Here is a 54216-nt window from a genome sequence, read left to right on the forward strand (position 1 = left end):
GACGGCGCAGGAGGCCGCGAGCCCCCAGCCGGCCGAGTACGCCTGGCCGAAGCCGACCGCGCCCAGGGTCATGACGGAGGCGATGGACAGGTCGAAGCCCGCGGTGGCGGTCCGGCTGCGCGGCGCGGACCGCAGCCAGGCGGCCCGCAGGCGCAGGGTGCTTGAGCAGTCCTTCGGCCAACTGCCGGAGGCGGACGGCCCGTTCGCCGGGCGCCGGGCCCAGATCACCCAGATCGCCCAGTGGGTCCAGCAGGCGCGGGCGAGCACGGAGACCAGACCGACCGTGGTGCTGCTGGAGGGCCCGCCCGGGTCGGGCCGGACGATGCTGGCGGTGCGGGCGGCCCACCATCTGCGCGACCAGTTCCGCGGCGCCTGCCTGGTGGATCTGCGCGGCGACAGCCCCGGCCAGGCCCCGCTGCCCACCCGGGACGCGCTGCTGCACCTGCTCAACCGGCTCGGCGCGCCCCGCGACCAGCTGCTCTTCCGGGAGCGCTCGGCCCAGGGGCAGCACGTCAAGCGGCTCACCGAGCTCTACCACCAGCATCTGACCGGCCTGCCCGTGACGATCGTGCTGGACGACGCCAGCGACGCCGAGCAGGTGCGCACGCTGGTCCCCGAGCGGTCCGACAGCCTGGTCCTGGTCACCTCGCGCGCCCCGCTCGCGCTGCCGCCCGACCTGGCCGCGTGGGTCCACCGGCTGGAGGTCGGCCCGCTGGACGAGCCGGGCGCCGAGGAGCTGCTGCGCGCCTCCGCCGAGGAGCCGACGGGCGCGGGCCCGTACGACGGGCAGTCCGTGGAGCGGATCGCCGAGCTGTGCGGCCGACTGCCGCTGGCGCTGCGCATCGCGGGCTCCTCGCTCCCCACCCGCACCCCCGGCCTGCTGGTCTCCGCCCTGGAGGCGTACGGCCCGGTGGGCCCGGTCGAGCGGGCGCTGTGGCTGCGCTACACCGACCAGACCGAGGGCGCCCGGCGGCTGCTGCGCCGTCTCGCGCTGGCCGGGCGGGCCAGCCTGGGCGCCGCCGCGGCGGCCGCGCTGCTGGAGACGGACGGCCAGGAGGCGGTCCGCCACCTGGACGCGCTGGCCCGCGCCGGGCTGCTCCAGCACGTCCGCGGCAGCCGCTACCGCCTGCACGACCTGGTGCGCGCCTTCGCCCACGGCCGGCTGATGGACGAGGAGGAGCCGGCCCGCCGCACCGCCGCCCAGGAGCGGCTGATCCGCAGCTATGCCGAGCTGGCGGACTCGGTGATCCGGATGGTCGACGGCAAGACCTCCACCCGCGCCGACATGTTCACCAGGGGCGCGGCGGGCGGCCATGGCTTCACCTCCCTGGACGCGGCGCTGCGCTGGCTGGACGACGAGTCGAGCTTCATCACGGCCGCCCTGCGCCACGCCGAGGGCGTGGACCAGTCCGCGGTGCTGCATCTGCTGGGCGCGCTGTGCGACTACTGCCTGCTGCGCGGCGATCTGTACCGGCTCGGCGAGATCAGCGAGCTGACCCAGGCCGTCGACCAGGGGCTGTTGATGCGCTCGGTGCAGTGGCGCACCGGCATCGCGGCCCGACAGCTGGGCGAGCTCGACCAGGCCCGCACCACCCTGTCCTCGGTGGTCGACCTGTACTTCGAGGCGCAGCACGAGGCGGGCGCGGCCCGCGCGCTGTGCAGCCTGGGCATCACCCTGCACCACCAGGGCAATCTCACCGAGGCCGCGGCGAAGCTGACCGAGGCCATGGAGCTTCAGGCGGCCGACGAGCTGCGCGCGGACCGGGCGTGGACGATGCACGCGCTGGCCGCAGTGGAGCGCGACCGGGGCCGGCTCGGCAGGGCGCTGGAGCTGCTGGACGCGGCCCTGGAGCTGCACCGGGAGAGCGAGAGCGTGCACGGCCAGGCGTGGGCCCACTTCCAGCTCGGCCAGGCGTGCCTGCGCATGGGCGAGGTGCCGCGCGCGGAGCGGGAGCTGCGCGAGGCGCTGGATGCCTACGGCCGCACCCACGACCAGCGCGGCGAGGCATGGGCGCTGACCCAGCTGGCCCGCGCCCGGCTGGTGGCCGGGGAGGCGTCGGCCGCCGTCGACCAGTTGCGCCAGGCCCTGTCCCGCCACCGGGAGAACGAGGACGCGCGCGGCGAGGCGTGGACGCTCTACTACCTGGGCCAGGCGCTGGAGGAGCGCGGCAACCATGACTCGGCGGTGCGCGACCTGGAGCGGGCCCGCACGATGTTCAGCCGGATGCGGGATGTGTACGGGTTGGCGTGCGCCCGCCACCACTCCGCGCGGGTCACCCGGGATCTGCGGGCGGCGCAGACGGGCTCCCTGCGCAACAGCGGATTCCCGCGGCAGCTGCTGCAGGACGCGCGGCAGGACTTCCGCCGGGTGGGAGTGGCGCATGGCGAGGCGTGGTCCTGTGTGGAGCTCGCGGTGATCGACGCGGGAAACGGGCGGGCGGAGCAGGCGCTGGACCTGGTGGAGGAGGCGGCGCGGCTGTTCGCGGAGTACGGCGACCGGCGCGGCGAGAGCTGGGCCCGGTTCCTGCGCTGCACCCTGCTGCCGTTCGCCTCGGCGGGCGGCTCGGTCGTCGGCACGGCGGTGGCCCAGGAGGAGCTGGCGGAGCTGCTGGGCGAGCTGCGGTCGGCCGACTGGGCGGGGGACGCGCGGCTGGAGGGGTGCGCGGAGGCGTTCACGCTGGTGCTGGAGCGCGGCGTGGAGCCGGAGACGGGATGGCAGGCGTGGCAGCTTGGCATGGTGCCGAGCCGCCACTCCCGGGAGGTCATGGCGGTCCTGCCGACCGCGGCGGGTGCGCGGGGCGGCGGGGTCGGCGAAGGCGCCGGGGCCGGGGCCGCCCCGGACAACCGGCCCGACGACGGTGACCGGACCGACGACAGCGGACGGACAGGCGACGGCGGGCACGCCAACGACGGCGCCCGGACCGACGACGGCAGGGCCGACCAGGGTGACCGGGGTGATCGATGACACAACTCGGCCCAGCGAGCCCCGGCCCGGGCCACGGACCGCCGGGCGGGCGGCCGACAGGCGGGCGGCCGCCGGGCGACCAGGCCACCGGGCAGGCAGCCAGGCCGCCGGACGACCAAGCCGTCGGGCGGTCGGGCCGTCGGACGACCGAGCCCCCGGGCGAGCGGCCAACTGGCAGGCAGCCGCTTGGCGAGCGGACATCGGGCGAGCGGACGACCGGGCCGTCAGGCGACCCGGGCCGCCGGGACAGCGGCCGTCAGGCAGGCCGCCGTCGGACGACCGGGCCCTCAGGTGACCGGGCCGTCAGACGGGCGGCATCGGCCCGCGGCCCGTCGGGGCAGCGAGACGGTCGGGCCGCGGGCCGTCAGGGCGGCGCCGCGGTCGGTCAGGCCGTGCGCTCGCCCTTGGCGCCCGGGGCGGCCTTCGAGGACGCGGTGGCCGGGGCGGTCTGCCCGGCCTCCGGCTCCTCCTCGAAGTCCACCTTCTTCATGTGCTTGTTCATGGACTTCATCAGCAGCCACACCGCCCCGCCGATCAACGCGAAGACGATGAAGCCGAGGACGCCCGGCGTCACCTTGTTCTCGTCGAGCTCCTTGGCGAGCGGCACGAGATGCGTCATGGCGAGGGTGCTGGTCGCGCTCATCATGAGCTCAATTGTTGCGGATGCCTGCGAAGAGGTCGTCCTCGGGGAGGGATGTGTCCACGAGCGACTTCGCGAGCTCGTATTCCTCGGTCGGCCAGATCTCCTTCTGGATGTCCATCGGCACCCGGAACCAGGCGCCGTCGGGGTCGATCTGGGTGCGGTGCGCGATCAGCGCCTTGTCGCGGATCTCGAAGAAGTCCGCGCAGGGCACAAAGGTGGTCAGGGTGCGCTCGGCCCGCTCGAACTGCTTCCAGCGCTCCAGCCACTCCCCGTACGGCGACTCCATGCCGCGTGCGAGCAGCCCTTCGTGCAGCGCGACGGTGCGCGGCCGGTTGAAGCCCTGGTTGTAGTAGAGCTTGAGCGGCTGCCAAGGCTCGCCCGCCTCGGGGTACTTCTCCGGGTCCCCCGCGGCGTCGAAGGCCACCATCGAGATCTTGTGGGTCATGATGTGGTCGGGGTGCGGATAACCGCCGTTCTCGTCATACGTGGTGATGACATGCGGCTTGAACTCGCGGATCAGCTTGACCAGCGTCCCCGCCGCCTCGTCCACATCCTGCAGCGCGAAACAGCCCTCGGGCAGCGGCGGCAGCGGATCGCCCTCGGGCAGCCCGGAGTCCACATAGCCCAGCCATTCCTGCTTGACCCCGAGGATCTCGCGCGCCTCGTCCATCTCCTTGGCGCGTACCTCGTGGATGTGCTCCTCGATATAGGGGTCCCCCTGGAGCTTGGGGTTGAGGATGGACCCGCGCTCACCGCCTGTGCAGGTCGCGACCAGCACGTCCACCCCCTCGGACACGTACTTGGCCATGGTGGCCGCGCCCTTGCTCGACTCGTCGTCGGGGTGGGCATGGACGGCCATCAAACGCAGCTGATCAGTCAAGTCTCGATCCTCGGTGATTCGTCGTGGAAGACGGCTTCTATAGTGACCCAAACCGGGGGCGAATAATTCCGGGTCCGCCAACCAGGAGGAACGATCATGGCCACGGTCCACGAGGGACTGCATGACGGGCGTTACGGCCGGTCGGCGGACCAGCGTGCCGACCGCAAGCTGAAGATCCTGGGTGCCGTGCTCGGCACCGGGTTCCTCGCCATGATCGTCTGGTTTGGTTATTCGTATATCACCGGCCAGCAGGACCTCAGCGCCCAGGTGACCGGTTTCAAGGTGGTCTCCGACAGCGCCGTCGAGGTGCGTCTGGACATCACCAAGGACACCGGCACCACCGGGGTGTGCACCGTGCGCACCCTCGACAAGGAGCACGGCGAGGTGGGGCGCAAGGACTTCACCTTCGCCAAGGGCCAGGGCGATGCGGTCAAGGTCGTGACGGTGCGCACCACGGGTCGGGCGACCAGCGCCGAGCTGGTCGGCTGCGATCCGGTGTCGGGCCACTGAGCCCCGTCTGACCTGCACTGACGCGTTTCATCCGCATTGCGCCCACATTCCTCCTCCCTGTTTCGAGCCGGAATTGTTAGGCTCGTGGTTTCGCCCGGCTTTGAAGGCGCACCCTTCTGAGTAGGGCGTTCATTTGTATTCCCAGCACCGACAAGGAGCACCTGTGACCCAGACCAGCGAGAACGTCACCTGGCTGACCCAGGAGGCGTACGACCAGCTCAAGGCCGAGCTGGAGTACCTGTCGGGTCCCGCACGTGTCGAGATCGCGAAGAAGATCGAGGCTGCCCGCGAGGAAGGTGACCTGCGGGAGAACGGCGGGTACCACGCCGCCAAGGAGGAGCAGGGCAAGCAGGAGCTCCGTGTGCGCCAGCTGACGCAGCTGCTGCAGCACGCGAAGGTCGGCGAGGCCCCCGCGGACACCGGCGTGGTCGCTCCGGGCATGGTCGTCACCATCGCCTTCGACGGCGACCCGAACGACAGCCTGACGTTCCTGCTGGCCTCCCGCGAGTACGCGAGCTCGGACATCGAGACCTACTCGCCGCAGTCCCCGCTGGGCTCGGGTGTGAACGGCAAGAAGGTCGGCGAGGACGCCTCGTACGAGCTGCCGAACGGCCGCACCGCGTCGGTGAAGATCCTCGAGGCCAAGCCCTACCAGAGCTGACGCCGCGCCCCGCCAGGGTCGATGATCGCCCCCGATCTCGGCCCGGCCCCCGATCTCGGCCCGATTTCGGCGACCGCCTCGCTCAGGCGGTCGCCGAGCGGTACTTACGGACCGCCAGCGTCCGGAAGGCCAGGATGATCAGGGTCGACCAGAGGACCGAGGCGAGCACCGGGTGCTGCATCGGCCAGGCGTCGGAGACCAGCCCCTCGGGGTTGCCGAACAGCTGGCGGCTCGCCTGCACCGTGGCGCTGAACGGATTCCAGTCGGCGATATGCCCCAGGAACGCGGGCATCTTGCTGGAGGGCACAAACGCGTTCGAGATGAACGTCAGCGGGAACAGCCAGATCAGCCCGCCGGAGGTGGCCGCCTCCGGGGTCCGCACGGACAGCCCGATCAGCGCGCCGATCCATGAGAAGGCATACCCCAGCAGAAGCAGCAGCCCGAAGGCCGCGAGCGCCTTCAGCACCCCGGCGTGGATCCGCCATCCCACGATGACCGCGACGATCGCCAGCACCACCAGCGTCAGCGCCGTCTGCACCAGATCCGCCAGCGTACGGCCGGTGAGCACCGCGCCGCGGGCCATCGGCAGCGAGCGGAAGCGGTCGATCAGCCCCTTGTGCATATCGTCGGCGATCCCGGCGCCCGCGCCCGCCGTCGCGAAGGTCACGGTCTGCGCGAAGATCCCCGCCATCAGGAACTCCCGGTACACATTCGCGTCGGCGCTGCTCTGCCCCGGGACCATGATCGCGCCACCGAAGACATAGCTGAACAGCACCACGAACATAATGGGCTGAACCAGGCCGAATACCACCACCTCGGGAATCCGCATCATGCGGATCAGATTCCGACGGGCCACGACGAGCGAGTCACGGACCGACTGGACGGGCCCGCCCCACACCCGCGGGGTTACGGCGACGCGACCCCCATGCGCCGCGGCCGCCCCGGAAACCGCCCGGGGGGCCGTGTCGGTAGCCGTGTCGGTAGCCGTCCCCGAAGCCGTGTCGGTGGCCGTATCGGTCGCCCCGGGAGTGGACTCGGGCGTTGTTTCCTCCACTCTGGCCATCACTTGGCCTCCTCCTCGGCACCGTCGCCGCCCTCGGCACCGTGGCCGGTGAGCGAGATGAACACATCGTCGAGAGTCGGGCGGCGCAGCCCGATGTCGTCGATCTCCACCCCGCGCGCATCCAGCTCCCGGATCACCTCGGCGAGCAGCTTGGCCCCGCCGACGACCGGGACGGTGACCTTACGGGTGTGCCGCTGCACGGCGATCTCGCCCTTGCCGAAGCCCCGCAGCACCTCCTCCGCGACCTCAATATGGGCGGGCTCATGGACCACCACCTCCACCCGCTCCCCGCCCGTACGCGCCTTGAGCTGGTCGGAGGTACCGCGCGCGATGACCCGGCCGCGGTCGATCACACAGATGTCATGCGCCAGATGATCGGCCTCTTCCAGATACTGGGTCGTCAGCAGCAGCGTCGTGCCGCCCGCCACCAACTCCTGGATGACCTCCCACAGCGACTGCCGGTTTCGCGGGTCGAGGCCGGTGGTCGGCTCGTCCATGAACATCACCGGCGGGCTGACGACCAGGGCGGCCGCCAGGTCCAGCCGGCGGCGCATCCCGCCGGAGTACGTCTTGGCGACACGGTCGGCCGCGTCCGCCAGATGGAACCGCTCCAGCAGCTCGCTCGCGCGCGCCTTCGCCTCCCGCGCGCCCATCTGGTACAGCTGGCCCACCATGCGCAGGTTCTCACGGCCGGTCAGATACTCGTCCACGGCGGCGAACTGCCCGGACAGCCCGATCGAACGGCGCACCTGATCGGGGTGGCGCAGCACGTCCACGCCCGCGACGCGCGCCTTACCGCTGTCCGGCTCCAGCAACGTGGTCAGCACCCGCACCGCGGTGGTCTTCCCGGCCCCGTTGGGCCCGAGCAGCCCGAGCACGGTCCCTTCCGGTACGTCGAGATCGACCCCGTCCAAGGCTCTGACGTCGCCGAAGGTCTTCACCAGACCTTCGGCATAGATGGCACCTGGCATATGCGTCCCCCATGTCCGTGCGGTGCGCTTATCGAGGGATCCAACTTTCGCCCGAATTACCCCGCCTGTCCATGCCTGTGGAAAACCGCCTGTGGAAAACCACGGGGGCAAGGGACACAGGGCAAAGGAGCCTGGGACTCAGGGGAAGGCAGCCGGGAACTCAGGCCCAGGGAACTGGGAACTCAGGCGCAGGGAACTGGGAACTCAGGCACGCATGAAGCCCTACGGCAACACCCGGTAACCCGCCTCGCACAGCGCCTCCCGCACCTCGTCGCAGTGCTCGGGCCCCTTCGTCTCCAGGTGCAGCTCCACCTCGGCCTCGGTGAGCCCGAGCCGCGGATCGGTCCGTACATGGCCCACGTCCAGCACATTCGCATCGACCGTCGTCAGTGCCGCCAACAGGGTGGCGAGCGCCCCCGGCCGGTCCGTGAGCCGCAGCCGCAGCGAGAGATAGCGCCCCGCCGCGGCCATGCCGTGCCGCAGGATGCGCTGCATCAGCAGCGGATCCACATTGCCGCCCGAGAGCACCGCCACCACCGGTCCCTCGAAGGACTCCGGCTCCGCGAGCAGCGCGGCCACCGAGCAGGCCCCGGCCGGTTCGACCACCAGCTTCGCCCGCTCCAGACACAGCAGCAGCGCCGCAGCCAGCGCGTCCTCGGACACCGTACGGACCTCGTCCACGAGCTCGTCGATGATCCGGAACGGCACATCGCCGGGGCGCCCCACCTTGATCCCGTCGGCCATCGTCGTGGGCGCCTCGATCGACACCGGATGCCCGGCGGCCAGCGAGGGCGGATACGCCGCGGCGCCCGCCGCCTGCACCCCCACCACCCGTACGTCCGGCCGCAGCGCCTTCACCGCCACCGCCACCCCGGCCGCGAGCCCGCCCCCGCCCACGCCGACCACGACCGTGCGTACTTCCGGGCACTGTTCCAGGACCTCCAGGCCCAGCGTGCCCTGCCCGGCGATGATGTCCGGGTGGTCGAAGGGGTGGATGAAGACCGCGCCCGTGCGCCGGGCGTACTCCTGCGCGGCGTGCATCGTCTCGTCCACGATCTGGCCGTGCAGCCGCACATCGGCGCCGTAGTCCCGGGTGGCCGCGATCTTCGGCAGCGGCGCGCCCTGCGGCATGAAGACGGTCGAACGCACACCCAGCAGCGAGGCGGCCAGCGCGACGCCCTGCGCGTGGTTCCCGGCGCTGGCCGCCACCACGCCCGCGGCCCGCTCCTCGGGGCTGAGCCCGGCGATCCGCACGTACGCCCCGCGCAGCTTGAAAGAGCCCGTACGCTGCAGGTTCTCGCATTTCAGATGCACCGGCGAACCCACAAGACCGGACAGATAGCGGCTGCCTTCGAGCGCGGTGACCCGGGAGACCCCCGAGAGCATTTTCTGCGCCGCACGCACCTCGTCGAGCGTGATCACGGACGTCGGAACACCGGAAGACGAGGTACCGGAAGTGCGGGTAGTGCGTGGGGCCATGGTCCCAAGTCTCGCAGCTCGCCCCACGCGCACCAGCGGCGGCCGGGATCCGGACGGCAGGTTTCTGCAGCCCCCGTACGGGCGGGCCCCCAGCCGCGTACTCTGTGCCCCATCCCACAGACCACCGCATGAAGTGAGCCTTAGTCCATGCCCACCCAATCGGACATGACGACCCACCTCGACACCGGCGTACTCGACCTCCTGCAGCACCAGGTCGCGGTCTTCGCCCGGCGCGCCGAACAGACCCGCCTCGGCGGCGTCGGACAGGCCCGCAACTCCATGGACCGCGCCGCATATCTGCTGCTCAACCGGCTCGACAAGGAAGGACCGATGGGAGTCAAGGCGCTCGCCGCGGGCATGGGCATCGACTCGTCCACCGTCACCCGCCAGGTCGCCCCGCTCGTCGACTCCGGCATGGTCAAGCGCACCTCCCACCCCGAGGACGGCCGCGCGGTCGTCCTCCAGCTCTCCCCGCGCGGCAAGGCCCGCCTGGAAGAGGTGCGGTCCTCACGGCGCGCCCTGATGGCGCAGGTGACCGACGGCTGGACCGGGGAGGAGCGGGACATCTTCTGCGATCTGCTCACCCGTTTCAACGTCGCGCTGGCCGCCGCGCACGCCACCGTGCCCCAGGCGGCGTCCGCATCCTGAGCCAGTCCTGAGCCCACCCCGCAGCACCTCCGGGGGCACGCCTCTTGACCGAGTGGCCGTGCCTGCCGTGTCCTGAAGGGGGACCCGTGTCCTGAAAAGGACGGGAGGCGGAGGACGGGTGCACGAGAGGCGGGCAGCACGGGAAAGCCGCCGCGCCCGGGAGTTCGCGGCGTTCGCCGCGGGGGCGGGCGGTCGGCTGCTGCATGCGGCCACACTGCTCACGGGGGAAGCACCGGGGGACATTCCAGGGGGACCACTGGGGGAGAACAGCGCCGCCGAGCGCCTGCTGACCGCCGCGCTCGCCCGCACCTACGCCCGCTGGGACCGGCTGCGCGGAGAAGATCCGTACGACCACACCCGCCGGGAACTGGCCACCCTCTTCGCCAACCGCGCCTGGCACTACCGCCGGCCGCGCGGCGGCCTCCTGGGACGGCTCACCCCGCAGGAACGCCTGGTGCTGGTGTTACGGCTGCATGAGGGCGTGGCGGAGGAGCAGGCCGCGGCCACCCTCGGACTGTCGGTCGAGCGGGTGCGCGCCGTCTGTACGCGCTCGGTGGCGCTCATGCGCAGCCACGCGCCGGAGACTCGACGCGCACGCCCGGAGCCCCGCCGGGCGGCGGGGGCGGCGTCATGAGCGTCCCCGAGCGCAAGGCGACGTCATGAGCTCCTTCGACCGCAAGGAGGACCAGGTCCGCCACATGCTGAACGGCCCGTACCCGGCCGTGCCACCGGACCTGGCCGACCGGGCGGCCGGGCGGGGGCGGCGGATGCTGCGCCGCCACCGCGCCGTACGGGCCGTCGGCTGGGTCCTGCTGATCGCCGCGATCATCGCCTTCACGGTCTGGGCGGTGATCGTCCAGCCGTGGACGACGCCGCCGACCGACACCACGCCTCCCCTGGAGGGGTGGTGACGGCGGCAAAAGGCGGACCGGATTACGCGAGAACCAGGGACCGACTCACGCAAGTAATGGTTACGCGAGTGCCTGGCTGAGATCCGCGAGCAGATCGTCGACCGCCTCGATGCCCACCGAGAGCCGGACCAGATCGGCGGGCACCTCCAGGGCCGACCCCGCCACCGAGGCGTGCGTCATCCGGCCCGGGTGCTCGATCAGCGACTCGACGCCGCCCAGCGACTCGCCGAGCGTGAACAGCCGCGCCCGGTCGCAGACATCGACCGCCGCCTGCTCGCCGCCCGCGACGCGGAAGGAGACCATGCCGCCGAAGGACCGCATCTGCTTGGCCGCGACCTCGTGCCCCGCGTGCCCGGGCAGCCCCGGGTAGAAGACCTCGGTCACCTTGGGGTGCGCGATCAGCAGCTCCGCGACGCGCGTGGCGTTCGCGCTGTGCCGGTCCATCCGTACGGCGAGCGTCTTGATGCCGCGCAGCACCAGCCAGGAGTCGAACGGCCCGGCGACGGCGCCCATGGCGTTCTGGTGGAAGGCCAGTTCGTCGCCGAGGGCGGGGTCGGAGACCACGAGCGCGCCGCCGACGACGTCCGAGTGGCCGCCCATGTACTTGGTCGTCGAGTGCACGACGACATCCGCGCCCAGCGCGAGCGGCTGCTGCAGATAGGGGCTGGCGAAGGTGTTGTCGACGACGAGGCGGGCCCCGGCGGTACGGGCGATGTCGGCGACGGCGGCGATGTCGGTGATGCCGAGCAGCGGATTGCTCGGCGTCTCGACCCAGATCACCTTCGTACGGGGCCGCAGCTCGGCCCGCACCGCGGCCGGGTCGGAGGTGTCCGCGACCGACCACTCCACCCCCCACCGCTCGGCGACCTTGGCGAAGAGGCGGAACGTGCCGCCGTACGCGTCGTTCGGGATGACGACGTGGTCACCGGGCACCAGCAGCGTGCGCAGCAGGCAGTCCTCGGCGGCGAGCCCGGACGCGAAGGCGAGGCCGCGGCGCCCGCCCTCCAGCGCCGCCAGGTTCTCCTCGAGGGCGGTGCGGGTGGGGTTGGCGGAGCGGCTGTACTCGTATCCGCCGCGGAGCCCGCCCACCCCGTCCTGCTTATAGGTGGAGACCTGATAGATCGGAGGGACGACGGCGCCCGTGAGCGGGTCCGCCTCCTGCCCCGCGTGGATGGCGAGGGTTTCGAAGCTCTGCGCGCTGCGCCCCGCGCCGTTGTGCGGGTCGGGCTGCTGGGTGTGCTGCTCGGTCATGGGGCCGAGGGTAATGCCCACCGCGGTACTAGCGGGTTCAACGACCGGGCGGGCACATAGGCTGAAGCACAGACGTTCTCACTACGGGTACCGGGCACAGCAGGGGCAGCAGGGGACACACATGGAGTATCTGATCTTCCTCATCGCCATCGTCATGATCGGCGGTGTCCTCATCGTGCCCGCCGTGCGCCGGATGCGCGGCGGCAATGAGGCCAACCGCGGCGCGGTGCTCGCCACGGACCCGGGGGCGTACGGCTTCGTACCGCGCGACCAGCTGGACGTACGGCTGCCCGGCCCGGACCGCGAGCTGATCGAGGCCCTGGAGGAGGTCCAGCGCACTCAGGACTGGCAGCCCGCCGCCCGCCTGCTGGCCCTCACCGACGCGAGCTCCGAACTGCGCTGGCAGCGGGTGCAGACCCTGGCGGGCGCGGCGGCCTTCGAGCTGGCCCAGGCGCCGGGCCAGGGCGGCATGTGGCTGCGCACCTGGCGGGTCGCGGCGCCCGAGGACCCGGGCGCGGCCGCCGTGCACGCGGAGTTCCTGGTCCGCCAGGCGCTGCGCGACCCGTCGTCCGACGACTTCCGGATGATCCTGGAGGAGGCCCGTACGGTCAGCGCCGAGGCGGCGCGGCTGGCCCCGGACGACCCCGTGCCGTACATCACCGAGCTCGGCATCGCCCGCGGCCTCGTATACCAGCAGGCCGACTTCGAAGAGCTCTGGACCAAGGTCACCGAGCGCGCCCCGCACCACATGGGCGCCCACCTCGCCGCGCTCCACTACTGGTGCGAGAAGTGGCACGGCTCGCAGGACCTCGCCGACGCCTTCAGCCGCGCCGCCGCCGGCTCCGCCCCGGCCAAGAGCCTGCTGCCCGCCCTCCCCCTCTTCGCGGTCTTCGAGCACCTCCCGGAGGCCAACCTGGTGCGCACCCTGTACCAGAGCGCGGTCGTCACCCGCGCCATCGAAGGCGCCCTCTTCGCGGTCCACGAGGCCCCGGCCGACCACCCGGTCCAGCCCCACGTCCGCCACCTGCTGGTCTGGTTCCTGGTGCGCGCCGAGCGCTACGCGGAGGCGATGGAGCAGCTCCGCCATGTGGACGGACACGTGGGCGCGATCCCGTGGTCGTACGGCATGGACCCGGCGGCGGAATACACCGTCTACCGGGCGCTGGCGGTGGCGGGCTGGGAGGGCCGGGGCGGCACGCCGGCCACGCTGCCGCGCTGAGCCGCTGCCGCGCTGAGGGGGGCGGGGGGCGTCGTGGTCAGCCCTCCGTGCGGGCGGGCAGCCGCCATCCCGGGCGCGGGAAGTGGCAGGTGTAGCCGTCCGGGTAGCGCTGAAGGTAGTCCTGGTGCTCCGGCTCGGCCTCCCAGAAGGGGCCGACCGGCTCCACCTCGGTGACGACCTTGCCTGGCCACAGTCCGGAGGCATCCACATCGGCGATCGTGTCCTCGGCGATCCGCTTCTGCTCGTCGTCCACGTAGTAGATCGCCGAGCGGTAGCTGAGGCCGATGTCGTTGCCCTGGCGGTTCTTGGTGCTCGGGTCGTGGATCTGGAAGAAGAACTCCAGGAGCGCACGGAAGTCGGTCTTCTCGGGGTCGAAAAGGATCTCGATGGCCTCCGCGTGCGTGCCGTGGTTACGGTACGTCGCGTTCGGCACGTCGCCCCCGGTGTATCCGACCCGGGTCGCCGTCACCCCCGGAAGGCGGCGGATCAGCTCCTCCATCCCCCAGAAACATCCGCCCGCCAGCACGGCCCTCCGCGTCTGCGCAGCCATTACGGCCCTCCAATATCTATCAGCTCGATCGCTCGAACTACTCGGCTCGGACTACTCGGCTCGCACACCACCGGAATCCCACGGACACTGCCCTCAACGTATGAGGGTCGCAACCGATTCCGTGCCCGCCCAACCGGCCCTGCGGCCGACTCCCTGGCGAAGTGAACGGCCGTCGTCAATCAGTGGCCGCCCAGACCGGCCGGCCGCTGCCCGCCATGAGAAAGGCGATCAAGGCCGCCGGAGTGGCTTGGCTCGGGGCGGGATCGGGACGTCCTCTGCAGCAGCAAACCGACTCTATGAGCGCCTCGGCTTCCAGGCGCGGCACTCGACGGTCTACCGCTTCCCGATCGACCGATAGGCGCTCGACGGCACGGGCTCCAAGCTAAGCAACCCGTCCGCTGGTGGGTCCTGCCCGCCTGCCGGATAGGGATCGCGTCTGCCAACGGCTGAAACCGCCGACGTGTCATCCGATCGGATGATCGCTGCCCGAAGTCGCGGCGATCGCCCGTATCCCCCCTACGCTGCGAACGGTGGAGCGACCGTACGACATCGAGATCGAACCTGAGGTAAGAGAGTGGCTGGATGCTCTGCCGCGCGAGCACTACCGAGCGGTTGAGCGCCACGCCGACCGCTTGGCACAAGAACCGACAACGCTCGGCGAACCGTACTCCCGCCACTTGAGCGGGCCGGTCCGCAAGCTCCGCTTCCACCTGGGCGACGGTGCCGTACGCCTCACCTACTGGCTCGCGCCGGAACGCCGTATCGTATTTCTGACCGTCTTCCGCAAGAACCGGATGCGCGAAGAGCGGCAGGTCCAGAGGGCTCTCTGGGCTCAGAAGGAATGCGAAGAGTCGCACGCCGCCGCGCAGACCACCTATCACCGGACGTTCGAGGAGTCACCGTGAGCAGGGGTTACCACACCTCATGGACGATCCCTGAGGAACACCGAGCCGATCCGGCGTACCTCGAGGCAGGCGCCGCCATCGCCCTGGGGCAGGCCGTCTACGACCGCCGCACGGCCTTGGGCATCGACCAGGCATTGCTCGCCGAACGGACGGGGCTCGCCATGGAGGACATCGACCGCCTTGAAGGAGGTGGCACCATGCCCACGCTCCCACTCCTGCGCACCTTGGCCAAGGCACTGGACGCCGCACTGGACGTGTCGATCGACACGGAAGAAACCCGCGTCTCGTTCGTGCCGCACGCCGCTTGACGCCCTTCGCATCGCCCGGTGGGCCGTCTACGTCCACATTCAGTGGCAACCCACACCGCCGAACGAGGGCCTGTCTACTCGGAGTTGGGGCGCCGGGCGCGCGTTGCGGTATGGCGGGCGCGGTGGTTGGCGACGTTGACGCGGTTGCCGCACAGGCCGGGCATGCAGTAGCGGCGGCTGCCGGGCCGAGTGGTGTCGATGAACGCTCCCCGGCAGGTGGGCGAGGTGCAGGGGCGGAAGCGCTGTTCGCCGAGGGTGTGTACGACGCCGAGGATGCCGATGCCGCAGATCAATGACAGGGCGTCGGCGACGGTTGCTCCGTCACGGAGTGGGACGGCCCAGCGTGTGCGGTTCCCGTGTACGGGATCAGGAATCAGGGTGGCGCCCTGGGCGGGCGAGGTGAGTGTGGTGGCGCCGGCGATGAGGTGGGCGCGGTCGGGGTGATCGATGAGGTCGCGCACGGTCTTCCGAAGGGCGTGGACCGCGTGGAGGTCGGCGGTGCTTGCGCGGCGGGCCAGTGCGGAGAGTGCGCCGAGCACCTCGTCGTTTGCGGACTGGTCTCCGAGTTGGCCGGTGAACTCGACCAGGGCGGCCAGGTCGGGCAGGTGGTCGTCGCCGCGCCAGACCTCGGCGGTGGTGTTGACCAGGTCGGTCGCGACCCCCGCCGCCCAGGCGTAATCGTCCAACGTGACTTGCATCCTTGGCGAACCTCTCGCTACGGTCGGCTAACAGCCACTTTAGCCCTTACATAGCTTCGTCCGGGAGAGCCCGCTCATGTCAGTGCTGGAGATCGATGCCGTCGTGTTCGACGTGCTCGGCACGCTCGTCGACGAACCCGCCGGACTCCGCGCCGGTATCCGTGAACTCGACCCGTCGCTCGACGAACCCAGGACCGAGCAGCTGTTGTCGCTGTGGCAGCAGCACATCGACCGCGAGCAGCGTCGCGTCCTCGACGGCGGCCGCCCCTATGTCGCGAGTGACGCCCTCGACCGGGAAGCCGCCCGGCTCGTCGCCGAGGCCGCCGGAGTCGGCGACCCGGACGCCGTGGCGGCGCTGGCGCTGTCGGCTCGTCGGCTCCCGCCGTGGCCCGACACCGTGGCAGGGCTCGCCCGGCTCGCCGAGCGGTTCCCGCTGATCGGGCTCTCCAACGCGAGCCGGACGGCGCTGCTGGGGCTCAACGCCCACGCCGGGCTGCGCTGGCACCAGGCCCTGTCCGCCGAGGACGTCCGGACCTACAAGCCGGACCCGGCGGTCTACCAGTTGGCCGTCACCGTCTCCGGACGGCCGCCGGAGCGGCTGCTGATGGTCGCCGCCCACGCCTGGGACCTGCGCGGAGCGCAGCGCCTCGGCCTGCGCACCGCCTACGTCGCCCGCCCTGTCGGCGACCCGCCCGCCTCCTCGGACCGGTTCGACCTGTACGCCGACGGCCTGGCCGAGCTGGCCGGCCAACTCGGCGAGATCTAAAAGCCGGACGAGGAGGTCAGCGGTTGTCGCCGCGTTCGCCGTCGGCGGTCTTGGAGAAGCCGTCGTGCCAGGCGGCCTTCGCTCCGGAGTCGCCGATCCGGTACACGTCCACGACGGCGCCCGCGGCCACCCCGACGGAGAGCACCACTGCCGCGACACGGACAACCAGCGCGGACCGGGGCGTGGCTGCCCGGGTCCGCTCCCCGGGGGCCGCCTCCGCCGACGTCGACCTGCGGGTCGTCCACCAGACCGCCGTCGCCAGCACGAACAGGCCCGCGGCCCAGGGAAGCAACCCGTCGCCGAGTTCGGCGTGCCTGCGCACCAGGGCGTTGCTGTCGACGTGCTCCTCCAGCCACTCACCGGCCTGCGTGGCCACGGGCACGCTCACCAGCGTCACGAGGGCCAGCAGCGGAAGCACAACCCCCATCCGCCGGGCGGCACTCGGCCATATCGCACCGGCCACGACCGCCAGGGCAGTCAGGGGAACGAGCACGATGACGAAGTGCACGAACAGGACGTGTGCGGGCAGGCCGTTGACGACTGTGAGGCTCATCGGGTTTTCCTCCAGAGGTGACCATGAGAAGTCGGCGCACGCACGGGCGCCCCGTGTGCCGGTCTGTGAGGCGCGCCAGACTCTCACAGGAACTTCTGAGCTTCCTCTGAACCCGGCCTCTCCAAAAGCACTGGCCGTACGTTCCCGGGGTTCCTAACCTTCCGGCGTGAGCACGGACATCTACGGCTGCATCGAGACCCGCCATCCATGTGCCGATCACGACTGGTACGACGACGCGCCGTGGCTGTACGCCATGGACCTGTCCCCGCTGTACTCCGGGAACGACTACACGGCCTTCGGATGCCTCTTCGGTGTCCGGAACTACGCCGGCTGGGAACCGGTGGCCGCCGGTCGCGGGCTGCCGGGGGATGTCTCGGCCCAGGTCCGCGGCGACTATGAGCGATGGGCCCCCCTCGGCACGCTCCACGGTGCCACCTGGGTCGCGTGGCAGGAGCTGGAGGCCATCGACATGAGCGCCGTTCCCCGAGGATCCCACGGGCTCCTACGAGTCCAGGAGCCCGAGACGTCGGCAGCGGTCTGGGAGTACTGGGTGACGGACACCTGGCCGGTCGAGATCACCAACCGCTTCGGGGAGCCCCCGGTCGGCAGTTCCCCTGCGACGGCTCGCCACGGAACCTGGACATCGGGATCAGCGACGTTGGGCTTCCACCGTGTCACGCGCGGGCAGGCCATCGGGCCCGGCAGCGGCTGGGAGCACGTCTTCGCCGTGATGAAGGCTCTGGCAGGACGCTTCGGCCTACGAGGGGTTCGGCTGGTCGCCTACTTCGACTGATCTCCGCTGCGCTACAGGGCACTCGGCACGCCACGCAGGCCCGACACGCCGCGTCCGCGAAGGTCGGCATCCCCGCTCACGTGGTGACCGAAGTGGAGCGTCTCGCGGGGCAGCCGGCCCGGCCGACCCCCGTACCCGCACCCGGTCGGGTTGTACCGCGACCCTTCCCACGGAACACAGAGGACTGCCACAATCCATCCATAACGGACGGGGGTCCTTGGTGTACGAGGTACGCTACGGCTGGAATCGCAAGAACGTATTCATCATCATCTTTTTCGCGATCGGCGCGGTGAGCGCGGTGACGCTCCCGGACAAGCCGCTGTACGCGCGGATTCTGGTGCTGCCGTTCTGCGTCGCCGGAGGGCTGTTCACGGCATACTCCTCCATGAACGGCAAGGTGGCGCTGCGCGTCGACGAGACGGGTGTGCTGCTCGGCGGGAATCCCGCCCTCCGCCGGTCGGGCGCGATCCACGTGCCCTGGCAGGACATCACGGCCGTCGTTCTCTGGCGACACTATTCGGCCGACTCGGTCCTGTTCATCGGATTGGCCAGACACAAAGACGCGCCGGCAGTGCCCGGAGGCATCCCAGGGCCGGTCGGCCGCGTCGCGATGCGCACCCTGGTGTCGCGCTTTCCCGCCGGCGTCGACATCGCCAGGCCGGAGAGCGGCTGGCGCCTCGACAGGGAGCGGCTGGGCGCCGCGGTCGCCCGCTTCGCTCCGGGGGTTCCGGTGGTGGACATCGGATAGCCGGTCAGGTAGCCGGTCACATACCATCGCACCACCTTTGAACGATCTGTTTACAACGATCAGTTGACATCAGATCGTGCGCCACCCATCCTGATCTCATGCCGTCAACTCCCGATCAGCACCCCGATCCGTTCACACCCCCGTCGCCGGACCAGGCACGAACCCACCGCGTCTACGCGTCTCTCATGCGCATCGCCGAGCGGCACGCCGCCACCGACGAGCAGCGTCGGCGGCAGGCGCATGCTTCGCTCATCGGGCCGCACGAGGCCGTCAGGCTGGTGTCGTTCCTGCTCAGTGGGGCCGCGCAGCCGGTCGATGGGGAGGCGGAGGTGGATCAGGCCGATATCACCGCCGCGTTGAGCCTCGTACCGCTGGTGCGCGGGGAGATGGACGAGCTGGAGGTCGGGCTGCTCCAGATGGCGCGGGGGCGCGGAATGACGTGGCAGGAGGTGGCCTTCGGGCTCGGGCTCGGGACTCCGCAGGCCGCTCGGCAGCGTTACGAGCGGCTGGCCAGTCGCGCCATGGTCGACCCAGCGCCTTAGGGGCGGGTCGCCACCAGGAGGTCCACCACGTACGTCTCCTCCACCATCCCCTCCGGGAAAATCTCGCCCAAGCGGCCGCGCTCCTCGGTGAGGAAGGCACGGGCGCCGGCCTCGCCGAGGACGAGGAGCGCCGAGTGGCTGCCGATGTTCGCCAGATGGGTGTCCAGAGGGACAGCGCGGCTCCAGCGCAGCTTGCGGCGCGTGACGCTCAGGCCCGCCAGGCCCGCGAGTTGGATGGCGCGGTCGTCGTCGGGGCGCTCCTTGGAGGGGGACTCCACTCCGCCGTGGTGGGCGATGCGCTCGTCCTGCGCGGCGATCCACGGCACATCGAGGGCGCTGGTGTTCCACCAGACCGCGAGCGCGCCGCCCGGGCGCAGGACGCGCAGCGCCTCGGGGACGGAGCGGGTGATGTCGGTCCAGTGCCAGGACTGGGCGTACGTGATCAGGTCGTGCGACGCGTCGGCGAGGGGCAGGACGTTGCCGTCGCCGCGGACGATCGGCACGTCGGGCAGCGTACGGCGGAACTCGGCCGTCATACCTTCGCCGGGCTCTACGGCGGTCACATCGGCGCCGCGTTCGCGCAGCAGGGCCGTCGCGATTCCGGTGCCGGCGCCCACGTCGGCGACGCGGGCGCCGGCCAGGGGACGGTCCATGAGCTCATCGACAGTGTCCAGGAGGGCGGGCGGGTAGGAGGGGCGGTTCGCGGCGTACTGGGCCGCGGCCGCGTTGAACGAATGGGCTCGTGAGGTGGTGGTCATCCTGGCATCCTCCTCCTCTTCCTTCGTTCCTTCGCTCCTATTCCAGTCTCAGCTCACCGCCGCGCTCTGCGCCCGAGTCAGCGCTACGTCCAGTACGACCAGCAGCGCGTCCCGGACCGAGCCCGTCTCCCGGGCGTCGAAGACGACCAGCGGTACGTGTTCGGAGATGTCCAGCGCCCACCGCACCTCGTCGAGGTCGTGCTGCACCTCCCCGTCGAAGGCGTTGACGGCGACGGCGAAGGGGACGCTCTTGTGCTCGAAGTAGTCCACCGCCGCGTAACAGTCGTCCAGCCTGCGGGTGTCCACGATCACCAGGCCGCCGAGGGCGCCCTCGACCACGTCGTCCCACATGAAGCCGAACCGGTCCTGGCCCGGCGTGCCGAACAGATACAGCTTCAGCGTCGGGTCGATGGTGATACAGCCGAAGTCCATCGCGACCGTGGTGGTGGTCTTGCCAGGGGTGTGGGTGAGATCGTCCACCCCCGCCGCGACCTCCGTGATCGCGGCCTCGGTGGTCAGCGGGCGGATCTCGGAGATCGCGCCCACCGCCGTGGTCTTGCCGACCCCGAAGCCGCCGGCGATGACCAGCTTGACCGGCAGCGGCGGCTGGCCGGCCGACGGCTGTTCAGCTGCTGTCGCGGAGTGTGCCCCGGGAGTCGGGGACGGCACGGAGACCATCGATAACCCTTCGCAGTACGGAGATGTCCTGGGTCGCCTTGGCGTTCGGCACATGGACCACCAGATGTCCGGCGGTGCACAGGTCCCCCGCCAGCACCCGGACCACGTTGAGATGCAGTCGTAGCTGGGCGGCGAGCTCCGCCACCGACTGCGGACGCCGGCAGGCGGCGACGAGGTCGTGGCGTTCGAAGGCGAGCGAGTCCAGGGCGGAGAGCCCGGTCGGGGTCGCCACGACCTGGGACTCGACCGGGAGCGACGGCGCGGCGCCGCTCCCCGACACCCGGCCGGCGGTCAGCAGGAACGGCCGGACCGCGGAGGCGCGGCCGGTCGGCTCCGGCGCGTCCCAGGCGCTGCCCGCCCTGCCTGCCCCGCCCGCGCTGCCCGCGCTGCCCGCGCTGCCCGCTGCCTCGTGCGGTACTGGTTCACCGGCGGCCATCACGATCCCCTCCTGAATGCCTGTGCCCTGTGCCCCTGTGTGGTGGGACGGGTCAGCCGGCCGGGGTGGAGCCGGCGCTCTTCTTCAGCTCAAGCACCAGCTGGGGAGTGAGCGCGGCTCCGGCCCGGTTGGCGAACAGGGCCATCTCATAGGCGATATTGCCCAGCTTGGCCTCCTTCGAGGCCACTACGCCGAGAACGGCCCCGCTGCCGATGGCCGACACCAGCACATGGCCGCCCTCCAGGTCGATGATGACCTTGTTGAGGCCGCCGAGGCCGTAGTTGCCGGAGGCGCCCGCGGCGAGGCTGGTGATGCCGGACACGATCGCGGCAAGCCGCTCCGAGTCGGCCTGCTCGCGCAGTTGGGAGACGGCGATCAGCAGGCCGTCGGAGGACACCGCGATGGCGTCCACCACTCCGGCGGTCTCGCTCGCGAACCGGTCAAGCAGCCAGGTGAAGTCGGCCGCGGCGGCGCGCAGATCGGTGGGTTCCGCCCGCTCCTCGGAACTGCCGTTATCTGTCGGCGTTGTCACTGCCCGACTCCTTCCTGGGTCTCTGCTCGTGGGACGGTGCTGGTTCCGTGGGGGTGGCGGCGCTGTCCTGCTGGGCCCTGCGTACGGCGGCCTCGAACTCGTCGAGTTCGGTACGGACCGCCTCGGCGTCGACGGGCCGGCGCACGGGCGCGATGCCCCGGTCGGCGGGCGCCGTGGTCGTGGCGAGGGTCGCTCCCCGTACCCGCTTGCGCAGCGGGCGGGAGGGCGGTGAGTCGATGGATGACGTGTCGGTTGTCGGTGCATCGGCGGACCGTGCGTCGGCCGCCGGCCCGTCCGTCCCCTTGCGGTTCGGGATGCGCCGGGGCAGCCCGCCCGGCCGCGCCGGTGCGGTGGTGGGGGTCCGTACGGGCAGCGGCGTGGGCGCGGCGGAACCCCGCTCCGCGGAACCCCGCTCGGCGGAATCCCGCTCGGGCTTCGTCAGGGGGTCCGGCCTCGCCGGGAGTTCCCGGACCGTCCCGCCCGCGTCCGCCGCCGGCGTCAGGTCCAGCGGGCTCACGGTCAGCATCAGCGCGGCCGGGATCCAGACGGAGCCGGTGACCCCGCCCCCGGGCGTACGGCTCAGCGAGACCCGGATACCCCAGCGCCGGGCGAGGCTGCCGACCACGAAGAGGCCGAGCACCTTGCTCGGTACGAGGTCAAGCCGCTCGCGGCGGACGAGTCGGGCGTTCTCCTCGTCGAGGCGTTCCGCGCTCATCCCCAGGCCGTGGTCGATGACCTCGATCAGCGCCCCGCCGTGCGAGCTGACGTCGCTGCCGGGCCGGACGACCACCTCGACAGGTGTGTGGGAGGGCGAGAAGGAGACCGAGTTCTCCAGCAGTTCGGCGAGCATCAGCGTCAGGTCGGCGATGATGTCGGGCGCGACGGTGATCTCCGTCTCGGACCGCAGGGTCACCCGCTGGAACCCCTCGATCCGGCCGAGGCCGGCCCGGATGACGTTGGCCAGGGTGATCGGCCGGGCCTCCACATCCGTCTCCCGGATGCCGGCGAGCAGCATCAGGCTGTCGGCGTTGCGCTGGAGGCGTACGGCGATGTGGTCGATGCGGTAGAGCCGTTCCAGGATCTCGGGGTCGGTCTCCTCGCGTTCGACGGCGTCGATCAGCATGAGCTGGCGCGAGGTCAGGTTGGAGACGCGGCGCCCGACGTTGCCGAACATCTCGGCGACGTTCTGGCGGCTGAGCACCTGCCGCTCCAGCAGCGCCGCGGCGGTGATCTGCACCTGGTTGAAGGCCTCGGCCAGGTCGCCGATCTCGTCGCGGACCGGGACCGGGATCGGCTGCGGGCTCAGCGGGGTGCGCTCCGCCGAGTCGTCGTCGTCCTCGACCCGGGCGAGTTCCTGGCCCGCCACATCGACCACCTGGTGCGCTGCGCCGGTCAGCGCCGCCAGGGGGCGTACGACCGAGCGGCGGACCAGGACGGAGAACGTCAGCCAGACGGCGAAGCCGAGCAGGGCGAGCGCGACCATGGCCAGCGCCTTGTCCAGGGCGCTCTTGGAGAGGCCGTCGGCCCGGTCGGCGATCTGTCCGATGAGCGACCGGGTGATGTCGAGGCGGGCCCCGGCCTGCTCGGTTCCGGCGGCCATCGCCTTGCGCAGCTGCTGCGTCGGCTGGCCTTGGAGGGAGCTCGGGTCGATCTGGAGCTCCGCGAACTGGTCCGAGATGCCGTTCTGCTCGGCCGCGCGCTCGATGCCGCTGAGGGCCAGGACCTGTTCCCGGGTGGCGATCCTGCTGAACCGGTCCACCTGGTAGTCGTACACCGCGTGGGCGCTGACCGCGTGGCTGTACTCGGTGAGGGCGTTGGCGTCCTGGGTCTGTGCGGAGAACACCCCGCTCTCGAAGGCCGCGTGGGCGGCGTCGGCGCGCAGCACCGCGTCGAGCAGCCGGATGATCGAGGACGACGAGGTGTCGGAGGAGGTGTCGAGCCCGATGCCGTCGATCAGGTACTCGACGGCGGCCGAGTACGCCGGGCTGATGCCGGCGGCCGAGACCGAGCCCCGTTCGACCTTGTCGCGCAGTACGGCCAGGCCCCGGACGTACTCCAGCGCCTGGGCCTCCTCCTTCGGCAGGCCCTGCTCGTCGAAGGCCGAACGCACGGCGGATGCCTGGTCGTCGGTCTTGCGCTGTGCCTTGCGGTAGGCGTTGGTCGAGGGCAGGGCGGTGCCGGGCCGGAGCGCGTCGTGCTGCACGGACAGCAGCAGCGCCTGGCGGTGTTCGGACTGGAGGTCGTTGATCAACTCCGCGACCTGTGTGCTGTCACGCACCACGTCGGCGGTCCGGGCGGCGTCCTGGGCCTGGTTCACCTCGCTGGTGACGCCGACGGCCAGCAGCACGCCGACGACCGCGACGGGCACGGCCACCAGGACATTGAGTTTCCGCCGGAACGGCCATCGGTCGAGAAGCGCTGCCGCCCTCCGGCGGGTCCGCGGCGTCACCGGCGCACTGTCGGACGAGTCGGGATCGGGACCGGGTTCGGGACCGGCTTCGGGCTTGGGTCCGAGCGAGGGGTCCACCGTGTCCACAGACACCCCGGGCCTCCTTTCATGTGCTTCTGAGCGGTGACCGAGGTGTTGTTGGTGCCGACCGCCGACGACCGGGGGAGCATGACGCTCTCACACCTCGCCCGCGCGCGCGACGACTCACGCCCGCGTGCGAGCGATGGAATCGCGCCACAGTCCGACCGGCGCTGAACACTACCGTTTGCGCGCAGGCATGCAAGGCATAGGCGATTAAGGCCAGGAAACATGTGCTTTCTGCGGCATTTGCCCATCGAAAAGGCGCCCTTGAAGACGCTTTGAGCGCTCTTCACGGGACTCCCCGCCGCCCGAGCGGGCCCCTGCCCCGTACGCTGTGTCTCCGCCAACCGCCCTTACGCTGTTTTTCCGCCACTTCCCCCAGCCCCCGCCCCGAAGTCGTAGCCCCTTCTTGCCCCGCGAGGAGACCTGTGCACCCCACCCGCAAGGCGGTCGCGACCGCCGCCGCGCTCCTGGCCGTGGCCACCGCCGCCGGCTGCGATGCGGATTCCGACGCCGACGTGTCCGGTTCGGGCTCCGCCAAACCCGGCTGTCCCACCGTGCTCACCAAGGCCAAGCGGGCCGTCGAGAAGGCCGAGGACGTGGACGCCCTGTGGACCGGCCCCACCAGCGGACCCAAGGCCGTACGCGGCAAGACCATCGTCTATATCGCGCACACCCTGGCCAACCCCGGCCCCGCCGGAGTCGCCCAGGGCGTCGGGGAGGCCGCCGACGTCGTCGGCTGGCGCGCCCGGATCCTCAACGGCAAGGGCACCACCGCGGGCGTCAAGGCCGCCTTCAAGGAGGCCCTCGACAGCAAGCCGGACGGCATCGTCATCAGCGGGTTCGGCCCCGAGATCATCCCCAAGGAGATCCAGCAGGCGGACGCGGCCGGTGTCCCGGTGATCGGCTGGCACGCCACCACCGCCCCCGGCCCCAGCAAGGATCCGAAGCTCTTCAGCAATGTGACGTCCAGGGTCGAGGATGTCGCGAAGATCAGCGCCGACTGGATCATCGCCCGGTCCAACGGCCGTGCGGGCGTGGTCATATTCACCGACACCACGTCCGACTTCCCCAGGCACAAGTCCGAGCTGATCAAGAAGGAGCTGGCCACCTGCTCCGACGTCAAGCTGCTGGACTACAAGAACATCCCCATCCCCGAGGCCAACAGCCGCTCCATCGACGAGGTCTCCTCCCTGCTCAGGCGCTTCGGGGACAAGTGGACCTACTCGGTCGCCATCAACGACCTGTACTTCCGCCATGCCGCCCCGGCCCTGCGCGCCGCGGGGAAGGACGGCGACGGCGCCCCGTACAACATCGGTGCCGGTGACGGCGACCCGTCGGCCTTCGAGCGCGTCAACGGCAAGCAGTTCCAGACCGCGACCGTGCCCGAGCCGCTGTCCGAGCAGGGCTGGCAGATCGTCGACGAGTTCAACCGGGCCTTCGCCGGGGAGCCGGCCAGCGGATACGTCGCCCCGGTCCACATCGCCAACGCCGCCAACAGCGGTGGCGCGCTGTCCTGGGACTCGGAGGGGTACCGCCAGGCGTACCGCAAGATCTGGGACCGCTGACCGGCCTGCCTGCCCACCGTCAGGGCGTCGGCGCCTCCTCGGGCAGCAGTCCCAGGGCCTTGAGCTCGGCCCAGAAGGCGGGCGGAATGGGATGCGCGAGGAGGCCGGCGCTCTCGGCGATCTCGTGGGGCGCGCGGGCGCCGACCACGACGGTCACCACCGCCGGGTGTCCCAGCGGGAACTGGAGCGCGGCGGCCAGGGGCGGCACCGCGTGCCGGTCGCATACGGCCCGGATCGCCCGCACCCGCGTGCCCAGTTCGCGGGGGATGCTCCGGTAGCCGTGCGGCGCACCGGGGCGGGGGTCGGCGAGCAGACCGGACTGGTACACCCCGGCGGCCATGACGGCGACGCCGCGTTCGGCGCACAGCGGCAGCAGTTCGGCCAGCCCGGAGTGGTCGAGCAGGGTGTACCGCCCGGCGAGCAGTACGCAGTCGGGCCCCGGCGGCGGGGCCTCCCGCAGAAAGCGGGCCGCGACGTCGGCGTGGTTGACCCCGAGCGAGACCGCGCCGATGACGCCGTCGCGGCGCAGTTCGGCCAGCGCGCGGTAGGCGTGGGTGACGGCCGTCGGGAAGTCCTGGTCGGGGTCGTGGACATGGAGTACGTCGACCCGGTCGAGGCCGAGCCGGTCCAGGCTCTCCGCCAGCGAGCGCATGACCGCCGGATAGCCGTAGTCCAGGCGCGGCCCGAGGCCCGGCGGAGGGTCGGCCCAGATGGGCTGGGTGTCCGGCCCGCCGGGCTCGATCAGCCGGCCCACCTTGGTACACAGGACGTACTGCCCGCGCGGGCGGGGCCCCAGCGCGGCTCCGGCGTACGTCTCCGAGCGCCCGTAGCCGTAGACGGGCGCGGTGTCGTAGAGCCGTATGCCCAGCTCCCAGGCGCGTTCGACGGTGGCGGCGGCCTGCTGTGCGGGTACGGGGGCGAAGAGGCCGCCGATCGAGGCCAGCCCAAGACCGAGGCGGCTCACCGACAGCCCCGTACGCCCCAGGGCCACCATGTCCCGAGCGTCCATCCCGATCCCCCCGATCACCCCGATCCCCCGGCCTCGTGGCACAACGCGCCACGCCGGCACGGACGGTGACGCTCCGCCGGGGCCGCGCCGACAAGCCGGGCACGGCCCCGCGCCATCACTGCGGGGAGACGCCGTAGCCCGCCATGGGCGGGGCGAAGGACGCGGCCATGGGGGCGAGTTGTACGCCCGGGGCCAGGCCCAGGGCGACGAGGGCGTCGGGCAGGCCGCGGCCGGTGCGGGCCGCTTCCCAGGAGCCGGGGACGGCCAGCGGGCGGCAGCCGGCGGCGATGATCTCGAACAGGCGCTGGACGCGGCCGGGTCCGCGGGGCGGCAGCTGGCCGCGGAAGTCCTCGTGGTGGGCGAGGACGAGCGCGGCGAGACCGGCGACATGGGCCGAGGCCGGTCCGGTGCCGTCCAGGGCCGCGTAGCCGCCGTGCGGCGAGCAGGACAGGACCGCCACGCCCGGCGCGACCGCGTCGACCTCGGCGCCGTACGCGCTGAACCGCGCGGTGAACAGGCCCTCCGGGGTCAGCGGCGGGCCCGCGTGGGTGGCCTGGGAGGTGTCGGGCGGGTACGAGCCGAAGGCGCCCAGCGCGCCGACGGTGAACACGGTGGGCAGCGACCCCGGGAAGGCGACCGGCCCGCCGGAGTCGCCCGCCGGGGCGAAGCAGGCGACGCCCGCGGCGTGGGCGTCGGCGAGTTTGCGGGAGACCAGTTCGGAGGAGTACGGGGTGGCCACCGCGATATGCGCGATGTCGACCTCGGTGTCGACGCAGTGGTCGAGCGCGGCGATCAGATCGCTGAACCGGCCGCCGGGCAGCACCCGGCAGGCCTCGATACGGGCGTCGACCGCGATGCCGATGATGCCGGGGCCCGTATCGGCCGCGGCGATCACGCCCGCCGCGTGGGTGCCGGTGCCGATGGCGTCGTGCGCCCAGCCCTGTTCCGTACCGCCGACCAGGTCCGCCCCGGAGCGCACCCGGTCCTTCAGATCTGGGTGGTCGGCGGCGACGCCTGAGCCGATGACCGCGACCTTCACGCCGAAGCCGCGGAACGTGGGCGGCAGCCGGTCGAGCCGCATGGCCTGCTGGCCCCAGCCGTACTGCTGCCGCTCCTCGAGCCCCGGGTACACCTTGGCCAGCGGGGTGAGGGTGACCAGGTTCTCCTGGGTGTCCGAGAGGTCCGGGCGGTGGATCCAGCGGTCCACATAGCCGCCCGCGGGGCGGACGTACAGGGCCTGGACGGACTCCGCCGTGTCGGTGGCCAGCACCAGCGTGGCCGTCCCGTCGGCGCGCGTGATGCCCTGGGCCGGCCAGGACGCCCCGATCAGGAACACCCCGGCCCCGGCCAGCGGCTCCTCGTCCGGGCCGCAGACCCGCAGCGAGATCTCCACGGGCGTGTCCAGCGGGGCGAGCAGACCCGGGTCGGCCAGCGGCATCAGCCCCGCCACCCGTCCGGCGGCCGCGCCCGTGCCCGCCCCGGTCAGCGGCAGGTCGGGTTCCACATGGACGTGTGCCGACCGCAGCGCCGGCACCTGGTCCTCGGCCGCCTCGACCACCGCGATCTCCGGGCAGCAGACGGGCGGCCCCGCCGGGTCCGGCTCCTTCGCGGGCCGCAGCCGGCGGACCACCACGACCTCCGGCATCCGGCCCAGCCGCTCGCACACCGCGTCCATGTCGAGCGCGGCCACCCCGGGTGGGAGCAGATGCTGGGGCAGCGGGGCCACCAGATACCGCTCGCGGCGCGGGCGCACCGCGAGGGAGCGCCGCGGGCTCTTCTTGCGGTGCCCCTCCTCCCGGCCGGCGCCCGTGCGCCCGGGCCCGCCCGCGCCCGCGCCGTCGCTGTCGTTCTCGGGCCTGTTCTTGAGCATCACGTCCACCTTCACAACGCCACGTCGTCCTTACGCTTGTGCTCCGGCGACCGGGGGCCGCGCTCCCACGGTGATGCGGTGTGCTCGGAAACGTTCCGGGCACACCGCACCGCGTCAACCCAGGTGTCAGCCCATGCCGAACGGGCTCATCTGGCCGAAGCCCGGCTGCTGGTAGGGCTGCTGGCCGAACTGCTGCATGCCCATGCCGGGCTGGCCGAAGCCCTGCTGGCCGGAGCCCTGCTGCTGGCCGAAGCCCTGCTGGCCCATGCCCTGCTGGCCCTGCTGCTGGATCAGCGTCGCGATGGCGACCGGCAGCGCCTGCTGTACGGCCTGCTCCACCGCCTGCCGGACCCCGTTGTGCAGCGAGTAGTGCAGCGCCATGGCCAGGTACGGGTGCGCCTGCTGTCCCAGGCCCTGCTGGTTGATCTGCTGGAGCTGCTGGACGGTGTGCTGCAGTCGCTGCGCGATCTGCTGGCTCGCCTGCTGACAGGCCTGTTGGATCGTCTGCTGCACGACCTGGGCGATCTGCTGCTGGCCCATCTGGGGCTGCATCTGCTGCATGGGTTGGGCGCCAGTCATCACCGACATGGATCCTCCACACGACGACATAGACGAGGAAGGGACACAGGAGCGACACGCCCCGCATGCCCTATTTGTTACATTTACGCTAAGTCGGTGCCAGGATCGCGCGCAATCGGAGACCGGCCGTCAGAGCTCCAACGCCCCCAGCGCCGCGCGCACCTGGGCCAGCGGATCCTCGCCCACCGGACGCAGTACGACCGTCTCCGCGCCCGCCTCCCACAGGGCCCGCACCCGCTCGGCGGCGGTGGCGGCGTCGCCCGCCGCGAGGAACACCTCCTCGCGCGGAACACGGAGCCATTCGGAGTACTCGTCGCGTACGGGCGCGGTGTCCGTCGCCACCCGCCCGGGGTCGTCGGCCACGCACAGATGGGTGAAGACGACCAGTTCGTGCGGGTGGGTGGCACCGGCGGTGGCGCGCCCCTTCGCGATCTGGCCGAGCGCGGCGGCGATCGCGCCCGGACCCTGGCCCTCGGCCATGACCGTGCCGTCGGCGGCCCGGCCGGACAGCTCCAGGGAGCGGGGGCGTACGACACCCGAGACGACCGGCGGGGGCTCGGCGGGCGGGTGGACCAGGGTCACACCGTCGATGTGCACGGCCCGGCCGTCGAGGGTGGCCGTCTCACCGCGCAGCAGGGTGCGCACCACCGTGATCGTCTCTTCGAGCAGCGCCAGCGGGGTCGGTGACGCGGCGCCGACCTGGGCCATCCACTCCGGCACGCCGTGCCCGACGCCCGCGATGAACCGGCCCGGGAACACCCGGGCCACCATGGCCAGTTCCATGGCGAGCAGCGCCGGGTTCCGCAGCGGGGCCGGGGCGATCCCGAGGCCGACGCGCAGCCGCTCGGTGGCCGCCAGCGCGAGCGTCGCCGAGCTGATCGCCCCGGCCCAGCCCAGGTCCTCGACGACCCACAGGTCGTCCGCTCCGTACTCCTCCACCGCCCGCGCGAACGCGGACAGTTCCTCGGGCTTGCCGTCCCGGTCGAACATCACGCCGATGCGACGGCGCGGCGCAGCCTCATTACCCACCAAGTCGTTGGTCATCCGGCCAATGTAGGTGGCGCGGGCGGACCGGAGAAGAGGATCAAGGGCGGGCGGCGCGGGCCCTGGTGAGCAGGTCCCGGGCGAGCTCGGTGTGCGGATGTGCGGCGCCGAGGACCCGCTCGCGGTCGGCCAGCACGCGCTCGTGCAGCGGGACGGCCCGGTCCGGGTCGCCCGCCAGCTCGTACGCGTAGGCGAGGTTGGAGCGGGCGGTGAGGGTTTCGGGGTGGTCCGGGCCGAGGATCCGCTCGTGGTCGGCGAAGTTGCGTTTCAGCAGCGGCAGGGCGCGGTCCAGATCGCCGGCCGAGCGGTGGACGGCGGCCAGGTTGGCGCGCGAGGCCAGGGTGTGCGGGTGGTCGGCGCCCAGGGTGCGTTCGTAGTCGGCAAGGTTGCGCTCGTGGAGCGGGGCCGCCCGGTCCGGATCGCCCGCCAGCGCGTACAGATGGGCCAGATTGGAACGGGAGGCGAGGGTGTCCGGGTGGTCGGGGCCCAGGATCCGCTCGCAGTCGGCCAGGTTGCGCTCGTGCAGCGGCGTCGCGCGCTCCAGGTCGCCCGCCGAGCGGCAGGCGCTGGCGAGATAGCTGCGGGAGCTCAGTGTGCGCGGGTGGTCGGGGCCGCGCAGCCGCTCGGAGGCCGCGACGGAGCGCTCGGCGAAGGCGATGGCCCGGTCCGTACGGCCCTCCCCGAGGACGAAGGCCGACGCCTCGAACAGCACCCGGTCGATCGCCTCGTCGTCCTGGTCGGGCGCGGTCGGTTCGGTCAGCGCCGCGTATGCCTCGATATGCGGCAGCAGCTCCCGCCAGCGCGGCCACCCGGCCACGTTGAACAGCGGGTCCTCGGGCAGGGCCGCGGCCAGCAGCTCCGCGGCGCGGCGGCGGGCCCCGTCGATCGCGTCGGCGCCGCGGTGCGGATCGGCCGGGTCGGGCGTACGGGCGACGGCCTGGACGAGCCGGTGGACGGCGAAGGTGCGCGGGGTGAGGGTGACCATGCTGTACGCGTGGAGCAGGGCCAGCGCCTCGTCGACGGCGATCGGATCGTCGTCCAGCGACTCGGCCAGGTCGCGCGGCACATCGTCGGGGCCGAACCAGGCGGCCGTACGCAGAATCTCGACGGCGAGCGGGGCCCGGCCGGCGATGGCGTCCAGGGTGAGCTGCCAGATACGGGCGATGGTGCGCTGCTGGGCGGCGTCCGCTCCGGCGGAGGCGGCGGCATCGGCCGATGTGGCATCGGCCGACGTGGCGAACATCCGGGCCGGGTGGCGACGCAGCCGCGCCAAGTAGGCGGCGGGGGTCAGCGCGGTGTGCTGGATATAGGCGGCGGCCTGCTCCAGGGCGAGCGGAAGATGACCGAGTTCGGCGGCCAGCTCCGCGAGTTCGGGGGCGGCGCCGTCGTCGGTCGAGTTGGTGATGCGCATGAGCAGGTCCAGTGCGGCGTCGGGGTTGAGGGTGTCGAGCGTCACGGGCCGGGCGAGGTGATGCCAACCGGTGGCGCGGCGGCTGGTGATGAGGTGCCGCCCGGCGGTGAGGGAGCCGAGCAGCGGTGCGAGATCGCCTGGCGCGGCGGCGTCGTCGAAAACCAGCAGCCATCCGTCGTGGGCCTGCAGCCAGGTGGTGGCCCAGGCGGCCGCCTCGGCGCCGGAGGCGGCGGTGAGGTCGGCGTACGGGTTCAGATGTGCGGCGAGGGCGGCGAGGCCGAGGCCGATGGTGGCGGCCGATTCGGCGGGGATCCACCAGATGGGGTCGTAGCGGTCGCGGTGGCGGTGGGCGTAGTGCAGCGCGAGGGTGCTCTTGCCCATGCCGCCGAGCCCGTGCACGACGACCGGGACGCCCGCACTGGAAGTCGCACCGGGATCGGTATCGGTATCGGCTTCGTGTCCGGCTTCGGCGCCGGTGGCCGCGTCGAGGCGCGCCAAGTCCTCCTCACGGCCGACGAACACCCCGCTGCGCGGCGCCGGCAGATTGTTCAGCCCGGGTGGCGCCGCCACCTCCGCCGGGCCCCTGACCGCCTCGGCGGGCAGTCGCACCGTGCGGTTGTCGATGACGGCCCCGTCCCCGGTGCTGACGATGCCCTGGTTGTGGCCCACGGCCACGGCCCGGTCCCCCGACGCCTCCCCTGGCCCGAACGGCTGCCGCGTCATCGCTGGATCGTGGCGTCGCTTCCGGTGCTGATGATGCCGGAGTTGTGCTGGACGGCGACGGCGCCCTGCCCGGACGCGGTGAAGGACGTACCGCCTGCGGGCAGCAAACGGGCCAGCTCGGCGGTGAGTTCGGCATCGGCGAGCAGCGCCCGCTTGATCCGTGCCCGCAGCGCCGCCTGGAAGTCCTCGTCCTCGGGCGCGGCGGCCAGGTCCTGGACCGCCTCGTCGATGCCCTCGCGGCTCTCCTCCCGGCCCCGCAGCCGCTGGAGGATCCGCTGCCCCAGCGAGACGGTCGCATCGGCGCCCGCGTCGGCCGCGCGGGTCAACGCGGCCGTCCCGTACGCGCCGACCGCCGCCGTCACGTACGGCGCGAGCTGATTCGCCACCAGCAGAGCGTCCACGATGCGCCTCTCCCCGTTCCGTCCGTGCTGTCGTACCCGGGCCCGTCGATACAGGGCCCCGCCACATGGTCCAGCATGCCACCCCAACTCCCCCGCTACCGTGGCGGCATGGAGGGGATCGAACGGACGGACTGGGCCGAGCGTGTGCGCACGCTGCGGCAGTGGTCGCAGAACGGGGAGCGGGCGCCGCACAAGCCGCTGCTCATGCTGTACGCGCTGGGCCGGTTCCAGCGGGACGCGGGCGACGCGCTGCGGTTCACCGAGGTCGAGGCGGATCTGAAACGGCTGTTGGCGGAGTACGGGCCCAGGCGCCCCACCAGCGCCGGGTATCCGTTCCACCACCTGGTGAACGACGGGGTGTGGGAGGTACGGACCCACGCGGGCGACGGCAGCCCGGGCACGGCGCTGGGCGCGCTGCGCGCCAGCGGGGCGGCCGGGCGGCTCGCCCCCGGCCTGCGGGACGCGCTGACCGCCGACCCCGCCCTGCTCGGCCGCCTCGCCGGGCTCCTCCTCGACCAGCACTTCGCGCCCTCCCTCCACTCCGACCTCGCCGACGCCGTCGGCCTCGACCTGACCGCCGACGACGGAGCGCGCGGCACCCGCCGGCTCCGCCACGGGGCCGCCGAGCTGCGGGAGCGGGTGCTGGCGGCGTACGAAAGCCGCTGCGCGTTCTGCGGCTACGACGGGGCGGTCGAGGACACGCGCGGCCGTACGCCGGTGGGGCTGGAGGCCGCGCATGTGCGGTGGTGGGCCTTCGCGGGCCCGGACGACCTCTCCAACGGGCTGTGTCTGTGCTCCCTCCACCACAAGCTGTTCGACAAGGGCGTGCTGGGCCTCGACGGGAAGCGACGGATCCTGGTGTCGCGGCAGTTCACCGGCCGCAGCGAGGCCGCCCAGGCGTATGTGCTGCGGCTGGGCGGGCGGCCGGTGCTCGGGCCGCGGGCGGGCGGCGCGCCGGTCGCCGGGGAGCACATCGACTGGCATATGGCGCAGGTCTTCCGCGGCGAGCCGCGGGTGGCGGCGCAAGGATGAGGGGCTACGGCGGGCGGCGGGCGGCGCCGGTCAGTCCGTGATGCCCAGGTCCTCGCGCATCACCCGCCGCATCGCCGACAGCCTCGGCTCGGCCTCCTTGAGCTCCATCAGGGCCGCCGCGGCGGTCTCCCCCTCGCCCGGCAGGCCACGGTCGATCCGCTTGGCCATGGCGTCGATCCCGGCGAGCACGGTGTTGAGGTCGCGGGACGCCGCCAGGACGCGCTCGGGGACGATCATCTGCGCCTGGGCGTAGCAGTCCCGGTACTCGCGCCGGGCCTCCTCGAGCCCCGTGCGGTCCTCCTCCGTGTAGACGCCGTCCCTGATCCGGTGCAGGGCGTCCTTGAGCAGGGTGTGGAACTGGCGGGAGGCGCGGTTCATGGCGATGTAGGCGGTCCGGCGGTCCTCGAGGTGGCGCCGCCGGTCCTCGGCCCGCGCCTCTTCGGCGCGCTGCCGGGCGGTGATCTGTTGCTGGAGCAGGGGGGCGAAGAGCGTGCCCAGAACGCCGACGACGGCGGTCAGCATCGCGGCTATGACGGCGGTCACTTGGCCGACCTTAGCCGACATCACCGTCGCCACCGTCGCCACCCGAAAGCCGCAGCACTACAGTTTTGCCCCATGGGACCAGCGTCATCGGAAGCGCGGGCCGACCGCGCCGACGACGTGCTCGCACTGGCCCGCCTCGCCGCGGAACCGGAGTCCGTACACGCCATCCTCGCCTGGCTCACCCGCCGCACCGGCGGCCTCGCCGCGCTGATCGGCCCCACGGGTACGGTCCTCGCCACACCGGAGCCCGACCCGGGCCCGGACACGCTGGCCACCGCCTCCGCCGCCGCCGTCGAACTGCGCCGCCGTGGCGCGCCCTCCGCGGTGCTCGGCGGCGAGGGTGGCCACGCCGTACACCTGGCCCGGCTCGGCCACACCGACGCCACGGGCGGGGACGACCCGCCGTACCTCACCGTCGTCGGGCCCGACGACCCGCGCTGCGGGGTGCTGCTCGCCGACGCCGCCCGTACCCTCGCGCTCTGCTGGCGGCTGGAGGAGGCGGAGCGGGCCCGTCGGCGCGTCGAGTCGGCCGAGGCGCACAGCCGCGAGGCCGTGGTGCACCTCCTCATGGTCGGCAGCGTGCCCGCCGCGCAGCGGATCGCCGGGGCACTGGGCCCGGCCCTGCCCGCACTCTCCCGCGTATATGTGATCGAGTGTCCGTTCCGCCGACGACGTGAGATCGCGGCCCGGATCGATCAAGTGGCCCGGGGCCGGGCGTGGATCGTGCCCTGCCCCGTACGCTCCAACCACCTCATCGCCCTCGTACCGCCGAGACCGGAGGGGGAAGGGGAGAGGAAGCGCGCGGACGGGCTCGCCCGGCTGATCGTCCGGCGGGTCCCCGAGTGCCGGATCGGCACGAGCGCCGAGCATCCGCTGCGGGACACCGCGGTCGGCTACGAGCAGGCGATCCATGCCCTCGCCGTGGCCCGTGGCGCGCCCCAGCGGTACGCCGGTTTCGGCAGACACACCGACACCATGGCGCTCGCGAGCCCCGAGGGGCGGCTGTGGGCGCGGGAGTTGCTGGGGCCCTGTCTGCGGTACGTACCGTCGCGCCGCGCCGACCCGGGGCCGCAGGAGTTGCTGGGCACGCTCGGCTCATGGCTCAGCTTCGGCGGCGCCGCCAACCGTCATCTCAAGATCCACCGCAATACGCTCACCGCGCGCATCCGCCTCATCGGCGACCTGCTCGGCCTGGACATCGGCCACAGCCTGGCGGGCCAGTCGGCGGCCTGGCTCGCGCTGCGGCTGCACAGCGCGCCGCCCAGCCCCGCCGAAATGCCCGCAGCTCCCGCGGCCCCCGCCTCGCTCGACACCCTGCTGTCCTCCCCCGCGGCCGAGTTGTGGGCCCGTGCCCAGTTCGGCCCCCTCGACGAGGCCGGGCCCGCGGCCGTCCCCGAGACCGTACGCGCCTGGCTGCGCGCCGACGCCCGGCTGCCCGCGGCGGCCACCGCCCTCGGCATCTCGCTGCCCGGCGCGCGCAAGCGGCTGGCCAGGGCCGAAGAGCTGCTGGGGCGCTCGCTGTTGCGCGCGCCGAGCGCGAAGTACGAGCTGTGGCTGGCGCTGCGGGCGTCGGGCTCGCTCTGACCTGTGTTCGGTCACCGTTCGAAGCGCAACCGCCGCACGCCACCACTGTGCACAGTGTTCCTCGCCGCGCCCGCCACCCCCGCCTAGTGTCCTGGGCAAGCCCCTCATGCACAGAACAGGAACGCTGATGAGCCATCACCACGATTCCGAGCTCGCCCGCCAGGACCCGCGGCTCGACATCAGCGACACCTACCTGTTCCACGGCACCACCGGCACCGTCTTCGTCGTCAACGTCAACCCGCTCTCGGGCGGCGGCGGTTTCCACGACGACGAGAGCCGCTACGAGATCAAGGTGGACACGGACGGCGACGCCGTCGAGGACATCACCTACCGCTTCACCTTCCAGCCCCCGGCCGCCGACGGCAGCCAGCGCTGGGAGCTGCGCCGCCTCGACGGCCCGGCCGCCCGCGACCGTTTCGCCGACGGCCCCGTGCTGCTCACCGGCGCCACCGGCACCACCAGCACCACCGGCGAGCCCGCGCAGACGCCCGACGGGCTGCGTGCGTGGGCGGGCGCGGCCGGGGATCCGTTCTGGATCGAGGGCACGGTCGTCACGGCCGTGAAGACCGCCATCGCCCAGGGCACGGCGCCCGAGCTGGCGGACTTCGACCCGGCCGGTGCCACCAATCTCTTCGCGGGCACCGACGTCCAGGCGATCGTCCTGGAGGTGCCGGACGAAGCCCTCGGCGGCGCCGGAGCGGCCATCGGCTTCTGGGGCTCCACCGTGCTGGCCACCGACGCGGGCGGCTGGCGGCAGATCAACCGCTGTGCGAACCCGCTGCTCAACACGCTCTTCGACCTCGAAGACGCCGAGCGGCACATCGACTTCAACGCCACCGAGCCCGCCGAGGACCAGGGCCGCTACGGGGCCGAGATCCTGCGGGCCGCCGAGCGGGCCGCGGCAGCCGTGGGCGCGGTGCCCGACGCGGCGGCGCACGCCGCCCGCGTACGGGATCTGTTCCTCCCCGACGTGCTGCGTTACGAGGTGGGCAGCGACGCGGTGTTCGCGGTCGACCGGCGCAACGGGCGCGGGCTGACCGACTGCGTACCGGAGGTGATGTTCGAGCTGGTGCTCGGCGTGCCCGTCAAGCTGGGGCTGGACGCGAGCTCGGCCACGGGGGTGCCGAGCGACGTCTTCCCCTACCTGTCGGCGGCCGGGGCGCGGCACTGAAGGCCCTGCCCCGGCCGCCGCGGTAGCCGCGCGCGACAGCCGCGACGGCCCGGCACCCAACTCCGAACCGCCTGCCTGAGAACATCTGCGGTGTGTTCACGGTCATCGGCGAGTTCGAGATCCATTTGACGGTCCGCCCTGTCACGGGGAGGGCGGACTCCCCTCTCCCGTACCGCGCGCTGGAGCGGTACGCGGCCGCGCGGGCCTGGAAGTTCGCGCATATCGTCCTCGACCGTGGCCGCGTACCCTCCCAGCCGATGCTGACCCTGCGCGCCGACGGCACCCTGCCCGCGGCCCGTTCCGCCGCCGACACGGCGGCCGCCGGGCTGGCCGGCGCGGGCTTCCCGGTCGTACGGACGAAGGTCGAGGCCGCGCCGTGGGCGGCGGGGGTGCCGGTGTCCGACGAGGAGGCCCGGGCGCTCGGCCCGCGCTACTACTTCGAGCACCACGTCAAGCTGCTCCTGGACGCCGCCGAGCCACCCCCCACCCTCACCCGCCTCGTCGCCGCCCACACGGCCCACCTCTCCCGCAACGCCCGCCGGATACGAACCGACGGGCGCGCCGAGCGCTTCGTCACCCAGCGCTGCCGCCTGGTCGGCCGCGATACGGCGGGCCGCCGGCTGGAGGCGCTGACCGCCGCCCTGCGCGCGACCGGCCACGAAATCGTGTCGATGGAGCGGGAATTCGTCGTGTATGACAGCGACGAGGGCCTGGACGCGGGCTGGATAGCCGAGGAGGAGGCAGCGCGATGACAGAGACAGAGCCGGCATCGGCGTCGTCGTGGACGGGGTTCGGCTGGGGCCCGTGGCCGGAGGACGGCACCATCCCCCAGGAAGAGCTGACCGAGGCGGCCGCCGAGCAGCTGCGGCTGCCGAAGTCGCTGCGGCCGGTGCTCGGCGAAGGGGTGCTGCAGCGCCCGGTGTTCGACCCGTCGATGGCCCACCACGCGCGGGCGATGCGGGCCGGTGAGCCGCAGTTCGAGAACGCGGTGGCCGGCCACCGCTGGTACGCCGCCCGCCACCGCGCCACGGACCTCGTGCTGGCCGCCGTCGCCGACTCGCCGTGGGCCGGGCATCTGGTGCTGCGCGGCAGCGTGCTGCTCAGGGCCTGGTACGGCGAGGCGGCGCGCGAGCCCGGGGACCTGGACTTCGTCGTGGTGCCCGACTCCTGGCAGCTGGAGGACGAGCGTACGGACCGGATGATCGACGGCATCGCGCGCGCCGCCGACCTCCGCGCCCGGCGCGCGGCCGGTCCGGTCCGTATCGACTCCCGGGGCGCGGTCAGCGACGAGATCTGGACGTACGACCGCGTCCCCGGCCGCCGTCTGGTCATACCGTGGCGGTCCACGGACGACGGCGTGCCGCCGGGCACGGTCCAGCTCGACTTCGTCTTCAACGAGCCGCTGCCCGCGCCCGCGGCCCCCGCCTCGATCCCCCGCCACACCGGCACCGAGCCCCCGATCCGGCTGGGCGCGGCCACGCCCGAGCTCTCCCTCGCCTGGAAGATCCTGTGGCTGATCACGGATATGCACCCCGAGGGCAAGGACCTGTACGACGCCGTCCTGCTGGCCGAGTCCACCGAGCTGAGCTTCGGGCTGCTGCGCCATGTCTTCCAGGGCGTCGAGGGCGGGTACTACGAGCGGAATCCGGTGCTCCTGGAGTGGATCGGGAGCGTCGAGGCGGACTGGTTCGAGTTCCAGAAGGACCATCCGCAGATCAAGGGCCTTCGCGGCGCCTACGTCCGCCGTCTCCTCAAGGCCCTCGCCCCCACCTTCGCCGCCCTCGACGACGGCAGCGGTGAGTCCGCCGAATACCTGGAGCGGGCGGCCTGGCTGGACCGGTGGACGCGGGACTGCCGGCCGCTGCTGGCGGATTCGGGCATGGACGCGCTCCAGGAGCATCTGGTCGATCGGTATGTGCACGCGAAGAACGCCATCGTGATCACCCGCGAACTGCTCGGCCGCGCCGACTGCGAGATCGTGGACGCGGCCGAGATCGTGTACGCCTTCCGGTCGTTCAGCCGCAAGGCGTACCACCTGAACCAGGTCCTCGGCGACCCGGTCGAGGCGTCACGCCAGCTGGCGCCGCCGGAGTGACGTTGCGGTGAGTATGCGCCGACGACATGCCGTGGTGTCGGCGTGTCGCGGCTCATACCCACCGCAAACCTGAAGCCTCCCGGCTACGCCCCCAGGATCGTGGTCAGGAACTCTCCAGTCCACGCCAGCAGGTCCCGCCCCACCAGCGGCTTCCCGCCGATCCTGGCCGTCGCCGGCCGGGGCACCAGCACCTGCTTGGTTGCGGGCTTGATCACGGACCTCGGGTAGAGCCGCCCCAGCCGCAGCTCCTGCGATTCGCGCAGCTCGACCGGCCCGAAGCGGATGTTGGATCCCTGGAGCGTGATGTCGCCGACCCCGCAGGCCCGCGCCAGCAGCCGCAGCCCCGCGACCAGCAACAGGTTCTCCACCGGCTCCGGCAGCTTGCCGTAGCGGTCGGTCAGCTCCTCGCGGACGTGGCGGATGTCCTCCTCGTTCGACGCCGAGGCGATGGCCCGGTAGGCCTGCAGCCGCAGCCGCTCGCCCGGCGCGTAGTCGTGCGGGACATGCGCGTCCACCGGCAGCTCGATCTTGACCTCCAGCGGGGCCTCCTCCGGCTCCCCGCCCGCCTCCAGCGAGGCGCGGTAGTCGGCGACGGCCTCGCCCACCATCCGTACGTACAGGTCGAAGCCGACGCCCGCGATATGTCCTGACTGCTCGCCGCCGAGCAGATTGCCCGCGCCGCGGATCTCCAGGTCCTTCATCGCCACATACATGCCCGCGCCCATCTCGGTGTGCTGGGCGATGGTGGCCAGCCGCTCATGGGCGGTCTCGGTCAGAGGCTTCTCCGGCGGGTACAGGAAGTACGCGTATCCGCGCTCGCGCCCACGGCCGACGCGGCCGCGCAGCTGGTGCAGCTGGGAGAGGCCGAAGTTGTCGCCGCGCTCGACGATCAGCGTATTGGCGTTGGAGATGTCGATACCGGACTCGACGATCGTCGTCGAGACGAGTACGTCGAACTTCTTCTCCCAGAAGTCGACGACGACCTGCTCCAGCACGTTCTCCGACATCTGGCCGTGGGCGGTGGCGATCCGCGCCTCGGGCACGATCTCGCGCAGCCGCGCCGCCGCCCGGTCGATGGACTCGACCCGGTTGTGGATGTAGAAGACCTGGCCCTCGCGCAGCAGCTCGCGCCGGATGGCCGCGCCGATCTGCCGCTCCTCGTACGGGCCGACGAAGGTGAGCACCGGATGGCGCTCCTCCGGCGGGGTGGTGATCGTGGACATCTCGCGGATGCCGGTGACCGCCATCTCCAGGGTGCGCGGGATGGGGGTGGCGGACATGGTCAGCACGTCCACATTCGCCCGGAGCTTCTTCAGCTGCTCCTTGTGCTCGACGCCGAAACGCTGCTCCTCGTCCACGATGACCAGGCCCAGGTCCTTGAACTTGGTCTCGGACGAGAACAGGCGGTGGGTGCCGATGACGAGGTCGACCGCGCCGTCCCGCAGCCCCTCCAGGACCGCCTTCGCCTCGGTGTCCGTCTGGAAGCGGGACAGCGCCTTCACGACCACGGGGAACTGGCCGTAACGCTCCGTGAACGTACCGAAGTGCTGCTGCACCAGCAGCGTCGTCGGCACCAGCACGGCGACCTGCTTGCCGTCCTGCACCGCCTTGAACGCCGCCCGCACCGCGATCTCGGTCTTGCCGTAGCCGACGTCACCGCAGATCAGCCGGTCCATCGGAACCGACTTCTCCATGTCCTCCTTGACCTCGCCGATGGTCGTCAGCTGGTCCGGGGTCTCCGCGTACGGGAAGGCGTCCTCCAGCTCGCGCTGCCAGGGGGTGTCCGCGCCGAAGGCGTGGCCTGGCGCGGCCATACGGGCCGAGTACAGCTTGATCAGGTCGGCCGCGATCTCCTTGACCGCCTTCTTCGCCCGCGCCTTGGTCTTGGTCCAGTCGGCGCCGCCGAGCCGGTGCAGGCTCGGGGCCTCGCCGCCCACGTACTTGGTGATCTGCTCCAGCTGGTCCGTCGGCACGAACAGCCGGTCGCCGGGCTGGCCGCGCTTCGCGGGCGCGTACTCGACGACCAGGTACTCGCGGGTGGCGCCCTGGACGGTGCGCTGCACCATCTCGATATAGCGGCCGACGCCGTGCTGCTCATGGACGATGAAATCGCCCGCCTGAAGGCTCAGCGGATCGATCGTCTTGCGCCGCCGGGCCGGCATCCGGGCGCCGTCCTTGCCCGCCGCCTTCTGCCCGGACAGGTCGGTCTCGGTCAGCACGGCCAGCTTGAGGCCCGGGTCCACAAAGCCGTACTCGATCGAACCGCAGGCCACATGCACCACGGACGGCTTGATCTCGGCGAGGTCCCCGTCCAGCCGCGCCGCGATCCCCTCACCGCCCAGCACCTCGACCGTACGGGAGGCCGGGCCGTGGGCCTCGGTCACGTACACCGTGTGCCAGCCGTCGGCCAGCCACCCCTTGGTGTCGGCGAGCGCGCGGGCGGTGTCGCCCCGGTACGTCTCGGGGGCGCGCATGCCCAGCTTGAGCGTGTCCTCCTCGACGTCCTCATCGGCCGCGAACGGGCTCACCGACCACCACATCATGCCCAGCTCACGCGCCCGGTCACGGACGTCCGCGATGCCCCACAGCGAGGCCGCGCCCACATCGATCGGCGCCTCCCCGCCGCCCGCGGTCGCCGCCCAGGACGCCTGCAGAAACTCCTGGCTCGTCGCCACCAGGTCCGCGGCCCTGGTCCGCACCCGCTCCGGGTCGCAGACCACGGCCATGCTGCCCGCCGGCAGTACGTCGAGCAGCAGCTCCATGTCGTCCACGAGCACGGGCGCCAGCGACTCCATGCCCTCGACCGCGATCCCCTCCGCGATCTTGCCCAGCAGCTCGCCCAGCTCCGGGTGGTCCTCGGCCAGCGCCCCGGCCCGCCGCCGCACCTCCTCCGTCAGCAGCAGCTCACGGCAGGGCGGGGCCCACAGCCCGTGCTCGGCGACCTCCAGGGATCTCTGGTCGGCGACCTTGAAATAGCGGATCTCCTCGACATCGTCGCCCCAGAACTCGATCCGGAGCGGATGCTCCTCGGTCGGCGGAAAGACATCCAGAATCCCGCCGCGCACCGCGAACTCGCCGCGCTTCTCGACCAGCTCCACCCGCGCGTACGCGGCGGCCGCCAGCCCGTCGACGATCTCCTCCAGATCGGCGCTCTGCCCCGACCGCAGACTCACAGGCTCCAGGTCCCCGAGCCCCTTGACCTGCGGCTGCAACACCGACCGCACCGGCGCGACCACCACCGACACGGGACCTGCCGCCGGATCGTCCTTGCTGGGGTGCGCCAGCCGCCGCAGCACCGCCAGCCGCCGGCCGACCGTGTCCGACCGCGGCGACAGCCGCTCATGCGGCAGCGTCTCCCACGAGGGGTACTCCACCACCAGGTCCGGCGGCAGCAGCGACCGCAAAGCGGCGGCCAAATCCTCGGCCTCCCGCCCCGTGGCCGTCACCGCAAGCACCGGCCGCCCGGCGGAGCGCGCCAGCGCGGCAACGGCAAAGGGCCTGGCGGCCGGCGGGCCGACCAGATCGACATGGTGCCGCCCGCCGTTCGCGGCGGCCTGAACCGCCTCGGCGAGCGCGGGGTCCTGTACGACGGCGTCGAGCAGACCGGTAAGGCTCATAAGGGGCTATTCCATCCCGGAGGCGAACAACGCGAATGGCCCGACACGTCTCACGGGCCGGGGGTCTTCCAGAGTACGGCCCCTCGCCGACAACGTCCGCCGGGTCCGACGATGACCCGGGCGCCACCCTTACCACACACGCGAACTGACCGCACATGCACGGCCACGCCAGGTCACCCTTGCGGCACTATGACGCCATGTCGACGCACCACACGCAGCGCATCCGATCGTTCACACTCAAGGACGCCGGCATCGAAGACGAGGACTCCTGGGCACATCTCCTACCTGAGGCCGACCTCCACGCCTTCGCCGTCGAACTGGTCGACACCAAGCGGGCGGCCGACCGGGTCGGCAACAGTGCGCCCGTGGCTCAGATGCTCATCGCGTGGCAGCACACCGCCGAGGTCCATTCCGACCCGGAGTTGCTGGCCGCACTGACCAGAGACTACGTCGAGGACTGCGGCCCGGTGCCGGACCCGCGGGACGTCGGGTGAGCGCGGGCCGCGGGGACCCTGCCGCACCACCGCCACGGAGAGCCTCACCAGAGCGCACAGTAGTGTACAGTTCTGCACATGTCTGATGTACTGCCCATGACGGAGGCCCGGGCCCGGTTCGGGTCCCTCGTCCGCCGCGCCTCCCACTCCCGCGAGCGCATCACCATCACCGACCACGGCCAGCCTGCGGCTGTGCTGATAAATCCGCAGGAACTGGCGGATCTTGAGGACGCACTGGCCTTGGCCGAGTACCGAGCCAGCCAGGCGAACGGCACCTTCGTCGGGATCCCCCACGAAGAGGCCCGCAAGCGACTGGGGCTGGAGCAGGATTGAGCTACCAGATCATCTGGCGGGAACAGGCGCTGAACACTGCGGCCCGCTTCCTCAAGGACGACCCGGAGGGGTTACGACAGGTCTTCGCCTCCGTTGATCTTCTCGCCGAAGAACCGCGTCCGCCAGGGACCGCCACCTACGGATCCCCAGATCTCCGCCGTTTACATGTCGGCTTCTACCGAATCATGTACGAGGTCACGGACTCGACCGTGACCATCGTGATCATGCATCTCGGTCGCGCCGGCTGACCTGCTCGCGAACATCCAGCCGGAGGGTCCTTGGGGCCGCACGGGTACGGCGCCTACTCGTCGACGGCCTGGCTTCCAAGCCGGTAGACCGCCTCCGAATCCGGCAGCACCCGCCCCTCCGCGTCGGCAGCCACACCCCCGCCCCTCGGATCCTCCGGCTCCCCCACCCAGTACTGCACCGCCTCCCACGCGGAGAAACCGGCGTCCCGCGCCTCCTTCAAGCGCCTCGTCCACGCCCCTCGGGCGTCCCAGCCGACAGCCCCCATGCCCTTCCTGGGATAGAAACTCGCCGCGTCCGTCGTCTCCGAGGCCCAGAGATGGCCGATCAACTGGCCGCGAAGGGTGACCGGGAAGCAGTGCACGGCCGCTTGGGAGACGCTCCGGAACTCAGTCCGCTCAAGGGTCCAGGGGCCGAGGTCACCGAACTCCGTGGGTCGGCCCGACCACGGCTCGTAGCGATAGTCCGGCATCTCCTCCTACTTCCCGTGGATCAGGCGAGAACGCCAAGCGACCAGCACCATCAACGAAGCGGTCACGCCTCCGAACGTCATGACAGTCGAAACGGACGACTGGTCGACAATGACGCCCCCGGCCAACGCCCCCAACGAAAGGGTGGCCTGGAAGGACGCCGTGAACACCACGGATGACGCCTCCACTGCATGCGGCGCCGCCTTGGCGAACCACGTCTGTGAGCAGACCGGTACGGCACCATATGCCATTCCCCAGACCACCAGAAGGGCGATCGCACCCGCTCGCCATTGGCCGAGCACCGGCAGAAGCAGAGTCGCCACGGAAATCATCGCCGCCGCGACCGCGAACGTGGCGCGCGGATAGCGGGCCGCGCGGGATCCGCCCACGAAGTTGCCGACGATCCCCGCGGCTCCATAGATGAACAGCGACACGGTGATCAGGCCGGAACTCGCCCCGGTGACCCGCTCCAGGAATGGATTGATGTACGTATACGCCCCGAAATGCGCCAGCACGATGAGAAAAGTCGCGGCCAGCGCGAAGCGCGTATGGACACTCCGGAGCATGCCACCGAGCACGGTCAGCCGAATGGCCTGCTCGGGCGGGAGCGGAGGAAGCACCACGAGCAGCGCGACAAAGACGGCGACGGCCAGAACTCCCATGACCACGAAAGCCATCCGCCAGGTCGTGGCGTCTCCGATGAAGGTCCCCAGCGGAACGCCGAGCACCGACCCCAGGGGCACCGACGAGAAAATTACCCCCGTCGCCCGCCCCACCGAGTCCGCTGGTACGAGTCGGCTCGCCAGCCCGGCCGCTATGGACCAGAACCCGCCAATGGTGACCCCCACCATCACCCGGGACACCAGAACGAGCCAGTAGCCGGAGGCCGCGGCGGCAAGGAAGTTGGCCACCGCCAACAAGAGAATGAAGGCACACAGCATCAGCCGACGGTCGGTGCGCGCCGTGGCCACGGTGACCAGAGGAGCGGAGAGCGCGGCCAGGAACCCGGGCATGGTCATCATCAGCCCGGCCATTCCGTCCGAGACGGTGAAGCTTGAGCCGATGGATGTCAGCAGGCCGATGGGCAGGATCTCCGTAGTGACGATGGAGAATATCCCCATCATCACCGAGACCACCGCCAGCCATGACGTCACGGCTGAGCGACGCGCTGATTCGGTGGTTCCGGCGGAATTCGCGGTGTCTGTGAGCATGAATGTCCGCTCTTTGTCGGGCGTCCTTGATGAGCTGTTCAACCACCAGCCCATCAAGGACGCCCGCAAAAGACTGGCGGGATCGCGACACCAACACTGCCCCAGAGGATGATGTCGCTTCCCCGCCAACGGCCGGGATCGAGCGGTCAGCACCGGGCGCAGCCCTTGTCGGACGCCCGGCGTAATGTCGCCGGCGAGCCGCAGGCCCTGTTCCTCTACCAGGAAGACCTATGACCCTTCCCCTGCCCCGGCATCAAGACGCCAGTGTGCCCGTCATCCGAACCGACTTCACCAACGCCGAAGGCTGGCAACGCCTCTCGCAGGCCCTGCTGACGCCGGTAGGGATGAAGGGTGCCGTTGAGCCCTCGGGCGATGTCACGGACAACTACGACCGTGCCGTGCACTACGTCGCCGAAGTGGACCACGACACGTACCGGGGTACGCAGCCGGGCGATGTGCTCGCCGCGGCCCCGGCGGATCACGACCTGGCCTACGACCATGTCTACCTTGCCGACGCCGTGACGTTCGCTTCGGAAGACCTTCCGCTTCTGGGTATCGACATCGACCCCGACGAGCAGCGGGTGGCCCCTTTCCGCGTCCCGGCCCTGTATGTCGCCAGTGTCGAGTGCAACGTTCGTATCGCCAACTTGTTCTTCAGCGAGTTCAACGTCTTCGACTGGGACGACGACGATCTGCTCGTAGCGAGTCCGGGAACGGACGTCTGGAAAGAGTTCGAGCGGATGGACGGGAACGACAAAGACGAAGACGGCGAGCCGGAATAGGCCGAAGCCGTCGAGCGCGACGTCAGGCCCAAAAGGCGGGACAGCAACGGGCCTAATGCCGCGCTCGCGGTCGGCCGGACCCGGCGGCGCCACCGCACGCCGGACCCGGCGGCGCGGGGCCGTAGCGCGGGCCACCAGCCGCACCAGATCGCACCGCACCAGGCCAAGCCAGCCCAGGCCAGGCCGCCGGCCCGAAGCGCGGCTCACGCCGCGCGGCGGATCTCCTTGATCTTGAGCATGCGGGTGATGACCTTGTCGAGCTCGTCGTCCTGGAAGACCTTCTTCCAGTCGTCACGGACGATCGACTCACGCCCGTAGTCCATCGCGATCAGGCACGCGTCGGAGAACGGGTTGTCGCCCTTGAGCGTGTTGGCGAGGGCGACCTGGGTGTGGCCGAGCAGCATCGCGCGGGCGGCGGACTCCGGGACGCCCACCGTGTGGACGGTCTCGTGCAGCGCCTCCGTCAGCAGCGCGCCGACCATGCAGGCGATGGTCTCGACGAGGGTGGGCTCGAGCACCGCCAGCTGCTTGACGGTGACCCAGTGGACGTCCACGACCGGCGCGTACATGGTGCGGATGACGGCCTCGGTCAGCTCGCGGGCCGCCGCGTCCTCGGACTCGAAGGCGGCGACGACCTCCTGGGGCGCGGCGATGCCGCCGAAGGTGTCGGCCCACTCCTCCTTGGTGGTGCGCTCCAGGAAGACCGAGGGGTGGCAGGGGTGCGCGCAGGCGTTGGAGACGTCGTCGCGGCGGGCGAGCAGACCGGCGTAGGCGGCGGCCGGGTCGAGGGTGAGGACGACCGAACCGGGCTTCATCACCGGCACCAGCGCCTCGGACACCGCGCCGAGGACGCGGTCGGGGACGGCGAGGATGACGACGTCCGCCTCGGCCGCGGCCTTGTCGGAGTCGGTGATCTCGCGGCCGAGCTCGGCCAGGATCTCCTGGCCCTTGGGGGAGTTCTCGCTGAACAGAACGCGGAAGTCGCTCTTCTCGAGGTTCGCCGAGACGCGCAGGCCCATCTTTCCGGCGGCGCCGACGACGGCGACGGTCTTGGGCTCGTGGGCGGTGGGGGTGGTCATGAGGCGCTCCTCATCAGGGTGTTCAATGTGGTGACGCTGTGCTTCGTCCACGCGTCTTCGAGCCAGGCGGTCTCCTCGAAACCGCCCTGCCACGGGAGCCAGTGCTCCACGATCTGGTTGACGCCCCGCTCCTCGGGGCGGACCGCGCCGACCATGTGGCCGTAGTCGAGGAGGCCTTCGCCCAGCGGGCAGCCGGCGAAGGTGAAGCCGACCCAGCCGTCGCGGCGGGTGAAGGAGAAGTCCTTGACGTGGATGTTGACCACGTACGGGGCGGTGCGGTCGATGACGTCGGCGGGCCGCTCAAGGCGGGCCACGCTGTTGCCGGGGTCGAGGCAGACGCCGAGGTGCGGGCTGTCGACGCCGGTGACGACGGCCAGCAGGTCGTCCGTGGAGACCTGTTCGTATGTCTCGAGGCCCAGCGTCACCCCGCGCTCGGCGTACGCGGGCAGCGCCTCGCGCAGCAGGGCGACGGCCTCGTCCACGGTCGGCCGGTGGTCATTGGTGTTGAGCATGGAGCGGACGAAGGTCGCGCCCAGCTTGTCCGCGAGGTCGAGGTAGCGGAGCAGATGGGACGGGCGGACCCCGCGCGTGCCGAGCTCCAGTTGGATGCCCAGTTCCCGGGCGAGGGCGCGGAGGTCCGCCAGCTCGGCGTCGTCGAACGTCTCGATCAGCGGGTAGTCGCAGATCTGGAAGACCCCGACGCCCAGTTCACGGGTGCGGTGCAGCATGTCCGGCAGCGTCAGCCGCTGGGGCGCCTTGCCGGAGATCTGCCAGAAGAACGCGTACGTGCTCAGGCCGAGGGCCATCTCACACACCCCCCGCCACAGGCGTCCCGTGCAGGGCCAGCGCCTCGTCCAGGATCTGTTCGAACGCCGCCGGGTCGTGCGCGAAGCGGCCCAGGAAGAGCCCGCCGACCTCGGGGCCGAGCCGGGTGAGCAGACCGGGCCCCGCGCTGCCGCCGTACACGACGCGGCTGCCGGCCAGCGGCCCCCGCCCGCCGCGCTGCCCGCCCAGCCACGCGGACAGCGCGGCGCAGACCGCGCGGATGTGCTCGGGCGAGGCCGGTTCGGGCGCGCCGATGGCCCACTGGGGCTCGTACGCCACGACCAGCGGGCCGAGCACTCCGGCCCGCTCGGCGTCCGCGAGGGCGGACTCGACCTCGGCGACGCAGCGGGCGGCGGCCCGCTCGGCGTCGGTGCGCTCGGGCTCGCCGACGCACAGGACCGGCGTGAGGCCGTTGCGCAGCGCGGCGGCGGTCTTCGCGGCCACGACCGCCTCGTCCTCGTGGAAGAGGCGGCGCCGTTCGGCGTGTCCCACCTCGGCGTAGCCGCAGCCGATCTCCTTGAGCTGGGCGCCGCTGACCTCGCCGGTGTACGGCCCGGCGTCATGGGCGGCCAGGTCCTGGGCGCCGACCCGCACCCCGGTGCCGGCCAGCAGGCCGGAGACCGGGACGAGGGTGGGGAAGGAGGGAAGGACGAACACCTCGGCCAGGCCGCCGGTGACGGCCGGATGCCGGTCGGCGATGTCCGCGATGCGGCGGCACCAGTTGAGCGTTTCGTGGTGGCCGAAGTACATCTTGAGGCTCACGCCGATGGTGACGGCGGCGGGACGGGGCATCAGGCGGCCGTGCTCTCTTCGGTCGTGCCTTCCTCGTACGCGCACATCAGCTCGACCTTGGCCGCCGAGGCCGACGTCGTGTCGAAGCGGTAGGTGAGCCATTCGCGCACCAGGCGGCGGGCCAGCTCCAGGCCGACCACGCGCTGGCCGAAGGTGAGGACCTGGGCGTTGTTACTGAGGATGGCGCGCTCGACGGAGAAGCTGTCGTGGGCCGTGACCGCCCGGATGCCCTTGACCTTGTTGGCGGCGATGGCCACGCCCAGGCCCGTACCGCACACCAGCAGCGCGCGGTCGGCCTTGCCCGCCGCGACCAGTTCGGCGGCGGCGATGGCGACCTTGGGGTAGGCGGTGTGGCCATCCGCGTCCACGCCCACGTCCTGGACCGACTCGACCAGCTCGCTGGCCTGCAGATCCTTCTTCAAGATCTCCTTGTAGTCGTAGCCGGCGTCGTCGGAGCCGACGACGATACGGAGCTTGTCGTTCATCTGAGCCATCTCAATCTTTCTTCGCAGCAAGTACGCCGTGCACGGCGCGGGCGATCAGGGCCAGGGACACCGCACCGGCGTCCGGGGTGCCCAGGGACTTCTCCGCGTGCGGGCGGGCGCGGCCCAGGCGCGGGAGGAGTTCGGCGGTGGCCTTGGCGGCGGCCTCGGCGGCGGTGGCCGCGGCGTCCCAGGCGGCGGCGAGGGGCTGCCCCTCGGCCACGGCCTCGCCGAGCGCTCCGGCCAGCGGGACCAGCACGTCGACCATCGTCTTGTCGCCGACCTCCGCCTTGCCGAGCCGCATCACGCCGTCGGCGGCGGCGGCCACACCGGTGGCGACGGCGGCCGCGTCGGGCCGGTCGGCGTCGCCGAGTGCGGTGCCGACCTGGCGCAGGATGACGCCCCACAGGGCGCCGGAGGTGCCGCCGGCCCGGTCGGCCCAGGCGTCGGCGGCGTGGCACAGCAGGGTGCCCGCGCCCGCGCCGAGGCCCAGGGCGCGGCGTCCGGCCTCGTACGCGGCCTCGGCGCCGCGCCGCATGCCGATGCCGTGGTCGCCGTCGCCCGCGACGGCGTCGATGCGGCCGAGCTCGTCGGCGTGCTCGTCGACGGTCCGTACGAGGGCGGCCAGCGCGTTCAGCGCCGTACGGGCCGCGGCGCGCGACTCCTCGCTCGCGGCGGGGACGGTGATCTGCTCGGGCTGTTCCTCAGGGCCCTCGGAGCTGATGTCCGCGGCCGGCCCCAGCGCCCCCTTGCGGTACGCGGGCGCGTCGGCCGGGGCCGTCCACAGCGGCTCCAGCTCCTCGGTCAGCCAGAAGAGGGTGAGCGAGACGCCCGCCATGTCGAAGCTGGTGACGAGCTCGCCGACCTCCGGGTCGACGGCCACCACGCCCGCCTCGTCCAGCAGCCGGGCCACCCTGCGGTAGACCACGAACAGCTCTTCGTACTTGACCGCCCCGAGCCCGTTGAGGATCACGCCCGCGCGCAGCCCGCGCGGGGTCTCCACGCCCTCCGGCCGCTCGGCCAGCAGCGTGGAGACCAGCAGCTCGGCCGCCTCGTCGGCGGTGGGCACCGCGGCCTCGGACAGACCGGGCTCGCCGTGGATGCCCAGGCCCACCGCCATCCGGCCCTCGGGGACGGTGAACAGCGGGGTGTCGGCGCCGGGCAGGGTGCAGCCGGAGAAGGCGATGCCGAACGAGCGGGTGCGGGCATTGGCCAGCTCGGCGAGGCGTACGACCTCGTCCAGCGGCAGGCCCGCCTCGGCCGCCGCGGCGGCGGTCTTGAACACCGCGAGGTCCCCGGCGACCCCGCGGCGCTTGGCGGACTCCTCGACGGGGGCGCTGGAGATGTCGTCGGTGACGACGACCGTCCGGCAGTCGACGCCCTCGGCGTTCAGCCGCTCCTCGGCCTGGCCGAAGTGCAGCACGTCACCGGCGTAATTGCCGAAGGTCAGCAGCACCCCCGCGCCGCCGTGCGCGGCCTTCGCCACCTGGTGGACCTGCTGGGCCGAGGGCGAGGCGAAGACGTTGCCGACCGCGGCGCCGTGGGCCAGGCCCCGGCCGACCAGGCCGGAGAAGGCCGGGTAGTGGCCGGAGCCGCCGCCGATGACGACCGCCACCTGGCCCGGGGCCGTGGGGGTGGCACGGACGACACCGCCGGGGACGCGCCGCACCCATCTGCGGTGGGCGGCGACGAAGCCCTCCAGGGCCTCGTCCGCGAAGGCGGCGGGGGTGTTGAACAGTCGAGTCATGGCAGGCGGCCTCCGGGCCACGGGGGTGAGATCGATACGTGCCGGCCGGGCGGGGACAGGGCCCGGGACAGGGCCCGGCCGGTGCCGGGACCCTGCCCGGGCCGGTGCCGGGCCGGTGCCTGGGTCAGTGCCCGGTCGTGATCAGCTCCTGCTCCGCGTCCGCGGCCTGTGGCAGGGGCCGGGTGGAGAGCCAGAGCATCAGGACGGCCGACAGGAGCATGAAGCCGCCGACGACGAAGAGCGGAAGGTAGTAGGAGCCGCTGAAGTCCTTGAGCCAGCCGGTGATGTAGCTGGCTGCGAAGCCCGCGACATTGCCCATCGTGTTGATCAGGGCGATACCGGCGGCCGCGGCGGCTCCGGTGAGGAACTGGGACGGCAGCGACCAGAAGACGGGCAGGGCGGCGAAGATCGAGCACGCGGTGACGGTGATGACCGCGATCGTCGCGCTCGGGGAGCCCATGTAGAGGGCCAGCGGGATGCTGATCCCGCCGAGCGCCGCCGGTCCCGCGATATGCCAGGCGCGCGTCCCGTGCCGGGTGGCGTGCCGGGACCAGAAGAACAGCGCGATGGCGGCGGGGAGGTACGGGATGGCGGTGATCAGGCCCTTGTCCAGCACGGAGAACTTGGTGCCGTACTGGTCCTCGAAGCCGCTGATGATCGTGGGGAGGAAGAACGCCAGGGCGTAGAGGCCGTAGATGAAGCCGAAGTAGACGAGGGAGAGGACCCAGACCCGGCCGTTGGTGAACGCCGCCTTGAGCGCACCGCGCCCACCGTGCCCGGAGGATGCCTTCGCGCCGTCCGTCTTCGTGCCGTTCTCGCGCGCCAGCTCGGCCGTGAGCCAGGCCTTCTCGTCCTGGGTCAGCCACTTCGCGTCGGCCGGCCGGTCGATCAGATAGAACCAGGCGATGATGCCGAGCAGGATCGCGGGGATGGATACGCCGAGGAACATGAAGCGCCAGCCGTCCAGGCCGAACGCCCCGTGCTGGTTGATCAGCAGCCCGGCGAGCGGGGCGCCGATCACCGTGGTCAGCGGCTGGGCCAGGTAGAACAGCGCCAGGATCTTGGTGCGGTGGCGGGCCGGGACCCACTGGCTGAGGTAGAGGATCGCCCCGGGGAAGAAGCCCGCCTCGGCGACGCCGAGCAGAAAGCGCAGCCCGTACAGCTGCCCGGTGCTCTCCACCCAGGTGAACAGCAGGGAGACGATCCCCCAGGTGACCATGATCCGGGCCAGCCAGCGGCGGGCGCCGAACCGGTGCAGGGCCATGTTGCTGGGCACTTCCAGCAGGATGTAGCCGATGAAGAAGACGCCGGAGGCCAGTCCGAACTGAGCCGCCGAGAGGCCGAGGTCATCGCCCATGCCGTTGGGCTCGGCGAACGAGACCGCGGTCCGGTCCAGGAAGTTCACGAAGAACATCAGGGCGACGAAGGGGACGAGACGCCGCGCGACCTTCTTGACGGCCGATCTCTCGACGTCCCGTATGACGGGGGATGGGGCGACAGTGCCCATGGCGGCTCCTGACTGAGCGGACGGCTTTGTCCTGCGGGGTGGCTACACGCTAGGCCACGTTCCGAAAATTGGTCACCAATTAACCAAAGTGATGTATGTCGCTTTTGAAACTCTTGACGGGCGGCCCTCCAGCGCTTAGGTCAGCCCCCTTATGACACTGCCGCCCCAGGCCGTCGCCGCTGGTGATGTACTAGGGGGTCGGTATGTCCAGGACCCGAGTCCATGAGGGGAAAACGCCACGTGAGCGCCGAGCCCGACCAGCCGAACTTCACCGCGCTGCTGCGCCCGGTCGTCCGGGAGTCATCGGTCAGCGAGGTCGCCAAGCGGCTGCTGGACCACCTCTCCGAGGGCCACCTGAAGCCCGGCACCCGGCTGCCCGCCGAGCGCCAGCTGGCCGAGGCGCTCAATGTCGCCCGTTCCAGTGTGCGGGGTGCGCTCTCCGCTCTCGATGTGCTCGGCATCATCGAGATCCGCCCCGGCTCCGGCTCCTACGTACGCGCCGGGACGTCGGAGTTCCTGCCCCGGGCCATCAACTGGGGGCTGATGCTCGGCCAGCGCCGCACCCACGACCTGGTCGAGGTGCGCACCTTCATGGAGGCCGTGTCCGCCCGGCTGGCCGCCGAGCGCGCCGAGGACGCGGACGTCGAACGGCTCGAGGCGCATCTGGAGCGGATGCGGGAGGCGGGTGGCGACGTCACGGCGTTCATCGACGCCGACATCGCCTTCCACCTGGAAACCGCCACCATCGCGCGCAACACGGTCCTCAGCGACATCCTCCACAGCATCCGCTCGCTGCTCCAGGTGTGGATGGAGCGCGCGGGCGACATCGAGGGCACGGTGGCCGGGACGCTGAAGGAACACGGCGCGATCCTCCAGGCCATCCGCGACCGCGATCCGCAGGCGGCCGAGCGGGCCATGGCGGATCACATGCAGTGCGCGAGCGAGCGGCTGTGGTCCTCGCTGAGCACGGAGGAAGGCGGGGCTTCGGGCGGGGCTCCGGGCGGCCCTTCGGGTAACGCTCCGGGCGGCGGCGCGTAGGGGCCGCGTAGGCAGCCACCGGACGGGCGGCGCGTCGCTCGTACGCGAGCGGCGACAGCTCGTACGCACGCGGGGCCGGGCGGGGCGGGCCACCGTATTGGCCCATCTCAAAGCGCGGCCGAACCCGCCATGCGGCCAGACTGATGCACATGGCAGAGCGAGAGCGGCACACCTCTCCCCCGAAGGCGGACCGCGCACCCCGCAGGACCGGTGCGGCGGAGGCGGCCGCCTGCGCCAGCGAACGGCTCGCCGCTCTGATAACCCACCCCGCCGAGGGCGTCAGCGCCGTGTGCCGGGTCGAGGACGGCTGGCGCGTCAGCGTGGATGTCGTGGAGGTCGCCCGGATCCCCGACACGACCAGCCTGCTGGCCACCTACGAGGTGGACGTCGACGAGCGCGGTGAGCTCCGTGAGTACCGGAGAGTCCGCCGCTATCGGCGCGGCTCGGCCGACGACTGCTGACCGGCCCGGGCCAGGCCGGGCGAGCCCGGCCGGCGCCCAGGGCCGAGCCATCGAAAGGACGCTCCGATCATGGCCCCCACCTACGCCCCCACCCACACCGACGA

56 protein-coding genes (1 of these 56 only partly in view) are annotated in these 54216 nt (G+C 71.7%); 26 read left to right on the plus strand and 30 right to left on the minus strand.

Annotation, left to right across the window (positions count from 1 at the left end):
* Positions 1-70: 70 nt before the first annotated feature.
* Positions 71-2965 (plus strand): tetratricopeptide repeat protein, encoded by a 2895-nt coding sequence (locus tag ACWDSL_RS11385; RefSeq protein ID WP_450484189.1) that lies wholly within the window; start codon positions 71-73, stop codon positions 2963-2965.
* Positions 2966-3350: 385 nt separating this feature from the next.
* Here the strand turns inward: ACWDSL_RS11385 and ACWDSL_RS11390 are convergent, their stop codons facing one another.
* Together ACWDSL_RS11390 and mca are read right to left on the minus strand one after the other, a co-directional pair.
* Positions 3351-3608: a hypothetical protein gene (locus ACWDSL_RS11390; protein ID WP_385626758.1), complete on the minus strand. Its 258-nt coding sequence runs from the start codon at positions 3606-3608 to the stop codon at positions 3351-3353.
* A 7-nt stretch (positions 3609-3615) separates the two neighbouring features.
* Complete coding sequence (gene mca, locus ACWDSL_RS11395) at positions 3616-4488, minus strand: mycothiol conjugate amidase Mca (protein ID WP_089505131.1); 873 nt, start codon at positions 4486-4488, stop codon at positions 3616-3618.
* Between the two features lie 96 nt (positions 4489-4584).
* Here mca and ACWDSL_RS11400 point away from each other — a divergent pair, with 96 nt between their 5' ends.
* Positions 4585-4998: a DUF4307 domain-containing protein gene (locus ACWDSL_RS11400; RefSeq protein WP_450484068.1), complete on the plus strand. Its 414-nt coding sequence runs from the start codon at positions 4585-4587 to the stop codon at positions 4996-4998.
* A 163-nt stretch (positions 4999-5161) separates the two neighbouring features.
* The gene (greA, locus tag ACWDSL_RS11405; RefSeq protein WP_089505133.1) at positions 5162-5659 is read left to right on the plus strand and encodes a transcription elongation factor GreA; all 498 of its coding nucleotides are present in this window, start codon (positions 5162-5164) and stop codon (positions 5657-5659) included.
* A gap of 82 nt (positions 5660-5741) precedes the next feature.
* Here the strand turns inward: greA and ACWDSL_RS11410 are convergent, their stop codons facing one another.
* The 3 genes from ACWDSL_RS11410 to ilvA form a co-directional block, all read right to left on the minus strand.
* The gene (locus ACWDSL_RS11410; RefSeq protein WP_450484070.1) at positions 5742-6722 is read right to left on the minus strand and encodes an ABC transporter permease; all 981 of its coding nucleotides are present in this window, start codon (positions 6720-6722) and stop codon (positions 5742-5744) included.
* Positions 6722-7693, minus strand: coding sequence for an ATP-binding cassette domain-containing protein (locus ACWDSL_RS11415; protein WP_450484072.1), 972 nt, complete (start codon positions 7691-7693; stop codon positions 6722-6724). Before ACWDSL_RS11415 ends, ACWDSL_RS11410 begins: the two co-directional genes overlap by 1 nt.
* Before the next feature lie 222 nt (positions 7694-7915).
* On the minus strand, positions 7916-9172 hold the full coding sequence (ilvA, locus tag ACWDSL_RS11420) for a threonine ammonia-lyase (protein WP_450484074.1): 1257 nt from the start codon (positions 9170-9172) through the stop codon (positions 7916-7918).
* Positions 9173-9319: 147 nt separating this feature from the next.
* Here ilvA and ACWDSL_RS11425 point away from each other — a divergent pair, with 147 nt between their 5' ends.
* The 3 genes from ACWDSL_RS11425 to ACWDSL_RS11435 all read left to right on the plus strand — a co-directional run bounded on the left by ACWDSL_RS11425 (position 9320) and on the right by ACWDSL_RS11435 (position 10731).
* Positions 9320-9820: a MarR family winged helix-turn-helix transcriptional regulator gene (locus tag ACWDSL_RS11425; protein WP_450484076.1), complete on the plus strand. Its 501-nt coding sequence runs from the start codon at positions 9320-9322 to the stop codon at positions 9818-9820.
* A 118-nt stretch (positions 9821-9938) separates the two neighbouring features.
* The gene (locus tag ACWDSL_RS11430) at positions 9939-10454 is read left to right on the plus strand and encodes a sigma factor-like helix-turn-helix DNA-binding protein (RefSeq protein ID WP_450484078.1); all 516 of its coding nucleotides are present in this window, start codon (positions 9939-9941) and stop codon (positions 10452-10454) included.
* A 25-nt stretch (positions 10455-10479) separates the two neighbouring features.
* The gene (locus tag ACWDSL_RS11435) at positions 10480-10731 is read left to right on the plus strand and encodes a hypothetical protein (protein WP_450484080.1); all 252 of its coding nucleotides are present in this window, start codon (positions 10480-10482) and stop codon (positions 10729-10731) included.
* 60 nt (positions 10732-10791) lie between these two features.
* Here the strand turns inward: ACWDSL_RS11435 and ACWDSL_RS11440 are convergent, their stop codons facing one another.
* Positions 10792-11982: a cystathionine gamma-synthase gene (locus ACWDSL_RS11440; protein WP_450484082.1), complete on the minus strand. Its 1191-nt coding sequence runs from the start codon at positions 11980-11982 to the stop codon at positions 10792-10794.
* A gap of 121 nt (positions 11983-12103) precedes the next feature.
* On the opposite strand from ACWDSL_RS11440, the gene ACWDSL_RS11445 reads away from it, so the two are divergent.
* Positions 12104-13201 (plus strand): hypothetical protein, encoded by a 1098-nt coding sequence (locus ACWDSL_RS11445; RefSeq protein ID WP_450484084.1) that lies wholly within the window; start codon positions 12104-12106, stop codon positions 13199-13201.
* Positions 13202-13238: 37 nt separating this feature from the next.
* Here the strand turns inward: ACWDSL_RS11445 and msrA are convergent, their stop codons facing one another.
* Positions 13239-13751, minus strand: a complete 513-nt coding sequence (gene msrA / locus ACWDSL_RS11450) for a peptide-methionine (S)-S-oxide reductase MsrA (RefSeq protein WP_450484086.1) — start codon at positions 13749-13751, stop codon at positions 13239-13241.
* A 530-nt stretch (positions 13752-14281) separates the two neighbouring features.
* On the opposite strand from msrA, the gene ACWDSL_RS11455 reads away from it, so the two are divergent.
* Entirely contained in the window at positions 14282-14656 is a 375-nt protein-coding gene (locus ACWDSL_RS11455; RefSeq protein WP_450484088.1) for a type II toxin-antitoxin system RelE/ParE family toxin, read from the plus strand.
* Positions 14653-14964 carry a helix-turn-helix domain-containing protein gene (locus tag ACWDSL_RS11460; RefSeq protein ID WP_450484090.1) on the plus strand — a complete coding sequence of 104 codons (312 nt, stop codon included), beginning with the start codon at positions 14653-14655 and terminating at the stop codon, positions 14962-14964. Before ACWDSL_RS11455 ends, ACWDSL_RS11460 begins: the two co-directional genes overlap by 4 nt.
* Before the next feature lie 74 nt (positions 14965-15038).
* Here ACWDSL_RS11460 and ACWDSL_RS11465 read toward each other — a convergent pair whose 3' ends face one another.
* On the minus strand, positions 15039-15662 hold the full coding sequence (locus ACWDSL_RS11465) for a CGNR zinc finger domain-containing protein (protein ID WP_450484092.1): 624 nt from the start codon (positions 15660-15662) through the stop codon (positions 15039-15041).
* Between the two features lie 76 nt (positions 15663-15738).
* Here ACWDSL_RS11465 and ACWDSL_RS11470 point away from each other — a divergent pair, with 76 nt between their 5' ends.
* Complete coding sequence (locus ACWDSL_RS11470) at positions 15739-16428, plus strand: haloacid dehalogenase type II (RefSeq protein WP_450484094.1); 690 nt, start codon at positions 15739-15741, stop codon at positions 16426-16428.
* Positions 16429-16444: 16 nt separating this feature from the next.
* Here the strand turns inward: ACWDSL_RS11470 and ACWDSL_RS11475 are convergent, their stop codons facing one another.
* Positions 16445-16981 (minus strand): DUF2231 domain-containing protein, encoded by a 537-nt coding sequence (locus ACWDSL_RS11475; protein ID WP_450484096.1) that lies wholly within the window; start codon positions 16979-16981, stop codon positions 16445-16447.
* A gap of 166 nt (positions 16982-17147) precedes the next feature.
* Here ACWDSL_RS11475 and ACWDSL_RS11480 point away from each other — a divergent pair, with 166 nt between their 5' ends.
* The 3 genes from ACWDSL_RS11480 (at position 17148) to ACWDSL_RS11490 (ending at position 19064) form a co-directional block, all read left to right on the plus strand.
* The gene (locus ACWDSL_RS11480; RefSeq protein ID WP_450484098.1) at positions 17148-17774 is read left to right on the plus strand and encodes a hypothetical protein; all 627 of its coding nucleotides are present in this window, start codon (positions 17148-17150) and stop codon (positions 17772-17774) included.
* A 217-nt stretch (positions 17775-17991) separates the two neighbouring features.
* Complete coding sequence (locus tag ACWDSL_RS11485; protein ID WP_450484100.1) at positions 17992-18522, plus strand: hypothetical protein; 531 nt, start codon at positions 17992-17994, stop codon at positions 18520-18522.
* Positions 18523-18620: 98 nt separating this feature from the next.
* Positions 18621-19064 (plus strand): DNA-binding protein, encoded by a 444-nt coding sequence (locus ACWDSL_RS11490; protein ID WP_450484101.1) that lies wholly within the window; start codon positions 18621-18623, stop codon positions 19062-19064.
* Here ACWDSL_RS11490 and ACWDSL_RS11495 read toward each other — a convergent pair.
* From ACWDSL_RS11495 to ACWDSL_RS11515, 5 genes are read right to left on the minus strand one after another with little or no spacing between them, the layout of a single operon-like run.
* Entirely contained in the window at positions 19061-19822 is a 762-nt protein-coding gene (locus ACWDSL_RS11495; protein ID WP_450484103.1) for a class I SAM-dependent methyltransferase, read from the minus strand. The two genes, ACWDSL_RS11490 and ACWDSL_RS11495, sit on opposite strands and share 4 nt — an antisense overlap.
* Positions 19823-19870: 48 nt before the next feature.
* Positions 19871-20500, minus strand: a complete 630-nt coding sequence (locus tag ACWDSL_RS11500) for a GTP-binding protein (protein WP_450484105.1) — start codon at positions 20498-20500, stop codon at positions 19871-19873.
* Positions 20448-20936 (minus strand): DUF742 domain-containing protein, encoded by a 489-nt coding sequence (locus ACWDSL_RS11505; RefSeq protein ID WP_450484107.1) that lies wholly within the window; start codon positions 20934-20936, stop codon positions 20448-20450. The genes ACWDSL_RS11500 and ACWDSL_RS11505 overlap by 53 nt, the downstream gene beginning before the upstream one ends.
* Before the next feature lie 52 nt (positions 20937-20988).
* Positions 20989-21468 carry a roadblock/LC7 domain-containing protein gene (locus ACWDSL_RS11510; RefSeq protein ID WP_385626724.1) on the minus strand — a complete coding sequence of 160 codons (480 nt, stop codon included), beginning with the start codon at positions 21466-21468 and terminating at the stop codon, positions 20989-20991.
* Entirely contained in the window at positions 21449-24004 is a 2556-nt protein-coding gene (locus ACWDSL_RS11515; protein ID WP_450484191.1) for an ATP-binding protein, read from the minus strand. The genes ACWDSL_RS11510 and ACWDSL_RS11515 overlap by 20 nt, the downstream gene beginning before the upstream one ends.
* Before the next feature lie 422 nt (positions 24005-24426).
* Between ACWDSL_RS11515 and ACWDSL_RS11520 the strand changes: the two genes are divergently transcribed.
* The gene (locus ACWDSL_RS11520; protein WP_450484110.1) at positions 24427-25566 is read left to right on the plus strand and encodes a substrate-binding domain-containing protein; all 1140 of its coding nucleotides are present in this window, start codon (positions 24427-24429) and stop codon (positions 25564-25566) included.
* A gap of 19 nt (positions 25567-25585) precedes the next feature.
* On the opposite strand, the gene ACWDSL_RS11525 is transcribed toward ACWDSL_RS11520, so the two are convergent.
* The 6 genes from ACWDSL_RS11525 to ACWDSL_RS11550 form a co-directional block, all read right to left on the minus strand.
* The gene (locus ACWDSL_RS11525; protein WP_450484112.1) at positions 25586-26575 is read right to left on the minus strand and encodes an aldo/keto reductase; all 990 of its coding nucleotides are present in this window, start codon (positions 26573-26575) and stop codon (positions 25586-25588) included.
* Positions 26576-26690: 115 nt separating this feature from the next.
* Positions 26691-28445 carry a S8 family serine peptidase gene (locus ACWDSL_RS11530; RefSeq protein WP_450484114.1) on the minus strand — a complete coding sequence of 585 codons (1755 nt, stop codon included), beginning with the start codon at positions 28443-28445 and terminating at the stop codon, positions 26691-26693.
* Positions 28446-28571: 126 nt separating this feature from the next.
* Positions 28572-29033, minus strand: a complete 462-nt coding sequence (locus ACWDSL_RS11535) for a hypothetical protein (protein ID WP_450484115.1) — start codon at positions 29031-29033, stop codon at positions 28572-28574.
* A 120-nt stretch (positions 29034-29153) separates the two neighbouring features.
* Positions 29154-30068, minus strand: a complete 915-nt coding sequence (locus tag ACWDSL_RS11540) for an LLM class flavin-dependent oxidoreductase (RefSeq protein ID WP_450484117.1) — start codon at positions 30066-30068, stop codon at positions 29154-29156.
* Between the two features lie 40 nt (positions 30069-30108).
* Positions 30109-32202, minus strand: a complete 2094-nt coding sequence (locus ACWDSL_RS11545) for a tetratricopeptide repeat protein (protein ID WP_450484119.1) — start codon at positions 32200-32202, stop codon at positions 30109-30111.
* Entirely contained in the window at positions 32199-32603 is a 405-nt protein-coding gene (locus tag ACWDSL_RS11550) for a hypothetical protein (protein WP_450484121.1), read from the minus strand. The genes ACWDSL_RS11545 and ACWDSL_RS11550 overlap by 4 nt, the downstream gene beginning before the upstream one ends.
* 108 nt (positions 32604-32711) lie before the next feature.
* Here ACWDSL_RS11550 and ACWDSL_RS11555 point away from each other — a divergent pair, with 108 nt between their 5' ends.
* Positions 32712-33635, plus strand: coding sequence for a phosphorothioated DNA-binding restriction endonuclease (locus ACWDSL_RS11555; protein ID WP_450484123.1), 924 nt, complete (start codon positions 32712-32714; stop codon positions 33633-33635).
* 30 nt (positions 33636-33665) lie between these two features.
* Here ACWDSL_RS11555 and ACWDSL_RS11560 read toward each other — a convergent pair whose 3' ends face one another.
* On the minus strand, positions 33666-34178 hold the full coding sequence (locus ACWDSL_RS11560) for a hypothetical protein (protein WP_450484125.1): 513 nt from the start codon (positions 34176-34178) through the stop codon (positions 33666-33668).
* A 72-nt stretch (positions 34179-34250) separates the two neighbouring features.
* Between ACWDSL_RS11560 and ACWDSL_RS11565 the strand changes: the two genes are divergently transcribed.
* The 4 genes from ACWDSL_RS11565 (at position 34251) to ACWDSL_RS11580 (ending at position 39028) form a co-directional block, all read left to right on the plus strand.
* Complete coding sequence (locus ACWDSL_RS11565) at positions 34251-35762, plus strand: helix-turn-helix domain-containing protein (RefSeq protein ID WP_450484127.1); 1512 nt, start codon at positions 34251-34253, stop codon at positions 35760-35762.
* Positions 35763-35889: 127 nt separating this feature from the next.
* Positions 35890-36933, plus strand: a complete 1044-nt coding sequence (locus tag ACWDSL_RS11570) for a DUF4331 family protein (protein ID WP_450484129.1) — start codon at positions 35890-35892, stop codon at positions 36931-36933.
* A 92-nt stretch (positions 36934-37025) separates the two neighbouring features.
* Positions 37026-37685, plus strand: coding sequence for a hypothetical protein (locus tag ACWDSL_RS11575; RefSeq protein WP_450484131.1), 660 nt, complete (start codon positions 37026-37028; stop codon positions 37683-37685).
* Positions 37682-39028, plus strand: a complete 1347-nt coding sequence (locus ACWDSL_RS11580; RefSeq protein WP_450484133.1) for a nucleotidyl transferase AbiEii/AbiGii toxin family protein — start codon at positions 37682-37684, stop codon at positions 39026-39028. Before ACWDSL_RS11575 ends, ACWDSL_RS11580 begins: the two co-directional genes overlap by 4 nt.
* 83 nt (positions 39029-39111) lie before the next feature.
* On the opposite strand, the gene mfd is transcribed toward ACWDSL_RS11580, so the two are convergent.
* On the minus strand, positions 39112-42645 hold the full coding sequence (gene mfd / locus ACWDSL_RS11585; protein WP_450484135.1) for a transcription-repair coupling factor: 3534 nt from the start codon (positions 42643-42645) through the stop codon (positions 39112-39114).
* Positions 42646-42842: 197 nt separating this feature from the next.
* Here mfd and ACWDSL_RS11590 point away from each other — a divergent pair, with 197 nt between their 5' ends.
* The 3 genes from ACWDSL_RS11590 (at position 42843) to ACWDSL_RS11600 (ending at position 43720) form a co-directional block, all read left to right on the plus strand.
* Positions 42843-43139 (plus strand): hypothetical protein, encoded by a 297-nt coding sequence (locus ACWDSL_RS11590; protein WP_450484137.1) that lies wholly within the window; start codon positions 42843-42845, stop codon positions 43137-43139.
* A 78-nt stretch (positions 43140-43217) separates the two neighbouring features.
* Positions 43218-43472 (plus strand): type II toxin-antitoxin system Phd/YefM family antitoxin, encoded by a 255-nt coding sequence (locus ACWDSL_RS11595; RefSeq protein WP_450484139.1) that lies wholly within the window; start codon positions 43218-43220, stop codon positions 43470-43472.
* Entirely contained in the window at positions 43469-43720 is a 252-nt protein-coding gene (locus ACWDSL_RS11600; protein ID WP_450484141.1) for a type II toxin-antitoxin system RelE family toxin, read from the plus strand. The genes ACWDSL_RS11595 and ACWDSL_RS11600 overlap by 4 nt, the downstream gene beginning before the upstream one ends.
* Before the next feature lie 53 nt (positions 43721-43773).
* Here ACWDSL_RS11600 and ACWDSL_RS11605 read toward each other — a convergent pair whose 3' ends face one another.
* Entirely contained in the window at positions 43774-44190 is a 417-nt protein-coding gene (locus ACWDSL_RS11605) for a hypothetical protein (protein WP_450484143.1), read from the minus strand.
* Positions 44191-44196: 6 nt separating this feature from the next.
* Entirely contained in the window at positions 44197-45399 is a 1203-nt protein-coding gene (locus ACWDSL_RS11610) for an MFS transporter (protein ID WP_450484145.1), read from the minus strand.
* A gap of 230 nt (positions 45400-45629) precedes the next feature.
* Between ACWDSL_RS11610 and ACWDSL_RS11615 the strand changes: the two genes are divergently transcribed.
* The gene (locus ACWDSL_RS11615; protein WP_450484147.1) at positions 45630-46181 is read left to right on the plus strand and encodes a DUF6924 domain-containing protein; all 552 of its coding nucleotides are present in this window, start codon (positions 45630-45632) and stop codon (positions 46179-46181) included.
* A gap of 203 nt (positions 46182-46384) precedes the next feature.
* Here the strand turns inward: ACWDSL_RS11615 and ACWDSL_RS11620 are convergent, their stop codons facing one another.
* From ACWDSL_RS11620 to ACWDSL_RS11645, 6 genes are all read right to left on the minus strand, one after another.
* Positions 46385-47260, minus strand: coding sequence for a phosphogluconate dehydrogenase C-terminal domain-containing protein (locus ACWDSL_RS11620; RefSeq protein WP_450484149.1), 876 nt, complete (start codon positions 47258-47260; stop codon positions 46385-46387).
* On the minus strand, positions 47257-48066 hold the full coding sequence (locus ACWDSL_RS11625; RefSeq protein ID WP_450484151.1) for a sugar phosphate isomerase/epimerase family protein: 810 nt from the start codon (positions 48064-48066) through the stop codon (positions 47257-47259). The genes ACWDSL_RS11620 and ACWDSL_RS11625 overlap by 4 nt, the downstream gene beginning before the upstream one ends.
* Before the next feature lies 1 nt (position 48067).
* Positions 48068-48877, minus strand: coding sequence for a triose-phosphate isomerase family protein (locus tag ACWDSL_RS11630; RefSeq protein WP_450484153.1), 810 nt, complete (start codon positions 48875-48877; stop codon positions 48068-48070).
* Positions 48877-49362: a ribose-5-phosphate isomerase gene (locus ACWDSL_RS11635; protein WP_450484155.1), complete on the minus strand. Its 486-nt coding sequence runs from the start codon at positions 49360-49362 to the stop codon at positions 48877-48879. Before ACWDSL_RS11635 ends, ACWDSL_RS11630 begins: the two co-directional genes overlap by 1 nt.
* 10 nt (positions 49363-49372) lie before the next feature.
* Positions 49373-51106, minus strand: a complete 1734-nt coding sequence (locus tag ACWDSL_RS11640; protein WP_450484157.1) for a dihydroxyacetone kinase family protein — start codon at positions 51104-51106, stop codon at positions 49373-49375.
* A gap of 124 nt (positions 51107-51230) precedes the next feature.
* Entirely contained in the window at positions 51231-52613 is a 1383-nt protein-coding gene (locus tag ACWDSL_RS11645; RefSeq protein ID WP_450484159.1) for an MFS transporter, read from the minus strand.
* A 240-nt stretch (positions 52614-52853) separates the two neighbouring features.
* Between ACWDSL_RS11645 and ACWDSL_RS11650 the strand changes: the two genes are divergently transcribed.
* The 3 genes from ACWDSL_RS11650 to gvpJ all read left to right on the plus strand — a co-directional run.
* Positions 52854-53651 (plus strand): FadR/GntR family transcriptional regulator, encoded by a 798-nt coding sequence (locus tag ACWDSL_RS11650; RefSeq protein ID WP_450484161.1) that lies wholly within the window; start codon positions 52854-52856, stop codon positions 53649-53651.
* Positions 53652-53800: 149 nt separating this feature from the next.
* A complete protein-coding gene (gene gvpO / locus ACWDSL_RS11655) occupies positions 53801-54112 on the plus strand; it encodes a gas vesicle protein GvpO (protein WP_450484163.1) in 312 nt (103 codons plus the stop codon).
* Positions 54113-54181: 69 nt separating this feature from the next.
* Positions 54182-54216 carry the 5' portion of a gas vesicle protein GvpJ gene (gene gvpJ / locus ACWDSL_RS11660; RefSeq protein ID WP_450484165.1) on the plus strand. The gene runs 436 nt beyond the window's last position, so only the first 35 of its 471 coding nucleotides appear in the window; it begins with the start codon at positions 54182-54184; the stop codon falls past the right edge of the window.

The organism is Streptomyces sp. NPDC000941 (assembly GCF_053599555.1).

Excerpts from the sequence above, each read along its gene's own strand:
- ACWDSL_RS11555 (WP_450484123.1), top strand. The coding sequence starts at position 32,712 with ATGGAGGGGATCGAACGGACGGACTGGGCCGAGCGTGTGCGCACGCTG.
- ACWDSL_RS11565 (WP_450484127.1), top strand. The coding sequence starts at position 34,251 with ATGGGACCAGCGTCATCGGAAGCGCGGGCCGACCGCGCCGACGACGTG.
- ACWDSL_RS11525 (WP_450484112.1), bottom strand. The coding sequence starts at position 26,575 with ATGGACGCTCGGGACATGGTGGCCCTGGGGCGTACGGGGCTGTCGGTG.
- ACWDSL_RS11495 (WP_450484103.1), bottom strand. The coding sequence starts at position 19,822 with ATGACCACCACCTCACGAGCCCATTCGTTCAACGCGGCCGCGGCCCAG.
- ACWDSL_RS11630 (WP_450484153.1), bottom strand. The coding sequence starts at position 48,877 with ATGCCCCGTCCCGCCGCCGTCACCATCGGCGTGAGCCTCAAGATGTAC.
- ACWDSL_RS11640 (WP_450484157.1), bottom strand. The coding sequence starts at position 51,106 with ATGACTCGACTGTTCAACACCCCCGCCGCCTTCGCGGACGAGGCCCTG.
- ACWDSL_RS11400 (WP_450484068.1), top strand. The coding sequence starts at position 4,585 with ATGGCCACGGTCCACGAGGGACTGCATGACGGGCGTTACGGCCGGTCG.
- ACWDSL_RS11535 (WP_450484115.1), bottom strand. The coding sequence starts at position 29,033 with ATGTCGGTGATGACTGGCGCCCAACCCATGCAGCAGATGCAGCCCCAG.
- ACWDSL_RS11615 (WP_450484147.1), top strand. The coding sequence starts at position 45,630 with ATGACCCTTCCCCTGCCCCGGCATCAAGACGCCAGTGTGCCCGTCATC.
- ACWDSL_RS11545 (WP_450484119.1), bottom strand. The coding sequence starts at position 32,202 with ATGACGCGGCAGCCGTTCGGGCCAGGGGAGGCGTCGGGGGACCGGGCC.
- ACWDSL_RS11605 (WP_450484143.1), bottom strand. The coding sequence starts at position 44,190 with ATGCCGGACTATCGCTACGAGCCGTGGTCGGGCCGACCCACGGAGTTC.
- ACWDSL_RS11580 (WP_450484133.1), top strand. The coding sequence starts at position 37,682 with ATGACAGAGACAGAGCCGGCATCGGCGTCGTCGTGGACGGGGTTCGGC.
- ACWDSL_RS11390 (WP_385626758.1), bottom strand. The coding sequence starts at position 3,608 with ATGAGCGCGACCAGCACCCTCGCCATGACGCATCTCGTGCCGCTCGCC.
- ACWDSL_RS11445 (WP_450484084.1), top strand. The coding sequence starts at position 12,104 with ATGGAGTATCTGATCTTCCTCATCGCCATCGTCATGATCGGCGGTGTC.
- ACWDSL_RS11620 (WP_450484149.1), bottom strand. The coding sequence starts at position 47,260 with ATGACCACCCCCACCGCCCACGAGCCCAAGACCGTCGCCGTCGTCGGC.
- ACWDSL_RS11435 (WP_450484080.1), top strand. The coding sequence starts at position 10,480 with ATGAGCTCCTTCGACCGCAAGGAGGACCAGGTCCGCCACATGCTGAAC.
- ACWDSL_RS11635 (WP_450484155.1), bottom strand. The coding sequence starts at position 49,362 with ATGAACGACAAGCTCCGTATCGTCGTCGGCTCCGACGACGCCGGCTAC.
- ACWDSL_RS11475 (WP_450484096.1), bottom strand. The coding sequence starts at position 16,981 with ATGAGCCTCACAGTCGTCAACGGCCTGCCCGCACACGTCCTGTTCGTG.
- ACWDSL_RS11410 (WP_450484070.1), bottom strand. The coding sequence starts at position 6,722 with ATGGCCAGAGTGGAGGAAACAACGCCCGAGTCCACTCCCGGGGCGACC.
- ilvA (WP_450484074.1), bottom strand. The coding sequence starts at position 9,172 with ATGGCCCCACGCACTACCCGCACTTCCGGTACCTCGTCTTCCGGTGTT.
- ACWDSL_RS11590 (WP_450484137.1), top strand. The coding sequence starts at position 42,843 with ATGTCGACGCACCACACGCAGCGCATCCGATCGTTCACACTCAAGGAC.
- ACWDSL_RS11500 (WP_450484105.1), bottom strand. The coding sequence starts at position 20,500 with ATGGTCTCCGTGCCGTCCCCGACTCCCGGGGCACACTCCGCGACAGCA.
- ACWDSL_RS11385 (WP_450484189.1), top strand. The coding sequence starts at position 71 with ATGACGGAGGCGATGGACAGGTCGAAGCCCGCGGTGGCGGTCCGGCTG.
- mfd (WP_450484135.1), bottom strand. The coding sequence starts at position 42,645 with ATGAGCCTTACCGGTCTGCTCGACGCCGTCGTACAGGACCCCGCGCTC.
- ACWDSL_RS11625 (WP_450484151.1), bottom strand. The coding sequence starts at position 48,066 with ATGGCCCTCGGCCTGAGCACGTACGCGTTCTTCTGGCAGATCTCCGGC.
- ACWDSL_RS11490 (WP_450484101.1), top strand. The coding sequence starts at position 18,621 with ATGCCGTCAACTCCCGATCAGCACCCCGATCCGTTCACACCCCCGTCG.
- ACWDSL_RS11440 (WP_450484082.1), bottom strand. The coding sequence starts at position 11,982 with ATGACCGAGCAGCACACCCAGCAGCCCGACCCGCACAACGGCGCGGGG.
- ACWDSL_RS11540 (WP_450484117.1), bottom strand. The coding sequence starts at position 30,068 with ATGACCAACGACTTGGTGGGTAATGAGGCTGCGCCGCGCCGTCGCATC.
- gvpO (WP_450484163.1), top strand. The coding sequence starts at position 53,801 with ATGGCAGAGCGAGAGCGGCACACCTCTCCCCCGAAGGCGGACCGCGCA.
- ACWDSL_RS11645 (WP_450484159.1), bottom strand. The coding sequence starts at position 52,613 with ATGGGCACTGTCGCCCCATCCCCCGTCATACGGGACGTCGAGAGATCG.
- ACWDSL_RS11570 (WP_450484129.1), top strand. The coding sequence starts at position 35,890 with ATGAGCCATCACCACGATTCCGAGCTCGCCCGCCAGGACCCGCGGCTC.
- ACWDSL_RS11465 (WP_450484092.1), bottom strand. The coding sequence starts at position 15,662 with ATGCAAGTCACGTTGGACGATTACGCCTGGGCGGCGGGGGTCGCGACC.
- ACWDSL_RS11415 (WP_450484072.1), bottom strand. The coding sequence starts at position 7,693 with ATGCCAGGTGCCATCTATGCCGAAGGTCTGGTGAAGACCTTCGGCGAC.
- ACWDSL_RS11425 (WP_450484076.1), top strand. The coding sequence starts at position 9,320 with ATGCCCACCCAATCGGACATGACGACCCACCTCGACACCGGCGTACTC.
- msrA (WP_450484086.1), bottom strand. The coding sequence starts at position 13,751 with ATGGCTGCGCAGACGCGGAGGGCCGTGCTGGCGGGCGGATGTTTCTGG.
- ACWDSL_RS11530 (WP_450484114.1), bottom strand. The coding sequence starts at position 28,445 with ATGCTCAAGAACAGGCCCGAGAACGACAGCGACGGCGCGGGCGCGGGC.
- ACWDSL_RS11610 (WP_450484145.1), bottom strand. The coding sequence starts at position 45,399 with ATGCTCACAGACACCGCGAATTCCGCCGGAACCACCGAATCAGCGCGT.
- ACWDSL_RS11505 (WP_450484107.1), bottom strand. The coding sequence starts at position 20,936 with ATGGCCGCCGGTGAACCAGTACCGCACGAGGCAGCGGGCAGCGCGGGC.
- ACWDSL_RS11595 (WP_450484139.1), top strand. The coding sequence starts at position 43,218 with ATGTCTGATGTACTGCCCATGACGGAGGCCCGGGCCCGGTTCGGGTCC.
- ACWDSL_RS11470 (WP_450484094.1), top strand. The coding sequence starts at position 15,739 with ATGTCAGTGCTGGAGATCGATGCCGTCGTGTTCGACGTGCTCGGCACG.